Raw genomic sequence first — 56782 nt, forward strand, 5'->3', positions numbered from 1 at the left:
CGAGGTGGTTGAGGCCGACGTAGTCGACCCGGACCCGGTCGGGGTCCGCGCCGAGCACCCGGGCGATCCGGCGGCCGAGGCCGACCGGCGAGTCGCAGATGCCGATGACGCGGTCACCGAGGTGCCGGGACATGGCCTCGGTGACCAGGCCGGCGGGGTTGGTGAAGTTGATGACCCAGGCGTGCGGTGCGAGCCGGGCGATGCGCCGGGCGAGGTCGACCGCGACGGGCACGGTGCGCAGACCGTAGGCGATTCCGCCCGCGCCGACGGTCTCCTGGCCGAGCACGCCTTCGTCGAGGGCCACCCGTTCGTCGGCGGCCCGGCCCGCGAGCCCGCCGACCCGGATCGCGGAGAAGACGAAGTCGGCGCCCCGCAACGCGTCGTCGAGTTCGGTGGTGGCGACGACGGCCGGCGCGTCCGGGATGCCCTCGGCCTGTTCGGTGAGCACCCGGGCGACGGCGGTCAGCCGGTCGGCGTCCGTGTCGTAGAGGGTGACCGCGGAGACCCGCCCCTCGGCGTGGTCGGCGAGCAGCGCCCCGTACACCAGAGGAACCCGGAACCCGCCGCCACCCAGAATTGTCAGCTTCACGCTTCCGCATGGTACGTGGGGTACCGCGAGGAGGCCCCGCGCGACGGGCCGGTGCCGCGGCCGGGCGGACGACGGCCCGGCGCGGAGGGAGGTTCCGCTCCCCTGCCGCCGGGCCGCCGTCGTCATCCGCTGCCGGTCAGCAGCCGTTCCACCAGCCGGTCACGACGCGCCACAGCCGGGCCGGGGCGGCGGGCCGGCCCTGCTGCGGGATCAGGCCCGGTGCCGGCGCCGAGCCGTCGGCCGCGGCGGTCGCCCCGGTCGGGCCGGCGTCGGCCGATTCCGACGGGACGGGGACGCGGACCGGGATCGGCGCCGTGTGGCGGACCGTCGACTGCACCTCCCAGTCCTGGCGGGCCGGACTCGGCTTGCCCATGGACGGCGGTTCCCTGTCGTCCTGCGGGAGGCGCGACGCGAACTCAGCGGGCAGGGTCAGCAGGTGACGGCCCATGATGTTGCCGACCCACCGGAGTTCGCTGTCGTCGACGGCGAGTTCGAGGTCGGGCAGCCGCATCAGCAGCGCCTCGACTCCGACGTCGGCGATGGCCCGCCCGATGTCCTGCCCAGGGCATTCGTGCGGGCCGCTGCTGAACGCGAGGTGGGCGCGGTTGCCCTCCATGTTGGCGCCGAGGTCGGGCCGTACCACCGGGTCGGTGTTGGCGGGGGCGATGCCGACGATCATCGCGTCGCCCGCCTTGATGCGCTGCCCGCCCAGTTCGGTGTCGCCGACCGCCCAGCGGCCGAAGACCGCGGTGAACGGCGGCTCGTCCCAGAGGCTCTGCTCCACCGCCTCCGGGACGGTCATGTGGCCGCCGCTGAGCCTGGCCCGGAACCGCGGGTCGGTGAGCACCATGCGGAGCACGCTGGAGATCAGGTTGGTGGTCGCCTCGTAGGAGGCGATCAGGATGAGCCGCAGATGCTCCGCGACCTCCTGGTCGTTCATGTCCGCGGGGTGCTCGACGAGCCAGGTGGCGAAGTCGTCCGCGGGTTCGCGGCGGCGCCGTTCGACGAGACGGCTCAGCGCGGCGAGCACATAGGCGTTGCTCTCGACGGCGGTGGCGGTGCCCCGGGTCATGTCCCGGGCGGCCTGCACCATCCGGTCGTTGTACTCCTCGGGCATGCCGAGGATCGCGCACATCACCATCATCGGCAGCCGCTCGGCGAAGTCGGTGACCAGGTCGGTGCGGCCCTCCCGGCAGAAGTCGTTGACGAGCCGGTTGCTGTAGCGGTTGATGTGGCGTCGGACGCCGCGGGTGTCGATCCGGCCCATGGAGTCGGTGACGGCGCCGCGCTGGCGTTCGTGGGTGGCGCCGTCGGCGAAGACGCAGATCGGCTGCCAGGTGAAGATCGGGGCCAGTGGGTGGTCGGGCGCCACGCTGCCGTCCCGCAGGGCCCGCCAGCGGCGGGAGTCGCGGGAGAACTGCGAGGGGGTGCGGGTCATGTGCAGGTTCTCGCTGTGCCCGAGGACCAGCCAGGCCGGCACGTCGCCGTGCAGCAGCACGGGCGCCACCGAGCCGTGCTCGGCACGCAGCTTGTCGTACAGACCGTGCGGGTCCTGTTCTGCCTCGGGGCCGTAGAACCGTCGCAGGCCGCCGGGGCCGATACCGAGGCCGTGGGCCGGGCACTCGGGGGGCGGTACCGGACCCGTGGCCGCTCCGGGCTCGTAGGGGAATGGGGTTGTCACGATCGCTCCAGGGATCAGGCTGCCAGGGCCGGACGAATGGGATACGCGGTGGGGGCGCGCGGAACGGGTGCGCTGAACGCGTTCGGGAACGTCAGCCGAGCGGCACGGCCGCACTGTGCAGATATCGCATCAGGGTCATCAGCACATCGCGGCTGGAGGCCCGCAGCCGGGCGTCGCAGTCGATCATCGGGACCTCGTCCGGCAGGTCCAGGGCGCTGCGCAGGGCCTCGACGGGGTGCTTCGGCGCGTCGGGGAAGGTGTTGACGGCGACGACGAACGGCACGCCGCGTTCCTCCAGCCGTCCGATGACGTCGAAGCTGACCTCCAGCCGGCGGGTGTCGATGAGGACGACGGCGCCCAGTGCTCCCTCGAACAGGCCGTTCCACAGGAACCAGAAGCGTTCCTGTCCGGGGGTGCCGAACAGATAGAGGATCAGCTCCTCGCTGATGCTGATCCGGCCGAAGTCCATGGCGACCGTGGTGGCGGTCTTGCTCTCCACGCCGGAGTTGTCGTCCACGCCGACGCCGGCCTGGGTCATGGTCTCTTCGGTGGTCAGCGGCCGGATCTCGCTGACCGATCCGACCATGGTCGTCTTGCCGACCCCGAACCCGCCGACGATCACGACCTTCACCGCGGCGGTGGCCGTGGTGGGAAGGACGTCCTCGCTCCGGGGGCCCGTGATCGTGTCAGAGTTTCTGAAGTCCATGCATCACCGCTTCGAGGAGGGACCTGTCCGGCAGGGTCGCGCGGATGATCGGCGCTCGCGATTCGATCAGCTCGGTCGCGAGGAGATCGGTGAGGAGCGAGGTCACCACGCTGAACGGCAGGCTGAGGTAGGCGGAGATCTCGGCGACGGACAAGGGGGCCTGGCAGAGCCGCAGGATCACGGCCTGCTCGGGCTGGACCGTCGGTGTCGGCTGTGACTTCGAGACCACCATCGTGACCAGGTCGAGTGCTGCCCGCTCGCTGCCGTCGGGATCGCCGGTGATCACGTAGAGCCGTTCCGGGTCGCTCAGCTCCGGATCGACCGTGCGGCGTTCTCGTCGGACAGAACTCATCCGGCCTGCCCGTCGTGCCGGGGCGGACTCGTCAGATGGGCGCCGATCCGTACGACCATGTCGCGCATCCGCGATCCGACGAGTCCGGCGTCCACCGTCTCACCGGCGAGCACGGCGAGATACGCGCCGGTTCCGGCGGCCATCAGGTAGAAGAATCCGCCGGTGACCTCGATGACGACGAGCCGCATCCGGCCGTCGCTGTACGGGATCTCCGAGGCGACGGCCGCGGCCAGGCTCTGCAGTCCGGCACAGGCCGCCGCGAGCCGGTCCGCGACATCGGGGTCGCCGCCGTGCCGGGCGATGCGCAGACCGTCCGCGGAGAGGACCACGATCTGGTGGATGTCCGGAACGTCGTCGGCCAGCTCTTTGAGCATCCAGTCCATGTTGCCCCGTTGCTGGATCACTTCAGGTCTCCCTTGTCCCACGCGTCATCGGAGTCTTCGTCGGGCCTGGGCTCCTGGGGAACGCCGTTGGCGGCCTTGGTGAACGCCTCCAGCCAGATCCCGGGAGGCGGTTCCTTGCCGTTGTGCTGGCCGTTTCCGTGGCCGTTCGTCCGGCCCGCGGTGGGATCCGCGGGCTGCGCGGGGAGGTGGTGGGAACCCAGCGGTGCGCGGCCGCGGCTGCGGCGCTGCGGGAGTCCGCCCGCGGTCCACTCCGTCACCACGGGGGGTTCGTCCTCCATGGCGACGGCCGGGGCGGCGGCTGCCGGGCGGGTGGCGGGTGCCACCGGTCCGGTGGCCGGACGGGCGCCCAGGGGGCTGGGCTTGCGGTGGGTGCTGCGTGCCGGGACGACGTGCTTCATGTCCGCGAGGTCGATGTCGCTGGTGGGCCGCGACGTGGCGCCGATGCCGTGGGCGATACCGGGTGCGGGACCGGTGGTGATCATGGAGCGGGGCACGATGAGCACCGCGCGGACACCGCCGTACGCGGACTGCCGCAGCGAGACCTGGAGGTCGTACATCCGCGCCAGCCGGCCGACGACGGCCATGCCGAGCCGCGGGGACTCGCCGAGGTCGTTCATGCTGGAGCCGGCCTGGGCCCTGGCGAGCATGTTCTCGGCCCGTGCGCGGGCCTCCTCGCTGAGGCTGACGCCGCCGTCCTCGATCTCGATGGCGATGCCGGTCTGCACCTCCACGGCGGTGACGTGCACGCGGGTCTGCGGCGGTGAGTACCGGGTGGCGTTGTCGAGGAGTTCGGCGCAGGCGTGGATGAGCGGTTCGACCGCGGTGCCGATGATGGCGACCTTGGCGATCGAGTGCAGATCGACGCGCGGGTACTCCAGGATCCGTGACATGGCACCGCGCAGCACGCTGAACAGCGGTACGGGCTTGGGCCACTGACGGCTGGGGCGGGCACCGCCGAGGACGGCGATGGAGTCGGCGAGCCGGCCGATCAGCGCGGTGCCGTGGTCGATGCGGAGCAGGTCGTCGAAGACGTCGGGGTTGCGCCCGTGGTGCTCCTCCATCTCCCGCAGTTCGCTGGCCTGCCGGTGGACGATCGCCTGGACGCGGCGGGCGACGTTGACGAAGGCGCGCTGCGCGGAGTCACGCGTCGCCTCCTCGTTGTCGATGATGTCCAGCACCGTGTAGACGAGGGAGCGCTGGGCGTCGGGGAGATGCCGGTAGACGGGGTCGGCGTCCACGACGTCGCGCAGCACCTCGTCGGGGGAGTTGCCCACCCGCAGCCGGTGGATCGCGGCGGGCAGGAGCTCCTTGCTGATCCGTACGGTCTCTTCGTCGTGGTTGGCGAGACGCCGTTCCAGGCCGGTGCAGCGGTGCTCGTACGCGGTGCGCTGCCGGCGGATCGTGCGTCCGCGGCGGGCGAGTTCGGCGGTGAGCACGGCGACCACGGCGGTGGCGAAGGCGCCGCACCCGACGACTGGCATCCGTGCGGCCTCGGCAACCAGTGTCAGGGCGACGGCAGTCACGCCCGTCATCGCGACAACGGACAGCAACACGGCGCGGACGACAGGTGTTTCTCGGTCGATCGGCGGTGATTCAACACGAACCATCTAAAACCTCTGGCGGTTGACTCGGGAGATATACGCGCTTACAGGGCAGTTGGGAACAAGCGCTCGAATTCACATCAACTCGACTTCACTGCGCGTGAGCTTAGTCAGATCGAAACAGTGCTTCGACGCATTCACCCAACCCCCTGCGCGAGCTCTCCAGCGGTAATACACTCACGGGTTTTGCACGCACCGTTTCTGAACGTGCGCGGGGAGTGACGGGGCGGAAGATTTCGGAAGAATCACTCCCCCATGTCCCGCAGCATGGGACGGGCCCTCCGCCTCTCGCCTCGCGGAACGGCCTCAACGCCCTTAAGCAGTACGGTGAATGGAGGATCCGGCGAGCGCGTCAGCTCCTGAGCGGCCCATTCCGTACCGGACCACGGGACAAGGGCACATGTGATCGAAGTGGATCGAAAGGAACAGATTCATGACCGACACGCGGATGGAGCACACTGGAGGGGCTCGGTTTCGCGATCCGGGACTCCTCGGGCCGCGGCTACGCGGCCGGTCCCGAACTCGTGCGGGTACGCGCCCGGCCGTGGCGAGTCGGTGCCGGGCATGAACACCGTCGCCGTACCGCTGGCCGGTTCCAGCCCCCGAGGCCGGCTCGCGCTGGTGGCCTGCGCACCCGCTCACCGCGGCGACGACGCCTCACTGGTACGTCGCGCCGAGGAGCTGCGGCGGTCGGCCGCACTCCTCGGCCCGGCCGGCCGGGCGCCCGCGCAAGGAGCCTGACGGGGGCGCCGCGCCTGGGGCGGTCAGCGGCGGGCGCCTCCGATGCGCCCCTCCAACTGCACCAGCAACTCGCTGAGCTGCGCGCTGAGCCGGTCGCGGGACTCCGCGTCGAGACCGGAGAGCACCGCGCGTTCGTACGCCAGCTGCTGCGGCAGCAGCCCGTCGACGAGCTCCCGCCCCTCGTCGGTGAGCCGGACGTGTGCGACCCGGCGGTCCCGGTCGTCGCTGCGGCGGTCGGTGAGGCCGCGCTCCTGGAGGACCCGGAGGCGCTTGGTCACGGCCGCGCCGGAGGAGAACGTCTCCCTGGCCAGTTCGCCGGGGGTGAGTTCACGGTCGGTGCGGCGCACCGCGCCGAGCAGGTCGAACTCGGCGCGGGTCAGTCCGGCCGCCCGCAGCGGGGCGTCCTCGGCCTGCTGGAGCAGGGCGGCGCAGCGGTTGATCCGGCCGATGAGTTCCATGGGTCCGGTGTCGAGGTCCGGGTTCACTGCCCGCCACTGCCGTACCACCGAGGCGACGATGTCGTCGGTCACACCGCTCCGTTCTCCGGGGCCGGGGCGATCGGCCCCTGCCGTATTGCTGTCGCCGCGAGCGTACGGTGTCCGGCCTGCTCGGCGGCGAGTACCTCCTCCTGGGGCAGGTCGCGCTGCCACCATTCGCCGGCCGCCGTGTCGTCCGCCTCGCGCAGTTCGACCAGTGATCCGGTGAGCCCGCGGCGGGCGGCTTCGAGGGCGCCGGGGCCGGGAGCCGCGAGGGTCCGCACGGCGTGGGCGCGGGCCAGTTCCGTGGCCGCCAGTGCCGTTTCCACCCGGCCGGCGGCGCGACGGTTGGTGACGAGCAGCGCGGCGAGGAAACCGACGGCGGCGCCGATGACGGTGTCCAGGACCCGGTCGCCGATGAGTTCACCGGCCGGGTGGGAGCCGGCGTACTCCAGGACCAGCAGGGCCATCGGGGTCACGGCGACGGAGCCGAGCCAGTAGTTGCGGGTGATCAGTGCCTCGGCGGCGAAGCTGAAGAAGAGGCAGCAGCCGATCAGGGCCAGCGGGTCGGTCCGGGTCACCGGGAGGACGGCGGCGAAGACGAGGACGCCGAGGAGGTTGCCGAGGGTGCGCTGGAGCGTCCGGTTCCAGGAGAGCGTCACGTTGGCCTGGCAGAGGGAGGCCGCGGTGACGATCGCCCAGTAGGGGCGGCCGACGCCGGCGGCCGACGAGACATAGCCGGCCAGGGCGCAGCCGATGAGGGCGCGGGCCGCGATCGGCAGCAGCGGGGACCCGGGGCCGAGGCGGCGCAGCAGTGCGCGGCGTGCCGCTCCGGGGGCGGTGGGGCGCAGGACCGCGCGTTCGGCTTCGATGCCGAGGAGTTCGGCGGCCGTTCCGGGGGCGGCCGGCGGGGTGGGCACCGGTCCGCGGGCCCGGGTCCGCGCGGCCCAATCGCGCAGCAGGGCCGGGTCGGTGACAGGGGTTCCGCCGCCCGCGGCCGGCGCGCCCGCGGAGAGTGCGGCCTCCGCGTGGACGACGAGGCGTTCCAGGGCGCGGCGTACGGGGGTGGGGCGTCCGGCGGCGATGAGGGTCTGCCACGCCGCGTGCACGGCGGCGACCGCGGCGCGCCGGGTGCGGTGACCGGGCTCGGCGGCGTAGGCCGCGGCGGCGTTCAAGGCGCGGGCCGTCGCGTGTCGCTCGGGCCCCTCGCGGCGGATCAGCGCCGGACCGGCGACGGTGACCAGCCAGGAGACCGCGCCCGCGCCGAGGGTCAGGGCTAGATGGCCGGGCACCTGGGCCAACTGCTGCGGGGCGAACAGGGCGGCGGAGCTGACGAAGGTGAAGATCAGTGGCCCGGGGGGCCCGATCCGGGTCGCGTCGCAGAGCAGCTTCTGCCCGGCGGCCAGGAGTGCGCCGACGGCGATCAGGACGGCGGTGGAATCGGTCAGCGATGCCGTGACCAGGGACACCGCCAGGCCGGCGAGCATCCCGAGGACGACCCCGACGACGGTCCGGGCGCGTCGCGCGTACGGCAGGCTGTGGCCGTAGAGCGCACAGAGCGAGCCGGCCATCGTGTACATCACGAGGTCGAGGCGGTCGACGGAGAACAGCACGAGGTTGGGTATCGCCGTGGCCACGACCACGCTGGACGCCGGTTTGAGCCACATGTCCGAGGGCCGGGCCAGGCGCAGCGGGGCCGCCAGGGGGAGTCTGCGGACGGAGGGCTGCCGACGGGGCGGCGTAGTTGTATCGCTCACTCAAATACGTTAGCAGGTATTACACATATAAAACACTTCGATCAGGATCTCCGCACCGATGGCCCGCCGCCGCGTACGGCCATAGCGTTCACACAGGCAGGAGAGTCACACAGACCGATACATACACGGAGGAAGCGAATGAAGCTCACCGCACCGGTGCCCGGTGGTCCCTGCTGGATCGAGCTGAGCACCTCCGACGTCCCGGCGGCCAAGACGTTCTACGCGGCGCTCTTCGGCTGGCGGTGCGAGACCGATCCGCGCGAGGAGGCGGGCGGTTACACCGTGGCGCATCTCGGCGATGCCCGCGTCGCCGCGCTCAGCCCGGTCTACCAGCCGGAGCAGCCGCCGGCCTGGACGGTCTCGTTCGCCACCGGGGACGCGGACGCCTCGGCCGAGAAGGTCACGGCGGCGGGCGGTTCGCTGCTGGTCGGCCCGATGGACGTCTTCGACCAGGGCAGGTTCGCCGTGGCCGCGGACCCGTCCGGTGCGGTGTTCTCGCTGTGGCAGGGCCGCGCGTTCGCGGGCGCCGACCTGTTCAACGACCCGGGCACGCTGGGCTGGGCCGAGCTCGTCACCCGGGAGACCGACCCGACGCTCGCCTTCTATCCCGCCGTCCTCGGCTGGACGGTCAGCGCCTCGGAGTCGTACCCGCAGTGGGGCATCGACGGCGCGGACTTCGGCGGCGTGCTGACGATGGACGAGAAGTTCCCGCCGCAGGTGCGGCCGCACTGGCTGCCGTACTTCGTGGTCACGGACGTCGACGCGGCGGCCGCCTCGGCGCAGCGGGCCGGCGGCGATCTGCTGATGCCGCCCGCGAGCATTCCGCAGGGCCCGCGGATCGCCGTGATCCGGGACCCGCAGGGTGCCGTGTTCGGCATTCACCGGACGGGCGGGTAGGGCGGTTTCCCGCACCCCGCCGGCTGAGCGCCCCGGTCAGCCGCTCTGTTCGTCCGTCGCCTGGACGTGGTCCGCGATGCCGACCACCAGGACGCGGGTGCCCGGTTCGATCGGGCGCCAGCGGTGGACGAGGCCGCCCGCGCAGTAGAGGGTGTCACCGCGCTCCAGGCGGTAGAAGTGGCCGTCCGCCTCGACCTCCGCCCCGCCGTCGGCGACGTAGAGGATCTCGTCGTTCCGGTGCCTGAACTCCCGGCCCCAGTCGTGGTCCCCGGTGAACTCCAGGGCGTGCAGGCGCTGATGGCCGCGCACCAGCGGACGCATCAGGCCGTCGCCGCCCTCCGCGCCGGTCTCCCGTACGGACGCGGAGGCGCCGCGCACCACATCGACGGGGCGGGGCGCCTCCGCCGTGGCCAGCAGCTGGACCGCGGTCGTGTCGAGCGCGTCCGCGATGCGCTGGAGCGATCCCATGCTCGGCCGGGAGTGGCCGTTCTCGATCTGGCTGAGAAAGGGGGTGGAGAGACCGGCCCGTCGCGCGACCTCCGCGAGGGTCAGTTCAAGGGCGCGGCGCCGTCGGCGAATTCCCGGGCCCACCAGTGGGGTGTCCGCCTCGCTCATCTCACTCACTCCGTGTCCCGCGTGCCGCACACCACAGCCGGCGGGGCAGTGAGCAGCCTACCGGGCCGGTTAATCTTTTAAGTCCCACCTAATAAAGTTAACCGGGAGGACCGATCCATGCCCCTCGTGGACCAGAACCAGCGACGGCGCCGTGGCACCGGGCTCATAGCCCTGGACGAGGAAGCCTCCTACGGCGGGTACACCCTCTTCGCCCCGCTGACCGGCGGCGGCGAGGTGTACCTCATCGACATGCGCGGTGCGGTCGTCCACCAGTGGAACCTCCCGCACCGGCCGGGACGGCACGCCAGGATCCTGCCCAACGGCAATCTCGCGTACAGCGGCGTCCTCCCGGACGAGCCGGCGCTCTTCCCGATGTGGCACAAGTACCGCGGCGGGATCATGCAGGAGATCACCCCCGACGGCACCGTCGTGCGCGAGCACCGCGACCGCTACCAGCACCACGACGCGTACCACTACGGCGACGGCCGGCTTCTGTACGCGGCGCTGGAGTCGCTGACCGGCGAGGCCGCCGCCGCGGTCCGGGGCGGGGTCCCCGGCTCGGAGCCCGGCGGCACGGTCTGGGCGGACACCATCGTCGAGGTGGACGCCGAGGGCACCACGGTCTGGGAGTGGAAGGTCTCCGAGCACCTCGACCACGAGGCCTTCCCGCTGCACCCCGACTACTCGCGCGAGCACTACCCGCTGATCAACAGCGTGCTGCCGACCAGCGACGGCAACATCCTGGCGAGCCTGCGCTCCGCCTCCGCCGTCATCGTCATCAGCCGGGAGACCGGCGAGATCATCTGGCGCAGCGAGCCCGGCGTCGTATCGCAGCAGCACTGCCCGACCGAGCTGGAGAACGGCAACTTCCTGGTCTTCGACAACGGCGTCTTCCGCCCGCACTGGGACGTGCCGTTCAGCCGGGTCATCGAGATCGAACGGTCGAGTGGCACCATTGTCTGGGAGTACCACGACCCGGCTCGCGAGTCGTTCTTCGCTCCGTTCATGGGCAGCGCCCAGCGCCTGCCGAACGGGAACACCCTGGTGACGGACTCCCCGGCCGGACGCCTCTTCGAGGTCACCCGGGACGGCTATCTGTGCTGGGAGTACATCGTGCCGTTCTTCGGCGGCTACCGGGAAGAAGAAGTGCGCAAGCTGTTCCCCTCCGAACCCAACGCCGTGTTCCGCTCCTACCGCTACTCGGCCGGGGAACTCCCCTGGCTCGACGTCCCGAAGGGCTGAGCCGGACCATGGCCTCCCCCGTCCCCGACACGGCCGTCCCCGCCGGCCCGGTCCCGTCCGTCGCGCCGGTCGACGAGCGGCTCCCACTCCCCCGGCTGGTCCCGCTGGCCTTCCAGCATCTGCTCGCCGGGGTCGCCGCCCCCGTCTCCTCGGTCATCCTGATCGGCACGACGCTGTCGCTGACCGCGTCCCAGACGGCGTCGCTGCTCAGCGCCACGCTCGCGCTGTGCGGTGTCGGGGCACTGCTCCAGTCGCTGGGCGTGAAGGCGCTGCGCATCGGCGCCCGGCTGCCGTTCCTGATGCTGCCGGGCGGCGCGGCGGTGGCGATCTTCCTCCAGGTCGCCAAGGAGCACGGGCCGGCCACCGCCTCCGGCTCGGTGCTGATCGCGGCGGTCTTCCTGATCGCCGTGCTGCCGCTCTACGGCCGGCTGGTGCGGTTCTTCCCGCCGCTGGTGATGGGCACCACGGTGGTCCTGATCGGGATCAACATGATCAAGATCACCGCGCCGATGATCGCGTCGGGGCCGGGGCTCGGCTTCACCACGCTCGGCATCATCGCCCTGTTCTTCCTGTTCATGCGCGGTGTCTGGCGGCAGATGTCGGTGCTCTTCGGTCTCGTGGGAGGCACGCTCGTCGCCGCGGTCAGCGGTACGGCGTTCCACATGGCGCACGGCAGCACGTTCGCGCTGCCCGACCCGTTCCCGTACGGCACGCCGCGTTTCGACCTGCTGGCCGCCGTGCCGCTGCTGGTGTTCGCGCTCGCCTCGCTGGCGGAGGCGACCGGGCAGACCGTCCTGAACAGTGAGGCGGTGGGGCGCACTCCGGACGCGGCCCGGGACGTGCCGCGGATCTCCCGCGCGGACGCCGTGACCTCGCTGGGCGCCGGGGTCTTCGGTACGTCGCTGATGGTGACCAGTGCCGAGAACATCGGCATCGTCCAGCTGACCCGGGTGCGCAGCCGGTTCGTCACGGCGGGCGCGGGGGTGCTGCTGATCCTGTGCGGTCTCATCACACCGCTCACCCGGCTGCTCGCCGCCATCCCGGAGCCGGTGGTGGGCGCCGCGGGGCTGATCATCTACGCGGTGATCGCGACGATGGGGTTCGGCATGCTCAGCCGGGAGGACCTCACGCACGGCACCAACGGCATCGTGGTCGCGCTCGCGCTCTGCGTCGGGCTGCTGCCGGTCTTCGCCCCCGAGATGTACGCGGGGATGCCGGTGTGGGCCCGGACGGTCTTCGGCAGCGGCGTGGCCGCCGGGGCACTGGCCGCGGTGATCCTCGCGGCGGTGTTCGCCAGGCTGGGGCCGCCGCAGAGCGTGCACGGGAGCGAGAAGGACGGCCCGGCGGTCGCGTACGCGGGGCCGGACTCAGCCGAGGCCGCGGGAGTCCTGCTTGAGGGCGGTGTCCACGGTCAGCGCCGTCGCGATCACCAGGCTCAGCAGCGGCTCGGGCAGCTGGTAGTGGATCTGCAGCACGTAGTTGTCCGCCGTGGTGAACAGCGTCTTGGCGAGGCCTTCCCAGGTCTTGGTGATCCGGGCGATCTCGGCGTCGTTGTGGTCCACGATCGCGAAGTTCCAGGCGCGCCAGTTCTCCGCCTTGATCGCACCGACCTGCTGCCCGTCGACCATGATCGCAAAGTTGATCTTGCCGATGGCGTTCTGCTGGACGATCTCGCCGACCTGTGCGCCGTCCGGCCGCTGCACGATGACCCGGGACTTGATGAACTTCGCCGGGCGGGTGAGCAGGAGCTGCGGCTGACCGTAGGCGTCACGGATTTCGAGACGGTGGGTCAGGTACTGGTCGATGCTGGTGAGGAAGCGCACCACCTTGCGGAACGCGCCCTGGCCCACCTCGACGACCGAGCCGACGGTGTTGCCGTGCTGGTCGAAAACGCTGTACTCGTTCGTCACCTCGATCAGCTTGGCCTTCTGGTTCACCACCAGGACCTGCTGGTTGAAGAGCGAGCCCGCACCCGGGGCGCCACCCTGCTGGGGGTGGGCCCCCTGCTGGGGCACCCCGGCCGGCTGCTGGGCCGCCGCCTGCTGCTGGTGCTGCGGGGCCGCCTGCTGCTGCGGTGCCTGCGCCTGAGCGGGGGCCTGGCCCTGGGCCGGAGCCTGCGGCTGTCCGCCCGCCGGGTTGGTGTGCTCGGTCCACTGGGAGCCGTCCCAGTAGCGCAGCAGCTGGGGCGCGCCGTGCGGATCCGGATACCAGCCCGCAGATACGTTCGAGTGCGTTGTCACCGGGGCACACTATCTCGCCACGTCGCCGGCGGAACCCCCTCCCCGCACATCCACAGCTTCCCGAACCGCGATTTCACTCCTTGAAAGTTCACGCACCGGTAGGATGTCCGGGATGAACAGGCCGAGTGAACGAACCGACCGGGTGCGCGACGCCCGCGCCTCGGTGCTGCTCGGCTGGGTGTTCGTCCTGCTCGCCATGGTGTCGTGCTGTTCGCTCACCTCGGCGCAGTCCGCCGAGGCACGGCACGGTGCCGCCGCCCTCTCCGCTCCCCGGGCCATCACTCCGGTGCCCGAGGCCGCGGCGCGGATCGTGGTGGCCGACGCCCCGGGAGACCGGGGTGCCGGGAGTTCCTGCCACATCACACCCGAGCACTCGACGCCGGTCGTACTGCCCACCCCGCCCGCACCGGCCGCGCTCCCCTGCGCCCCGGTCGTCCTCCCGGCCGGCTCCCTCACCGGCGCCGAACGTATCCGGGGCCCCTCCGACGACTCCGCCGGCGACGTCGACCACGTGCGCCTTCAGGTTCAACGGATCTAGGTCGTGCAGCAGCCCGTCCCCCTGTCTCCGGGGGCACATTCACCTGCCTGCAAACCGTCCGGCTCACCGAACCCGAGGAACCTCCATGGCCTCCGCCAAGAAACAGCCCACGCCTGCCACCGCCCGCCGCGCCAAGCTGGACGAGGCCCGCCGCAAGGAGCGGGCCCGAGAGCGCCGCGGCCGCGTCGTGACGATCACCGCCGCCGTCGTCGTCGTGGCCGGTCTCGTCGCGGGCGGCGGCTATCTGATGAACGCCTCCGACAAGCAGGACAAGGCCGAGACGGCCGCGATGTCCTCACCCGTCGAGGGCGAGAAGAGCTGGGACAAGCTCTCGCGGGAGCACGTCGACAAGAAGGTCGACTACCCGATGAACCCGCCGGTCGGCGGCGACCACAACCCGGTGTGGATGAACTGCGACGCCGACGTCTACACGGAGGCGATACCGAAGGAGAACGCGGTCCACTCGCTGGAGCACGGCGCCGTCTGGGTCACGTACACCGGCAAGGCGAAGCCCGCCGACATCAAGAAGCTCGGTGAACGGGTCTCGGCCACTGCGTACTCCCTGATGAGCCCCGTCGAGGACCAGGCCGCCCCGTTGATGCTCAGCGCCTGGGGGAAGCAGCTGACCGTGAAGAGCGCCGCCGACGCCCGGGTGGCGCAGTTCTTCACCAAGTACGTCCAGGGCCCGCAGACCCCCGAGCCGGGCGCCGCGTGCAGCGGCGGGATCGCCAAGTGACCTCCTCGGCACGTACGTCCCGCCCCCTGGTGCTGGCCGGCGGCGCTCTGCTGTTGCTGGCGCTGGCCCTGATCGCGCTCATGCAGGCGCGCCCCTCAGCCTCGGCCCCGGCCGCGAAGGCAGCGGCGTCCGCTCCCGCCGAGGCCTCCGCGGACGTGGGGTTCGCACGTGACATGGCGGTCCACCACCAGCAGGCGGTCGAGATGTCGTTCATCGTCCGGGACCGGACCACCGATGAGGCGGTGCGCCGGCTCGCGTTCGACATCATCAACACCCAGGCCAACCAGCGCGGCATGATGCTGGGCTGGCTGGAGATGTGGGGCCGTGCGAAGAGTTCGCCCGGCCCGCCCATGGAGTGGATGGGCCACACGTTCACCCCGCGCGGCGACGGGGCGCTGATGCCCGGCATGGCGACCGACACCGAACTCGACGCGCTGCGGGCGGCGAAGGGCAGGAAGGCCGAGGTGCTGTTCCTGCGGCTGATGACCGCGCACCACCGGGCCGGTGCGGACATGGCGCAGGCCGCCGCGGCCGCTGCGGGCACCGACGAGATCAGGAACCTGGCATCCGGCATGGTGCTGGGCCAGCGGTCGGAGATCGCGCTCATGGCGGACATGCTCAAGGAGCGCGGGGCCGCCGCCTGAGCGCACCGGCCCCGGCCACGCCCCTTGAGCAGGGCGTGGCCGGGGCCGGTGCGCACCGCATCCCGACCGTACGGAGGTACGGGATCGCATAGGCTCGGCACCGATATGAAGAACAACCTCACGCCTCTGGGGCCCAAGGCCGACAAGGACACCGTCCGGCGCAGCAACCTCAGCCTCGTGCTGCGGGCCGTCCGCGACGAGGGCGAGGTCGAGGCGACCCGGGCCGGGGTCGCCGCGCGGGTCGGGCTGACGCGGGCCGCCGTGTCCTCGCTCGTCGAGCAGCTGCTCGACAGCGGGTTCCTCACCGAGTCCGGCAAGACGTTCAGCGGGCAGGCGGGCCGGCCCGGCACCGCGCTCAAGATGGCCCGTACCGGTCCGGCCGGGCTCGGCGTCGAGGTCAACATCGACTATGTGTCGGTGTGCGTCGTCGACCTGGCCGGAACCGGCCGGGTCCGGCTCACCGAGCACCTCGACAACCGGGGCGCGCCGCCCGCCGAGGTGCTGGCGCGGGCGGCCGGGATCGCCGCGCGGACCCTGGAGTCGGCGGGCGGGCAGGAGCTGTTCCCCGTCGGTGTCACGTTGGCGCTGCCCGGTCTGGTCTCGGGCGGCTCGGTGCGCCAGGCCCCGAACCTGGGCTGGAACCAGGTCCCGGCCCAGGAGCTGTTCGCGGCCTCACTGGCCGCCGAGCGCCCCGGCCACGAGCCGCTGACCGTGAGCTCGGAGAACGAGGCCAATCTGGCGGCGCTGGCCGAGCTGTGGTTCGGCGGGCTGGAACGGATCCGGAGCTTCCTCTATCTGACCGGCGAGATCGGCGTCGGCGGCGCCCTGGTCATCAACGGCGAGCTGCTGCGCGGGGCGCACGGGTTCGCCGGGGAGATCGGGCATGTGGTGGTGGACTCGGAGGGGCCGCAGTGCCGGTGCGGTTCGCGCGGCTGTCTGGAGCAGTACGCGGGGCAGGCGGCGCTCCTGCGGGCCGCCGGTATCGAGGAGACCGGCAGCGGCGTCGGGGTCGCCGAGCTGGAGCGGCGTACCCGTGCGGGCGACGAGCGGGCGGTGGCCGCGGTCGCCGGGGCGGGCCGGATGCTGGGCCGGGTGCTGTCCGGGGCGGTGAATCTGCTGGACCCGGACGCGGTGGTCCTCGGCGGGATCTACCGGAACCTGATGCCGTGGCTGTCGCCGCCCGTCGACCAGGAGCTGACGGACCGGGTGGTGTCCGGGCTGTGGTCCCCGGGCAGCGGCAGGCTGCGTGCCTCGTCCGTCGCGGGGGACGCGGCACGGGGTGCGGCGGCCCTGGTCATGACGGACGTGCTCGCCGACCCGGTGGCGTACGCGGGCCGGACCACGGACCGTTGAACGCGGGCGGGCGGAGGGGACGGACGCGTGCGGCGCGTCCGTCCCCTCCGTCACGGCCTCACCCCGTGCGGCAGGGTCAGCGGACCCCGAGCAGGTGGTCCATCGCCAGCTGGTCCAGGGCCTCGAACGCCATGCCGCGCTCCGCCGCGGCCGTCACGTCGAAGTCCTCGTAGGCGGAGCGGTCGGCCAGCAGCCCAGCCACGCCGTCGGCGGCGGTGGGCTGCGCCAGCTCGTCCAGCCGGGAGGCGCGCAGCGCGTCCTGCACGGCCGGGTCGGCGCGGAAGGCGGCGGCCCGGTCCTTGAGGATCAGGTAGTTGCGCATGCAGCCCGCGGCGGAGGCCCAGACCCCGTCGTAGTCCTCGGTCCGCGGCGGCTTGAAGTCGAAGTGGCGCGGGCCCTCGTAGCCGGCCGTCTCCAGCAGGTCGACGAGCCAGAAGGCCTGGCGCAGGTCGCCGGCGCCGAAGCGGAGGTCCTGGTCGTACTTGATGCCGGACTGGCCGTTGAGGTCGAGGTGGAAGAGCTTGCCCGACCAGATCGCCTGCGCGATGCCGTGGGCGAAGTTCAGCCCGGCCATCTGCTCGTGGCCGACCTCGGGGTTCACTCCGTACATCTCCGGGCGCTCCAGGCGCTCGATGAAGGCCAGGGCGTGGCCGACGGTCGGCAGCAGGATGTCGCCGCGCGGCTCGTTCGGCTTGGGCTCGATGGCGAACCGGAGGTCGTAGCCCTGACCGACGACGTACTCGCCGAGCAGGTCGAACGCCTCCTTCATCCGGTCCAGCGCGACCCGCACGTCCTTGGCCCCGCCGGACTCCGCCCCCTCACGGCCACCCCACGCCACGTACGTCTCGGCGCCCAGCTCGACAGCGAGGTCGATGTTGCGGATGACCTTGCGCAGCGCGAACCGGCGCACGTCACGGTCGTTGGACGTGAACCCGCCGTCCTTGAACACCGGGTGCGTGAACAGGTTCGTCGTCGCCATCGGAACCTTGAGACCGGCCGCGTCCAGCGACTGCCGGAACCGCTTCACGATGCCTTCGCGCTCGGAGTCCGTCGAGCCGAACGGGATCAGGTCGTCGTCGTGGAACGTCACACCGTAGGCACCGAGCTCGGCGAGCTTCTGTACGGAGTCGACCGGGTCGATCGCCGCACGGGTCGCGTCGCCGAACGGGTCGCGCCCCTGCCAGCCCACGGTCCACAGGCCGAAGGTGAACTTGTCCTGCGGGGTGGGGGTGAAGCCTTCGGTCATGGTCCATCCGCCTTCGGTGCCATGGGTCCGCAGCCGGTCGAGCGGCCGAACCTCAATTTGTTCACTGTCATGACTAATCATGCACGGACCACCCCGGCGACGTAACCCCCTACGCCGTGTCCGCGCCACCCGCCCGTCGGAAATCCACTCTTCCCCCTGTTCTCCGCAGGTTCGATCACCTAATTTGTTCCTCGTACGATCAAATACCCGCAGAGCGAGAACCGCAGCGCGGGATCCCTGAGGCCAGAGAATGAGGTCAGCCATGCCGCCGCATACCGTCGTCATCGGTGTGGACAGCTCCACCCAGTCCACCAAAGCGGCGTTCGTCGACATCACGACCGGCCGGCTGCTCGCCGTCGGCCGCGCCCCCCATGTCGTCACCGGTGAGGCCGGGGCCCGCGAGACGGACCCCGAGGTGTGGTGGCAGGCGCTGCGCGACGCGGTCGCCGCCGGGCTGAAGGAGTCCGGCGTCCCCGCCGAGGCCGTCGCCGGGATCGCCGTGGCTGGCCAGCAGCACGGCCTGGTCGTGCTGCACGCGGACGGCAGCCCGCTGCGCCCGGCGCTCCTGTGGAACGACACCCGCTCCGCCCCGCAGGCCGCCGCCCTCACCGCCGCCCTGGGCGGGGCCGAGGCCTGGACCGCGCGCACCGGATCGGTACCGGTGGCCGCGATGACGGCGTCGAAGTGGCAGTGGCTGCGGGAGAACGAACCGGCCACCGCCGCGGCGGCCGCGGCGATCCGCCTGCCCCACGACTTCCTGACCGAGCGGCTGTCCGGCCGCGCCGTCACCGACCCCGGCGACGCGTCCGGCACCTGCTGGTACTCCACCGCCACCGGCGCCTACGATCCCGAGGTGCTCGAACTCCTCTCCATCGAGCCCACGTTGCTGCCCGAGGTGGCTTCGAGCGGGGCGGCCCACATCGGCTCGCTGACCACCACGGCGGCCGAGGCACTCGGCCTGCCCGCCGGTATCCCCGTCGCCGCGGGCACCGGCGACAACATGGCCGCCGCGGTCGGCCTGGGCCTGGGCGCCGAAGGACTCCTGGACCACCCCGTGCTCAGCCTCGGCACCTCCGGCACCGTCTTCGCCGCCTCCCGGACCAGGCCCGCCTCGCCCGCGCTCTCCGGCTTCGCGGCGGCCGACGGCACCTACCTCCCGCTGGCCTGCACCCTCAACTGCACGCTCGCCGTGGACAAGGTCGCCGCGCTCCTCGGCCTGGACCGCGCCGACGCCGCACCCGGCGGTGAGGCCGTGGTCCTGCCCTACCTGGACGGCGAACGCTCCCCCGACCTGCCCACCGCCGCCGGCCTCCTCACCGGACTGCGGCACGACACCACCCCCCAGCAGCTCCTGGGCGCCGCCTACGAGGGCGCCGTCTACACCGTGCTGCGCGCGCTCGACGAACTGCTCCGGGCGTGCGGGCTCGACCCGGCCGACCCCGAGGTGGCGGCCAGGCCGCTGCTGCTGATCGGCGGCGGCGCCCAGGGGCACCAGTGGGTGGAGACCGTACGACGCCTGTCCGGACGGCCGGTGACCGTGCCGGCCAACGGGGAACTCGTCGCCGTGGGCGCGGCGGCCCTCGCGGCGTCGGCCGCCACGGGTACGGATCCGGTCGCGATCGCCACCGGCTGGCAGACCGGCGAGGACCTGCTGCTGGAAGCGGTCGAACGGGATCTGACCACCTGGGAGCGGATCGGCTCGGTACTCGACCGGGCGGCGGGGCCCCTGCTGGGCGCGGACCGGCCACAGGGCTGAACCCACGGGCACGCCGGGCCGGGCCCGCCGGGGATCGTGACCGACCGGGCCGCGGGACTGACCCGCTGTCACATTCCGTCGCACGTCCGGCACAAGCGGGCGCGGCGGTCGGCGCACCGGTTTGAGGTAGCGAACTGATGTTCACTACTATCCGGCGATGATCATAAGAAGAAGGCTGACGGTCGGGGTGGGTATTCTGCTCGCCACCCTGACCGCCGGGCTCGGCTCGGCCCTCCCCGCCGCGGCCGATGAAACCCCCACCGAAGCGTCCCCCAAGGTCGAGCTGGTGCTCGATGTCAGCGGCTCCATGCGGACCCGCGACATCGACGGCCAGTCCCGGATGACCGCGGCGAAGCAGGCGTTCAACGAGGTCCTGGACGCGGTGCCCGAGCAGGTGCAGCTCGGTATCCGCACCCTCGGCGCCGACTACCCGGGCGACGACCGGAAGGTCGGCTGCAAGGACACCAAGCAGCTCTATCCGGTAGGCCCGCTCGACCGCACCGAGGCCAAGACCGCGGTCGCCACCCTGGCCCCCACCGGCTGGACCCCGATCGGACCCGCCCTGCTGGGCGCCGCCGACGATCTGGAGGGCGGCGACTCCACCCGCCGGATCGTGCTGATCAGCGACGGCGAGGACACCTGTGGCCCGCTCGACCCCTGCGAAGTGGCCCGCGACATCGCCGCTCGCGGCATCCACCTGGTCATCGACACCCTCGGCCTGGTGCCGAACGAGAAGATCCGCAAGCAGCTGACCTGCATCGCCGAGGCCACCGGCGGCACCTACACCGCCGTCAAGCACACCGATGAACTCTCCGGCCGCGTCAAGCAGTTGGTCGACCGGGCCGCCGAGCCCGTCGTCACCCCGGTGGCGGCCGAGGGCGCGGACAGCTGCACCGACGCCCCGAAGCTCAAGGCGGGCCTCTACACCGACCGCGAGAAGTTCGGCGAGCACCGCTGGTACCGGGTGGACGTGCTGCCCGGCCAGGAGCTGCGCGCCTCGGTCAGCGTCCTCGCGGACCGCGCCGTGAACAACGACTACGGGACGCTGCTGCGAGCGGTGACCGTGCACGGCCGGGAGATCGTCAGAGGTTCCGAGTCCGGCACCGGGCGCACCGACGCCATCTCGGCCGGGCTGCGCTACCCGAAGCCCGAACAGGACAACGACGACGAGCCGGTCGCGGAGACCGTCTGCCTCCAGATCAGCAACTCCTTCTCGGCGCCCGCCTCGGTGAAGACCTCTCCCGGTATGCCGGTCGAGCTGACCGTCGACGTGGTGGACGGCCCCGACAACGCGGCCGACGTCGCCGCGTTCGGCCTGGGCCGCGGCTGGTGGCTGCTCGGCGTGCTCGCCCTCACCGGGCTGATCGCGGGCCTGCTGACCGGCTGGATCTCGCGCTGGCGCGTCGCTGTCTGGAGGACCAACCGATGATCCGTACGACACGTGTACTCGCGGGTGCGCTGCTGACCGGCCTCGCCCTGCTGACCGGGGCGGGAGCCGCCGTCGCTGACGACCCGTCGGCGAGCCCGAGCCCCAGCGCCTCCGGCGACGGCTCCGGCCCCACGGAGGCGGGCACCGCCTTCCGTACCGCCACCGCGATCCAGCAGAACCAGACCGCCACCGCGGGCGGCTCCACGGGCGACTACCTGTACTGGGTGTTCCCGGCCGACGCCGGCCAGCGCGCCACCGTCAAGGCGAAGGTCACGCTGCCCGAGACCGCCACCCGGCACGGCGCGTCGACCTGGCAGGTCGACGTGTACGACGGGCTGCGCCGCCGCCAGGCCTGCATGTACGGCAAGCAGACCGGCAAGGCCGCGGCCGACGCCGCCACGGTCGAGCTGACCTGTGTCCTGCGTACCGTCAGGGCCTGGTCCGAGCCGTGGGCCAACGACCCGCTGCCCGGCAGCTACTACGTCCGCCTGACGGTCGTCGATCTGCCCTCGGCGGATCTCGGTCTGCCGGTGCGGACCGAGGTCGAGGTCACGTCGGCCGGGAAGGGCGGTGCCGGGGACGTGGACGGCACGCTCTCCAAGCCACTGGTGCCCGGTGTCTCCTCGGTCGAGCAGGCCGCCGACGGCGCCTCGGCCGTGCCGCTCGCCGGTGAGCCCGAGGACGGCTGGGCCTCCGGCTGGTGGACCGACCGCTGGCTGTGGACCGTCGGCGGCGGGGTGCTGGGCGCGCTCGCGGCCGTCTTCGGCTACTCGCTGACCCGCGGCAACGGCCGCCCCTCCCGGGTCCCGCCGGGCGTCTGACGAAGGGCCGTCGGCCGGACCGGACACCCCGGCCCGGCCGACGGCGCGAAGGTTCCGGCAGGCCGGAACGGCCGGTTCACGGAGTCGGGGAGTCCGGGCCCCGGCCTGTCACATGGCGGATTCCGCCGAGGAGATGGGCCCGGAAGTCCGGGTCCGTGTAGGCGTGCGGGGCGTGGCCGAGCGCGGTGAAGAAGACCCGCGCCCCACCGTGTTCACGGGTCCAGACGAGGGGGTGGTCCTCTCCCGTGCCTCCCTCGTAGGAGGATGCGTCGGCCGAGGCGAGCACCCGCACCCGGCCGCGCGGGTTCTCCCGGAACTCGTACCACTCGTCGCTGAACTCCCAGGTGCCGCCCAGATGGGCGGTGGCCGGGTGCTCGTGGTCCTCGATCACGAGGGTGCCCGGCTGGAACGCGGGGTGCCGGTCGAACCGGGCGCCCAGCAGCTCTCCGTAGAACGGCCAGCCGTACTCGGTACAGGCCGCCGCGTGGACCCCCATGAAGCCGCCGCCCGCCGCGCAGTACGCCCGGAGCCCGGTGCGCCCGGCGGGTGTGAGGACATCCCCGCTGGTGGAGAGGAAGACCAACGCCGCGTAGCCGTGCAGCCCGTCCTCGAACACCGCCGGGTCCTCCGTCGCGTCGGCCGCGAAGCCGTGCTCCGCACCGAGTCCGCGGAACGCGGCGATGCCGTCGGGGATGGATTCGTGGCGGTAGTCCGTGGTGCGGGTGAAGACGAGGATCCGGGGAGAGCTGTGCGACGGCATCGGTTGCTCCGGGTGCGCTGGGACGGGTTGCCCATGATGCCGGTTGCCCGTCCGGCCGGGAAAGCGGCCGTCCGGTCAGGAGGCGCGGTCGGCGGTGAACGGGCCGCCGGGCGCGAAGGCGAGCGCGGCGAAGCGGTCGCCCATGCGGCGATGGGTGGCCGCGTCCGGGTGGAGCTGGTCCGGCAGCGGCAGTTCGGCGAAGTCCTGCCGGCCGTACAGGCCGCGTCCGTCGAGGTAGTACAGGTTCGGGTCGTCGGCCGACCGCTGCTCGACGAGGCTGCTCAGGGCCTCCCGGATGATGTTGAGTGTCAGCTTTCCGGCGGCCCGTTCCGCGGGGTCGCCCGCGGCCTTGAACTGGAGCCTTCCTTCACCGAGGTTGCTGAAGTCCGGGGCGCTCGGACCCGGGGTGTCCTCATGGATGGGGCACAGGACGGGCGAGACGACCAGCAGCGGCGCGGTGGGGTGCCCCTCGCGGACGGTGTCGAGGAAGCCGTGCACCGCCGGGGTGAAGGCCCGCAGTCGCATCAGGTCGGTGTTGACGAGGTTGATGCCGATCTTGACGCTGATCAGGTCCGCGGGGGTGTCGCGCATCGCACGGGCGATGAACGGGTCGAGCAGGGCGCTGCCGCCCAGGCCCAGGTTGATCAGCTCCACCCCGCCGAGCGAGGCGGCGAGGGCGGGCCAGGTGGTGGTCGGGCTCGCCGCGTCGGAACCGTGGCTGATCGAACTGCCGTGGTGCAGCCACACCTTGCGGCCCCGGTCGGGTGCCGGCTCGACCGGGGCGTCGGTACGCAGGGCGACGAGTTCGGTGGTCTCGTTGTACGGCAGCCAGATCTCGACGTCCTTGACGCCTTCGGGCAGCCCGGCGAACCGTACGGTGCCGACCGGGCCGGGCCGGGTCTCCGCGGTCCCGGCCGTCATGTCGACCAGGAGGACGTTGCCGCCGGTCACGCTCTCCTGCCCCGCGAGGCGGCCGTCGACGAGCAGGTCGTACACGCCGTCCGGGCGGGGCGGCGCGCCCTGGTAGGCGGTCTTGGTACGGAGCGCGTCCAGCTCGATCGCGGTGGCCCCGGTACGGAACACCAGCCGTACGCCGGAGGGCTGGGCCTCCGCCATGGCCAGCTGCCCGTCGGCGCACTGCGCGCGGGCACGGGCGGGCAGCCGGTGCGGGCGCACCCCGTGCTCGGTCTGCTCCAGGTCCAGCGCCCCGCGCAGGAGTTCGGCGGTGATCGGCGTGGTGATCCAGTCGGTTTCAGTCTGCATGTCTCTACCTGATGTCTCTACCTGTTGCTCAGAACGTCGAGGTGTTCGGTCTCGCCGGGGGGCGGCCACCGCCGGCCGGTACGGGACTGCGGTCAGGGCGCGGGCCAGTTCCGCAGCAGCGCGTCGAGGGCGTCCAGGGACCGTGACCAGCTCTCCTGCGAGTCGGGGGCGCTGTGGCTGAATCCGCCCTGCATCTCCAGGCTGACGTAGCCGTGGAAGAAGCCGCCCAGCAGCCGGACGGCGTGCGTCTGGTCGGGCTCGGTCAGGTCGTAGCCCCGCAGGATGGCCCGGGTCATCTGCGCGTGCCTGCCGCCGGCACTGACGGCTGCCGCCTCCGGGTCGAGCCTCAGCTGGGCCGCGGCGTAACGGCCGGGGTGCTCGCGGGCGTAGTCGCGGTAGACGTCCGCGAAAGCCCTGAGGGCGTCCTTGCCCGCCCGCCCGGCCAGTGCGGCGGCGCCCCTGTCGGCGAGCTCCTCCAGGGCGAGCAGGGCGATTCTGGTCTTGAGGTCGTGGGAGTTCTTCAGATGCGAGTACAGGCTCGCGACCTTGACGTCGAACCTCCGGGCGAGCGCCGAAACGGTCACCTGGTCGAAGCCGACCTGGTCGGCCAGCTCCGCTCCGGCCTGCGCCAGACGTTCAGCGGTCAGCCCCGCGCGCACCATGGTCTTCCCTTCACTAGGCATCAACCATTATGCAGATTCCTAATACCTTTAGGCAAATAGGCGAGTCGCATTCGTTCGGGGACGTCGGGGGGCGGGTCGACAGATATTGAACCGATATGCCCGATCTATCGCCAGGAACGTGCCATCCCGTTCAGAATGTCCCTGTCGGCCGTACCGGCCGCCGGGGCCCTCCGGCCACGACCGCAGGCTGTCGATCCAAGGGGAGAAACATCATGCGTATGTCCTCCGCTCTCACCGCCGCCCTCACCGCGACAGCCGCCGTGGCCCTGACGGCCACCGGCGCGTCCGCCGCCCCGGGGGCCGCCTCAGCCGGTACCGCGGCCCGTCCGGGCGTCTGCCAGGAGAAGGCCCTCGGCGTCACCGCCTCGCCCGGCGGGCAGCGGAACGCGGCGCGGATCACCGTCACCAACCGGGGCGGCAGCGCCTGTGTGGTGGACCGGATCCCGACCGTCACCTTCCGGGGGCTGGACGGCTCGGCCGAGCCAGTGCCGCCGGCCACGAGTGGTTCGTACGTGCTGTCGCCGGGCGAGCGCGGGTACGCCGCCGTGCGCACGGCGGCGCCGGGTACCACCGAGGGGCATGTCGTCCGCACCCTGTCCGTGGCGGCGGACCCCTCGCACCACGGCGTCACGTTCGGGGCCGCGGCGGTGGGCATGGACCGCGGAATCCGGGTGTGGGAGCCGGTCACCACCCTGTGGCACACCTCCCGCGCCGCGGCCGACCGGGCCCTGGCCGACGCGACACGCTGAGCGCAGCGCGGTGCGGGCGGTGCGGGCGGTGCGGTGCGGGGGTGCGACGACGACCACCCCCGCCCCGCCCCTCTCAGGCGTCCCGCACCGTCACCGTGCCCGTCCCCTCCCCCGTGGCTCCCGTCGCCTCGGCGACCACGCGGAAGGGCCGGTCGGTGCCCTCGGCAGTGATACTCAGGGCTTCCCCGTCCCGTACGACCCGGAACGTGGCGGCGGTCGCGCCCGTCAGGTCCGGCACCGTGACCAGGGTGTCGCCGGCGGTGGCCGCCGGACCGAAGGCCCGCAGGGTGAGCCCGTCCAGCCAGTCGGCGTCCGGGCGCTGGTCGTCGGCGCCCCAGGGGAGCACCGCTCCGGGCCGCACCAGGATCGGCAGGCTGTCGAAGCCATGGGTCTCGTGGCGCCAGACCGGCCCGGTGACGGTCTCGCCGGTCAGGAGTGACGTCCAGGTGCCCTCGGGAACGTAGTACTCGACCTGCCCGTCCTCCGTGAAGACCGGTGCGACCAGCAGATCCGGTCCGAGCATGTACTGGCGGTCCAGCATCCGGGTCGTCGGATCGCCCGGGAACTCCAGCAGCATGGGGCGCATCATCGGGACGCCCGTCCGGTGGGCGGTGGCAGCGGCCCCGTACAGGTACGGCATCAGCCGGTGCTTGAGCAGGGTGAACTTCCGGGTGACGTCCACCGCCTCCTCGCCGAACGCCCACGGCACCCGGTACGACACGTTGCCGTGCAGCCTGCTGTGGGTGGACATCAGGCCGAAGGCGAGCCAGCGTTTGAAGACCGCGGGGTCGGGGGTGCCCTCGAAGCCGCCGATGTCGTGGCTCCAGAATCCGAAACCGGACAGGCTCAGCGAGAGGCCGCCGCGCAGCGACTCGGCCATCGCGGTGAAGGAGGCGAAGCAGTCACCGCCCCAGTGCACCGGGAACTGCTGGCCGCCGGCGGTAGCCGAGCGGGCGAAGAGCACCGCCTCGCCGCGTCCGCGCTCCTTCTCCAGGAGCTCGAAGACCGTGCGGTTGTATATCTGCGCGTAGTAGTTGTGCATCCGCTCCGGGTCGGAGCCGTCGTGCCACACCACGTCGGTGGGCACGCGCTCGCCGAAGTCCGTCTTGAAGCAGTCGACGCCCTGGTCGAGCAGGACCCGGAGCTTGCTGCTGTACCACTCGCGCGCGGCCGGGTCGGTGAAGTCGACCAGGGCCATGCCGGGCTGCCACAGGTCCCACTGCCAGACGTCACCGTTGGGCCTGCGCACCAGGTAGCCGCGCTCCGCCGCCTCCGCGAACAGTGCGGACTTCTGGGCGATGTACGGGTTGATCCACATGCTGATCCGCAGTCCGCGCGCCTTGAGCCGGGCCAGCATCCCTTCGGGATCGGGGAAGACGTCCGGGTCCCAGAGGAAGTCCGACCACTGGTACTCGCGCATCCAGAAGCAGTCGAAGTGGAAGACGGAGAGCGGGATTTCACGTTTCGCCATGCCGTCGACGAACGAGGTGACGGTCTCCTCGTCGTAGGAGGTGCAGAACGATGTGGTCAGCCAGAGGCCGAAGGACCAGGCCGGGGGCAGCGCGGGGCGGCCGGTGAGGGCGGTGTAGCGGGCCAGCACCTCCTTGGGGGTCGGCCCGGCGACGATGTAGTACTCCAGCGACTGGTCCTCGACGCTGAACTGCACCTGGCCGACCGACTCCGAGCCGATCTCGAAGGAGACCCTGCCGGGGTGGTTGACGAAGACGCCGTAGCCGCGGGACGAGAGGTAGAACGGGATGTTCTTGTAGGCCAGTTCGCTGCTCGTACCGCCGTCGGCCTGCCAGATGTCGACGCTCTGGCCGTTCTTCACGTACGGGGTGAAGCGCTCGCCGAGACCGTAGACGTTCTCGCCGATGTCCAGGGCGAGTTGGGCGACCATGTGGTGGGTGCCGTCCGGGGCGGTGGCGAACGCGGTGCCTTTGGTGCCGACGCCGGTGAGACGGCGGCCGTCGGCGTCGCGGAAGCTTAGGCCCCACGGCCCGTCGCCGTCCATGCGCAGGGTGAGCGGTCCGCTGGTCAGCTCGGTGACGGCGCCCTCCCGCCGGGTCCGGGCCCCGGCGGCTGCCTGATCCTGGCCGGGGAGGGCGAAGTCGGGTCCGCGGTTGACCGCCCCGGCGTGGTGGGTGGCGCGCACGCCGATGATGCCCTCGGCCGGGGAGAAGCATTCGACGGTGATCAGGGGGGTGTTGAGGGTGTCGCCGCGTTCGGCGACGGGTTTGACCGCCGCGTAGGCGGTGAACCGGTCGGCGCTGACGCGCAGATCGCGGATCTCGGTCGCGTAGCAGGCGCGTACGCCCTCACGCATGAGCCAGAAGCCGTCGGTGAACTTCATGAGGACTCCTTGCCGGGGGCAACTGGGCTGGCCGGTACGGGGGTTCGCGGGGCGGACCGGTTCATTCGGTGTCCCCGGTGAAGGTGATCCGGGCGAGACGGACGGTGCCGTCCAGGGTGACGCGCAGGTCGTGGACGCCGGAGGCGGCGAGGGCGGCCTGCTGGGTGCGGTAGTCGTACGGTCCGCCGGTGGGGGCCACCGGGACGGTGACCGTGGTGCCGGCGACGGTGATGCGGACGGCCCCCTCCCCCGACGCCGACACCAGGGCCCCTCGCACTCCGGATCCGAAGTCGCAGCGGCGGTAGAGGAGTTCGTTGCGCTCGGCGACGGCGGTGACGGCGTCGCCGTCCGTCTTCGTCCGGTCGGTGATCTCGGTGGCCAGCTGCTCGTCGTAGTCGGCCGCCTCCAGACCGCGCGCCAGGACCGGCCGGGGTCCGGCCGGTTCGCCCGCCACGGTGACGACGGCGACCATCCGGATGTCGGTACTGGAGGCGCCGGCCTGGATCTCGTACGCGCCCGGCTCGACGGTCCAGCGGCCGTGCGCCACGTCCCAGTGGCCCAGCTCGGCGACCGGGACCGTGAGGTCGACGCGCTGCCCGGCGCCGGGTGCCAGGTGCAGCCTGCGGTGGGCGGCCAGTTGGCGCAGCGGCCGCACGACGGACGGCGCGATGGCCCGTACGTACAGCTGGGCGACCTCGTCGGCGGCGACGGCGCCGGTGTTGGTGACGGTCAGCGACACCCGCAGGAGTTCGCCCTCGCGCTCGGCGGTCAGGGAGCTGTAGGTGAAGTCGCTGTACGAGAGGCCGTGGCCGAACGGGTAGAGCGGCGTGCCCTCGTAGTAGAGGTAGGTCTGGCGGGAGCCGATGATGTCGTAGTCCAGCAGGCCGGGCAGTTCCGCGTCGGAGGCGTACCAGGTCTGCGGCAGTCGGCCGGCCGGGGAGACGTCGCCGGCCAGGACCCGGGCGAGCGCCGTTCCGGCGGCCTGCCCGCCGTGCGCGGTCCACAGGAGCGCGGGGAGCGTGGCCGCCGCGTCGGTGAGGGCGTACGGGTAGGCGGAGGTGACCGCGAGAGCGGTGCGCGGGTTGGCGGCGTGGGCGGCGCGCCAGAGGCGTTCCTGCTGGGCGGGCAGGTCGAGGGTGGTGCGGTCCTCGGTCTCGCGCCCGTTGATGTGGGCGTCGTTGCCGACCACGACGATCACGGTGTCGGCCGCCGCGGCGGCGCGGGCCACGGCGTCCTCTCCGCGTTCGGTCACCTCGATCCCGAAGACCGTCGCGACGGGGTCCGCGGGTCCGGAAATTTCTTCGCCGGGGGCGGCAACCTTTACGCCGTCGGCGGCGACAGAGACATACCTACCCGTTGCGACGTGCAGAAGGCGGTGACCGCCCGCATGACCCGCCACCGCCTCCAGGCGGAACGTCTCCTGGACGATCCAGCCGCCGGGCTCGTCCGCGGAGGCGCGTACGTAGCCGTCCTCGGCCACCGACAGGTAGCGGCCGTCCGGCTCCCGCAGGGTGATCACACCGTTGCCCCAGTCCACGAGCGCCAGCTCGGTCGGGGTGTCGCCGCAGGTCAGCGGGGGCAGGTCGGTGCGGCCCGCGAGGAGCGCCGGGTCGAGGGCGCCCTCCGCGCCGCGTACCGGTTCCTGGCCGGTATCGGCGGCCGGCACCTGGAGCCAGCCGTCCGCGCACTTCAGCCGGACCAGGTCGGCGCCCTCCGTGAACACGATGTGCTCGGCGCCGAAGCGTTCCCGGAGCCCGTCGAGCGGGGTGGAGCGGTGGATCAGCGTGCCGCTGTACCAGTCGAGCTTGCAGGCGTCCGCGAGCAGCCCGACGACCGCGAGGGTCTTCCCGGCGTCGGGGTCCAGCGGCAGCAGCCCGTCGTTCTTGAGCAGGACGACGGCCTGCTCGGCGGCCTCCTGGGCGAGCGCCCGGTGGCCGGCCGTGTCGAAGTCGGCGGCATCCGCGTACGGGTCGAGGCCGGGGTCGAACTCGCCGAGCGAGAAGCGAAGTTCGAGCAGCCTGCGGACGGCGGTGTCGATGTCGTGCTCGTCGAGCAGTCCGCGTTCCAGGGCTCCTCGGATGCGGCCGGTCATGACGGCGGAGTCCTGGCCGTGGTCGGTGAAGCTGTCGACGCCGGCCCGCAGGGAGGCGGCCGTCGCCTCCTCGTGGGTGTCGAAGTAGTGCTCGGAGTCGACGAGGTTGGACGGGGCGCCCGCGTCGGAGCAGACCACCAGCGAGTGGTCGGTCCAGCCGCGCAACTGCTGGGACAGGAGCGGCGAGACGTGGTTGGGGCGGCCGTTGACCAGGTTGTACGCGGGCATGACCCCGGCCACCGCGCCTGCCCGGACGGCGCCGCGGAAGGCCTTGAGGTCGTACTCGTGCAGGACCCGCGGGCGGACCGAGGAGGAGGCGGTGTCGCGGTCGGTCTCGTTGTTGTGGGCGAGCCAGTGCTTGAGGACCGGGGCGGTCCGCCAGTAGTGCGGATGGTCGCCGCGCAGCCCCCGGGTGTACGCGACGGCGATGGCGGAGGTGAGGGCGGCGTCCTCGGAGTACCCCTCCTCGCCGCGCCCCCACAGCGGGTTGCGCAGCAGATTCACTGTCGGGGCCCAGACGTTGAGCCCGACCCGGTCGTCCTCGGCCCGCTTGGCCCTGACCTCGTTGCCGACCGCCTCGCCGACCCGGCGCACCAGTTCGTCGTTCCAGGTGGCCCCGAGCCCGACCGCCTGCGGGAAGACCGTCGCCGGTCCCATCCAGGCGACGCCGTGCAGGGCCTCCTGGCCGGTCCTGAAGGCACCGAGCCCGAGCCGGTCGACCGCCGGGGCGAACTGGTGCAGCATCGCGATCCGCTCGTCGAGCGTGAGGCGCTGAAGCAGATCGTCGATGCGCTGGGCGAAGGGCAGCCGCGGGTCGCGGAAGGGCTGCGGTTGTTCCGTCACGTGCGGGTCCCCTTGGAGAGGTGGGAGGTTTCCGGTGCCAGGACCTCGTGTGAGCCTCCGAGGAGTCCCAGAAGATCGTTCGAAGCGCTTCGATGCTCCGTGGCCGACCCCGCCAGTGTCAAGACCTCCCTCCTCGACCTCCGTACATGACGGCTCCCGTTGAGCCAGGAAACGGTTAGGAAACAGGTCGGAGGAATCTGGAAACGGACTCTTGTGCGACCGGAACCCTTCACTTAACCTCGCTGCAACATCGAAGCGCTTCGACAGAGCTTCGAAGGGGCGCCCGGCGCCCCGGACTTCCCGGGACGGCGGCAAGTTCTGCCGCCTCCCTGTTGAACCGCTTCACCTGCGGCCGGTCACGCCGGCCCAGTCAGCAACGCTCCACCTCAGACACAGGAACCGAACGGCGGTCACCCGCCACGTGTCGTCCTGGTGCGCCTCGAAGGGTTGACGCAATGACGCCGAATTCCTCCCCCTCCTCCACGGCTCCGAGCCGGAGAAGCTTCCTCGCCACCGGCGCGGTGGCCGCTGTCGCCGTGGCCGGCGGGGTACCGCTGCTCGCCGCGTGCGGCGGTTCCGGTTCCGGTTCCGGGGCCAAGGAGGGCACGACAACGGGCAAGGCGCTCAAGAAGGTTGTACCGAAGTACGCCCCGCTGAACCTGGTCGAGCCGGATGTCGCGAGCGTCAACGGTTCGAGCCCCGGCTTCACCAAGCTGCCGGACCCGCTGGTCACCTCGGTGAAGTCGGTTCCGGGCAAGGGCTCGAAGTTCCGCGTCATGACCCCGCTGTGGGGCACCGTCCCGAAGAAGAGCAACCCGTACTACACGGCGGTGAACGAGGCGGTCGGCGCCACACTGAACTTCGACCCGCAGGACGGCAACACCTACCAGGACAAGATCGGCGCGGTGCTCGCCGGCTCGGACATCCCCGATGTCATGACGATCCCCGGCTGGAACATGCAGGGGCAGATCCGCAACGCGATCACCGCCAAGTTCGCCGACCTGAGCCCGTTTCTGGCGGGCGACGCGGTCACGAAGTACCCGAACCTGGCGAACATCCCGACGGGCGCCTGGCAGTACTCCGTCTTCGGCGGCAAGCTGCGCGGGCTGCCCATGCCGACGCCGGTCATCGGCAACGCGATCTTCTACCGCAAGGACCTGATCGGCTCCGGCGCGGTCCCGGCGAGCGCGGACGACCTGCTGGCGTTCGGCAAGGAGTACACCGCCCCGAGAAAGAAGGTCTGGGCGTTCGACGACCTGTGGACCTGCATCCAGAAGATCTACGGCCTGCTGCCCGACGCGCCGCACTACTGGCAGCTGGAGAACGGCAAGCTGGTCCACAAGATCGAGACGAAGGAGTACCGCGAGGCGCTCGCCTTCGCCCGCAAGCTCCATGACGGCGGATACGTCCACCCGGACGCCGAGGCCAACAAGGACGCCGACTCCAAGATCCGCTTCACCAGCGGACACGTGGTGATGTACAACGACGGCACCGGCGGCTGGAAGGGCATGGTCACCGAACAGGCCACCGCCAACGCCAAGTTCGACATGCAGGCGCTCGACTTCTTCAGCCACGACGGCGGAAAGCCCGTGCTGTGGCAGGACGACCCGGCGGGCATCTTCACCTTCCTCAGCAAGAAGCTCTCCAAGGCGCAGATCGAGGAGTTCCTCGCGATAGCCGACTACGCGGCCGCGCCGTTCGGCACCAAGGAGTTCATGCTCACCAACTACGGCGTGGAGGGCACCCACTACACGCTCAAGGACGGGGCGCCGACGTACACCCCGCAGGGTGTCGAGGAAGCCCAGCCCTCCACCTTCCTGTTCCTCGCCTCGCCCCCGACCTCCATCGCCTACCCGGACCAGCCGCAGCTGGCGAAGGACTACGCGGCCTGGATGGCGCGCCAGGCCCCGAACGTCAAGAAGCCGCTGTTCTTCGGCATGCAGATCGTCGAACCCCAGCGGTACGCCTCCCTGTACACGCCCTTCGACGACTTGCAGAAGGACATCCGCCGCGGCCGCAAGAAGGTCAGCGACGTCGACGACGCGGTGAGCACCTGGAAGAAGAGCGGCGGCGAGAAGCTGCGCGCCTGGTACCAGGACATTCTCGACAAGAACGGCTCCGGCAACTGACGCGTACGACGCGCACCGACCGTACGCAGGACAGCGAGAGGGCCGCCGGGCGCGGGAAGCCCGGCGGCCGGGGCGGAGAGCACGACATGGGGAGCACACGGTGAAGCCACGGGCCACGGTCCCGACCGACCCGGACCGCACCGCCGACGGGGCCGGCGCCCCGCCCGGTGGCAGCGGGAGCGGTGACGGTGACGGTGACGGCACGCACAGAAGCGGCGGACGGACGGGCAGGTCCCGCGCGATCGGCGCCCGCCGTTCCCGTACGGCGAGGAGCGGACCGGCCAGGAGTGGACCGGCGAAAGGCGGACCGGCGAAGGACAGGCCCGCGGGCTCTGGACCGCAGGCGGGCGGCATCACCTGGCGCCAGCGGCTGCGGCGCGACCGCACCCTGGTGCTGATGACCCTGCCGGCCATCGCCCTGCTGCTGATCTTCAACTACGTCCCGCTACTCGGGAACATCGTGGCCTTCCAGGACTACGACGTCTACGACCTGGGAATCACCGGCAGCCCCTTCGTCGGCTTCGACAACTTCACCCGGATCTTCGAGGACTACCGCTTCTGGGAAGTCCTCATCAACACCCTGGTCATCTTCGTCACCCAGCTCGTCCTCTTCTTCCCCATCCCGATCGCGATCGCACTGCTGCTCAACACGATCATGAGCGCACGGGTGCGGGCCTGGGTCCAGGCGGTCGTCTACCTCCCGCACTTCTTCTCCTGGGTGCTCGTCGTCACCGTGTTCCAGCAGATGTTCGGCGGCGCCGGACTGGTCGCCCAGTGGCTGCGCGACCACGGCCACGAGGGCTTCGACCTGATGACCAACCCGGGCTTCTTCAAGTTCCTGGTCTCCGCCCAGGCGGTGTGGAAGGACGCGGGCTGGGGCGTGATCGTCTTCCTCGCCGCGCTCGCCGCCGTCAACACCGATCTGTACGAGGCCGCGGCCGTGGACGGGGCGGGCCGCTGGCGCCGCATGTGGCATGTGACGCTGCCCGCGCTGCGCCCGGTCATCGCGCTGCTGCTCGTCCTGCGGGTGGGCAGTGCGCTCAACCTCGACTTCGAGCAGATCCTGCTCCAGCGCGACCAGGTCGGTGCGGGCGCATCGGAAATCCTCGACACCTACATCTGGTGGACGGGCATCAAGACCGGCGACTTCGGCTACGCGGCCGCCGCCGGAATCTTCAAGGGGCTGTTCAGCGTCGCCATGGTGCTGGGTGCCAACAAGGTCGCCCACATGCTGGGTGAGCAGGGGGTGTACTCCAAGAAATGACAACTCTCCTGGAACATGAGAAGGACCCGGCGCAGCCCGCACCCCGCGCGGAGACCCCGCTCCAGCGCGCCCTGCGCATGGAACCCCGCCCCGTGTGGGAGGAGGAGCCCACGAAGGCGGGTCTCGCCTTCAAGGGCGTCGGTCTCGTCGCGATCTGCGCGGTCGTGATCATCCCGATCTGGGTGGTGCTCGTCACCAGCCTCTCCGACACCAGGACGATCAACGAGGCGGGCGGTCTGGTCGTCTGGCCGAAGCACATCACCTTCATCGCCTACAAGGAGCTGCTCAGCGGGGGCGCGGTGACCCGCGCGGCCGCCGTGAGTGTGGGCCTCACCGTCGTCGGGACGGTGGTCAGCATGGTGGTCTCGGTCCTGTGCGCGTACGGGCTGAGCCGCCGCGACTCGTACGCCCACCGCCCGCTGCTGATGACCCTGATGGCGACGATGTTCTTCGGCGCCGGTCTCATCCCGACGTATCTGCTGGTCACGGGCATCGGGCTGAGCGACAGCTACTGGTCGATGATCCTGCCCAGCGCGATCAGCGTCTTCAACGTGCTGGTCCTGCGCGGCTTCTTCATGGACACCGCGCCCGAACTCATCGACGCGGCCCGGATCGACGGCGCCGGCGAGTGGCGCATCCTGCTTCAGATCATCATGCCGCTGTCGCGGGCGGTGATCGCCGTGATCTCGCTGTTCTACGCGGTCGGCTACTGGAGCCAGTGGTTCAACGCGATGCTCTACATCCAGGACAGCGACAAGTACCCGCTGCAGATGATCCTGCGTCAGCTCGTCCTCCAGCACCAGGTGCCCCCGGGCGCCATGGGCGCGGCGGTCAGCAGCGGGGCGATCAACAGCCTCGCCGTACAGATGGCGGTCATGATCCTCGCGCTGATCCCGGTCGCGGTGCTGTCGCCGTTCGTCCAGAAGCACTTCCAGAAGGGCATGCTCACGGGCGCCGTGAAGGGCTGACCCCCGGCCTGTTCCGCTCGACGTACGCGTGGCGGTGCCGCGCTCGGACGACGCGGGCGCCGGCTGGGTCCGGATCAACGACGACGCCCATCAGTGGGGGCTGGACCGGCGAAGTAGTCACCGATCCCCCCGCGTCCACGGCCGTGTCCACCCGGGCACCAACGGCCGCGGCATCCAGTACCCGGAACCCGAGTAAGGAACGAGAGACGCCATGCCGTCCCTGCGCGACGCGGCCCGTGGCCGCATCCTCTTCGGAGGCGACTACAACCCCGAGCAGTGGCCCGAGGAGGTGTGGGAGGACGACGCCCGGCTGATGAAGGAGGCCGGGGTCAACTCCGTCACTCTCGGCGTCTTCTCCTGGGCGAAGATCGAACCACGCCCCGGTGCGCGGGAGTTCGGCTGGCTGGACCGGCTGATGGACCTGATGCACGGACACGGCATCGGCGTCGTGCTCGCCACCCCGACCGCCTCCCCGCCGCCCTGGATGGGTGCGCGGCATCCCGAGACCCTGCCGCGCACGGAGGACGGTTCGATCGTCTGGTACGGATCGCGCCAGCAGTTCTGCGCGAGCTCCCCCGTCTACCGGCGCTACGCCGCCGCCCTCACCGAGGACCTCGCGGCGCGGTACGCGGACCACCCGGCGCTCACCGTGTGGCACATCAACAACGAGTACTGCACCCACTGCTGGTGCGACGAGACGGCCGCCCACTTCCGTCGCTGGCTGCGGAGTAGGTACGGCACGGTCGACGCGCTCAACGAGGCCTGGGGCACGGCGTTCTGGAGCCAGCGCTACGACTCCTGGACGGAGATCCTGCCGCCGCGCAAGGCGCAGTACATGAAGAACCCGGCGCAGGTGCTGGACTTCAAGCGGTTCACCTCCGACGCGCTGATGGAGTGTTACGTGGCCGAGCGCGACATCGTCGCCCGGCACACCCCGCACATCCCGGTGACGACCAACTTCATGCCGCTGTGGTCGGGGCAGGACGCCTGGGCCTGGTCGGCCCAGGAGGACATCGTCTCCGTCGACATCTATCCGGACCCCAGGGACCCGCGGGGCGGCCAGTACAACGCGATGATCGCCGACATGACGCGCTCGCAGGCCGGCGGGCCGTGGATGCTGATGGAGCAGGCCGCGGGTCCGGTCAACTGGCGGGGGGTCAACCACCCCAAGCCCGAGGGTCTGAACCGGCTCTGGTCGCTCCAGGCGGTGGCACGCGGCGCGGACGCCGTCTGCTACTTCCAGTGGCGCCAGTCGCGGCAGGGCTCGGAGAAGTTCCACTCCGGAATGCTCAGTCACGCCGGTGAACAGGGCCGCACCTTCCGGGAGATCAAGCGTATCGGGGCGGAACTGGCGTTGCTCGGCCCCGCCGTCGGCGGCAGCGAAGTCCGCGCCGATGTGGCGATCCTGCACGACTGGGACTCCTGGTGGGCGGGCGCCCAGGAGGGCAGGCCGTCCTCGCTGCTGGACTACCCGGAAGTCGTACAGCGCTGGCACCGGGCGCTGTGGGAGAACGGGTTCGCCACGGAGTTCGCCCGCCCCGAGGCCGATCTGAGCCGGTTCAAGGCGGTGGCCGTACCGCACCTGTATCTGCTCACCGACACCGCGATCGACAACCTCGTGGCGTATGTGCGCGGCGGCGGGAGGCTGGTCTGCGGCTTCTTCAGCGGGGTCGCGGACGTGGACGACCGGATCAGGCCGGGCGGAATGGACGCACGGCTGCGTGAGCTGTTCGGCATCAGGACGCTGCACGAGTGGTGGCCGCTCGACGCGGGCTCGGCCGTGGAGTGCGACGGCTTCCGGGGCGGGCTCTGGTCGGAGGAGCTGGAGGCGGAGGCGGGCACCGAGGTGGTGGCCGCCTACCGCGACGGTGAGCTGGCCGGGCTGCCCGCGGTGCTGCGCAGGGGCCGGGCCTGGTACGTGTCGACGCTGCCCGAACCGGATGCGCTGCGCGCGCTGCTGGGCGGGGTGGCACGGGAGGCCGGCGCGGAACCGGTGCTGGCGGGGCTGTCCGACGGTGTGGAGGCGGTCCGCCGCGGCGAACTGCTCTTCCTGCTCAACCACGGGCGGGCCGCGGTCACCGTGTCCGTGCCCGGCACCCAGGAGGACCTGCTGACCGGCAGGGCGGTTCACGGCCCCGTGGAGCTGGGCCGCCACGGCGTGGCCGTACTGAGAAGCGCGGCGCCGTGAGCGGCCGCACCCGGGCCGACGGCACCTGGGAACCGCGCCCCGCCGTCCGCTGGGAGGACGCCTTCCTCGGCGGCAACGGCCGGCACGGCGCCATGGTGTACGGGGATCCGGTCGACGACCGGGTCATCGTCAACCACCACGCACTGGTCCGGCCCAACGGCAGCGAGCACACCCGTCCGCCCGAGCTCGCGGACCGGCTGGACCGGCTGCGGGACTCCCTGCTGGCCGGGGACACCACGGCCGGTGAGCGGTTCGGGGCCGGCCGGCCGCTGGCCTGGGTGCAGCCCTTCCACCCGGCGTTCCAGACCCGGATCCGCCCCACCCCCGCCTCGGCGCCCGCCCCCGGTGACGACACGGCGCTCGCCGGCTACCGGCGCACGGTCGACTTCGCCACGGGTGAGATCACGGCCGTCTGCCAGGGCAGGCGCAGCCGGGTCTTCGTCTCCCGCGCGGACGACGTGATCGTGCAGTCCGTGTCCGGACCGGGGCTCGCGGTGGATCTGACCCTGGACCACGCCCTGCCGGGCGCCCCGCCCGGCCTGGCGATCGGCCGCAGCACCGTACTGACCCCGGACGGCGGCCGGCTGGCGCTGCGGGTGGGCTACCCGGACAGCGAACTCGCGTACACCGGGGTGAGCGTCGTACGGGCGGACGGCGGCAAGGTGTCGGTGTCGGGTGAGGGCATCCGCGTCGAGGGTGCGCGCGGTCTGCTGCTGCTCACGCGGGTGCGGCGCCATGCGGGCGGCCTCGATCTCGCGGCGGAGTGCGCCGCGCTGCCGGGGGACGACTACCCGGCGCTGCTCGCCCGGCACCTCCCGCTGCACCGGCCGGCCTTCGAACGGGCCTCCCTGACCCTGGACGCCGATCCGGCCGAACGCACTTTGCCCGGAAGCAAGTTGGTGCGCCTGCCGGGCAGTCCCGCACTGTTGGAGCGGCTGTTCGCGGCGGGGCGCTACCACCTTTTCTCGTCCTCCGGTGTGCTGCCTCCCCGGCTGACGGGTCTGTGGACGGGCGACTGGGACACCGCCTGGTCGGGGGCGTTCACCACCAACGCCAATCTCAACCTCCAGATCGCGTCGGCGGCGGCCGGCGCGCTGCCGGAGGTGTCCTTGGCCCATGCCGCCCTGGTGTACGGCCAGCTCGGCGACTGGCGGGACAACGCGCGGGCGATCTTCGGGGCGCGGGGGATCGTCGCCCCGTCCCACACCGACGGCGAGTCCGGTCACACCCGCCACTTCCAGCGCGCGTATCCGCTGCATCTGTGGACGGCGGGTGCGGACTGGCTCCTGGAGCCGCTGCTCGAACACGCCGAGGCCACGGGGGTGACGGACCCGCGACTGGTCGACGCCCTGGATGAGGCCGCCCTGTTCTACGAGGACTTCCTGACCCGCACCGCCCCGGACGGAACCGTCGCCGTGGTGCCCTCGTACTCGCCGGAGAACCGGCCCGCCAACGCGAGCTGGGTGACGGTCAACGCGACGATGGACCTCGCGGCCGCCCGTCACGCGCTGACCGTGTCCGCCGACCGCTCCCCCGCCCACCCGGCGTCCGCCCGCCGGCGCGCGCTGGCGGCCCGGCTCCCGAGGTTCTCCGTCAACAGGGACGGCGCGCTGGCCGAATGGGCGTGGCCGGGCCTGGAGGAGAATGACGACCACCGCCACCTCAGCCATCTCTACCCGGTGTGGCCACTGGACGCGATCAATCCGTACGACACCCCGGACCTGTCGGCCGCCGCGCATCGCGCGCTGGAGCTGCGCGGATCGGAGAACGACTCCGCCCACGGCCATCTGCACCACGCGCTGATCGCGGCGCGGCTGCGGGACGCCGTCCGGGCCTCCGCCGCGCTGGACGCCGTACTCGCGGGCGACTTCTTCCACGACTCCCTGATGAGCGCGCACTATCCGGGGCGCGACGTCTACAACGCCGACGCCGCCCACGCGCTGCCCGCGGCGGTGATCGAGTCGCTCGTCCAGTCGACACCGCGACGGCTGGTCCTGCTGCCCGCACCGCTCACCGGCTGCCCCAGTGGTGAACTGCGCGGCATACGTACCAGGTTCGGCGCGGGCCTGGATCTGCGCTGGTCCGCCGACGGCACCGCGACCGCGGTGCTGCACCCCACCCGTGACGCCCGTGTCGATGTCCGCACGGGAGACGGCAGCACACTCACCGATTCCGCCGCCGGATCCACCGCGGCTCCGCTGGAGCTGACGGCCGGCGTGGACCGCGTCCTGGAACTGGGGCCGCGGTAGCACTCCCCCCACCCCATCCCCCCACCATGGAAGGGACAACCATGGCAACACGCACCCGCACACTCAGCAGGTTCGTACTGGCCCCGGCAACGGCAGTGGCGGCTCTGATCGGCTTCGCCGCCGCCCCCGCCCAGGCCGCGATCTGGTCCTCCTCGGACCAGTGGGGCAACTACACCACCTCCGACGGATACACCCTGTACAACAACATCTGGGGTTCCGGCGCGGGTTCGCAGTCCATCTGGGCCAACTCGTCATCCAACTGGGGCGTTTCGGCCAATCACCCGAACACCGGCGGCATCAAGTCCTACCCGAACGCCAAGAAGGTCGTCGGCAAGTCCATCACCTCGCTGTCGTCGCTCACCAGCGACTACAACGTCACCGTCCCGTCGTCCGGTGCCTACAACACCTCGTACGACATCTGGGACACCGACTACGACTACGAGCTGATGCTCTGGGTCAACCACAACGGAGCCGTGGGCCCGCTCGGCACGTCGCAGGGGACGGTGACGCTCGGCGGCCACTCCTGGACCGTGTACAAGGGCGACAACGGGGCCAACCAGGTCTTCTCGTTCCTGCGCACCTCGGACTCCACCTCGGGCTCGGTGGACATCCTGCCCATCCTGAAGTGGATCAAGGACACCAAGGGCTGGTGGGGCGACGAGACCATCGGGGACGTCCAGTTCGGCTACGAGATCACCTCGTCCCAGGGCGGCCTGGACTTCACGACGAACGGATTCGGCGTCTCCGCGAGCTGAACCGTACGCACCAGGAGCCGGCCCCCGCGAGGGGGCCGGCTCGTGCGCGTACTGCCGTCCGGTGTCACATCGGGGCGGGGCCGGTACTCTCCCGTACCGTCAATTCCGGTGCCAGCAGCTCCACTTCGTCCGTGCCGCGGCCGGAGAGCTTGGCGACGACCTGTTCGACCGAGCGGCGCCCCATCTCCTGTGCGGGGATGGCCACCGAGGTCAGCCGCACCGACGCCTGGGCGGCCACCTGCTCGGGGCAGATCGCGACCACGGACACGTCCTCGGGCACGGCCCGTCCCTGCTGCCGCAGGAGATTGAGGAGCGGCTCCACCGCCGACTCGTTCTGCACGATGAACCCGGTGGTGCCGGGGCGCTCGTCGAATATCCGCGAGAGGGTCTGGGCCATCGCCGGATAGCCGCCCTCGCAGGGCCGGTGCAGGACCCGCACCCCGGTCTCCCGCGCCTTGGCCCGTACCCCGTCGACGGTCCGCTCGGCGAACCCGGTGTGCCGCTCGTAGACCGCGGCCGCCTCACCGATCACCGCGACCTCACGGTGCCCGAGACCGGCGAGGTGCTCCACGCAGAGCGCCCCGGTCGCCTCGAAGTCGAGGTCCACACAGGTGAGTCCGTCGGTGTCGGCGGGCAGTCCGATGAGCACGGCCGCCCGGTCGGTCTCGCGCAGCAGGGGCAGCCGTTCGTCGTGCAGTTCGACATCCATCAGGATCATGGCGTCGGCGAGCGAGCTGCCGGCGATCCGGCGTACCGCGGCGGGGCCCTCCTCACCGGTCAGCAGCAGGACGTCGTAACCATGGGTGCGGGCCGTGGTGGCGACCGCGATGGCGATCTCCATCATCACGGGGACGTACATGTCGGTACGCAACGGCACCATGAGCGCGATGATGTTCGACCGGCTGCTGGCGAGCGCCCGCGCACCCGCGTTGGGGTGGTAGCCGAGCTCCTTGATGCTCTGTTCCACCCGCTCCCGAGTGGGTACGGAGATGGACCGCTTCCCACTGAGGACGTAGCTCACCGTACTCGCGGAGACTCCGGCGTGCTGTGCGACCTCGGCAAGGGTGACCATTCAGCTCTCCATCACAGAACGACGTCCGACACCGGCACAGCACCGCACGCATACCGGCCTGCACCGGCAGTTTCGACCAGATGTGGCGAAGCGCTTCGACTCCCCATCATGTGGCTGCGACATGCACAGATGGTGCGAGCCTAGACCCGCACGCACAACGTGTCCATAGCGGAGTCGAAGCGCTTCGACTCTGCTGGTTCACGCCCTGGTCCGCGCCGCTGCCGGCCGTGGCGGCCGCCGTTCGGCTACCGCCACGATATGCCGGACAGCCTGCCCTGGACATCGGCGGGACCGGCGCGTCCGCGGTTCGGGAGGCCGCGGGGGTCCAGTCGCCCGGCCGGTCGGCGATCTCCTGCCCGGCCGTCTGCTCACCACGGCGCATATCCCGGTCGGTCCACTCCGGTCGGCCGCCCTCACCGGCTGACGCACACGCCTGGCACAGGTCACCGCGCGCCGCCCCCGCCCGGACGGGCACAGGAGGTGGCGACGGCGCCGCGACGCCGATGCCCGAGGCGCTCAGTTCTGCCGGGGCAGCGGTTCCGTCTCGAACCGGTCCAGGAAGGAATCGAAGGGCCGGGTCCCGCCGGCATAGATCACGAACTTCCAGCCCGACCCTGCGGAGCCCGGCGGGTGCGCTTCCCCCGAGCCAGATGTCCAGGGGCCTGGCGGGCAGCGGCGCGATCCGCGCGGAGCGGACCGCGAGGGACTCCCCGTCGAAGCCGGCGACGTCTCCACCGGCCGGCCCGGTTCGGGCATCGGCCGCGGCGTCGCCCGTACTCAGGCGTCGAGCAGTACGGGGAAGGCCTCCATGTCGTTCTGGGTCATCACCGGAAGCTTGCGGATGTCCGCGTCAGGCACCGCCAGCCGCAGCCCGGGGAAGCGTGCGAAGAGGGCCGGCAGGGCTATCCCCGCCTCGACCCGGGAGAGCGCCGCGCCGGGGCAGATGTGCGGGCCGTGACCGAAGGTCATGTGCCGGATGGGGGTGGGGCGGGTGATGTCGAAGGCGTCCGCGTCGGCACCGTGCTGCTCGAAGTCCCGGCCGATCACCCGGTAGGAGATGACCACGCCCTCGCCCTTGGCGATGACGTCGTCACCCACCTGGATGTCCTCGGTGGCGAACCGCATCAGCAGATGGGTGGTCGGGGTGTCCCACCGCAGCGTCTCCTCGATCACGGTCTCCCAGGAGACCTCCCCGTCGCGGACCATCCGCAACTGTTCCGGGTGTGCCAGGAGGGCTCGTACGGCGTTGAGGATGAGCCCGATGGTGGTCTCGTGGCCGGCCGCGACCATCGCCTTGAGGTTGCCCACCACCTCTTCCTCGGTGAGGGGCTCGCCGCCCTCCTCCGCGAGGATCAGCGCGGAGGTCAGGTCATCGGTGGGGTTTGCCGCCTTGCCGCGCACGAGATCGGTGTAGAAGACGTCCAACTCGGCCAGCAGGGACAGCCGTTCGTCCTGCGGTGTGAGCATCGAGAAGAAGGCCTTGTACTGCCTGGTCAGCATGGCGTTCTCGGCGGGGTCCACGCCCATCAGCATGCCGACGACCCGCATCGGCAGCGGCTGCGCGAACACCGACTTCAGGTCGACGACGGCCCCGTCCCTGCCGCCGTCGGCGAGTGCGTCCAACAGCTCCTCGGTGAACTTCTCGATGTCGGGCCTGATGGCCTCCAGCCGGCGGGGCGTGAGCGCCTGGGAGGTCTTGGTCCGCAGCCGCCGGTGCTCGGCGCCGTCCACGGTGAACATGGACCGTCCGGCGTCAACCATCCCGATGAGCGGCCACGCGCGCGTCACCTCGCCGCTCTGCCACAGCCCCCAGGCATCGAGATCCTTCACCAGCCGCGGGTCGACGAGGAGTTCACGTGCGTCGGCATACCGGGTGATGGTCCAGGCGGGCACGCCGAGCAGCTCGATCCGGGCGAGCCGCCCGGCGTCGCGCAGCCTCGCCGTCTCACCGTCCAGATCCTGGACCATGGGGTCGATGACGACGGTCCCGCGGTCCGGGTCAGCTGTGTGCGCGGCGGCGTGAGGGCAGGTCACGAGAGGTCTCCTGTCGTACGAACGGGGGTGAACCGGACGGGGAGCGAGGTCGTCCCGCGCAGAAACGCGGAGGGCCGCCGTACGAGGTCCGCGACGGCGACACTGAGGTCAAGGTCGGGCAGCCGGTCGAGCAGCACCTCGATACCGGTACGCGCGATGGTCTCGGCGATCTCCTGAGCGGGGAAGGGGCACCGGTACTCGCCGTGACTGAAGGCGAGATGCGCGCCGTTGCCCCCTTGGGCGGAGCCGCCGGGACCGGACAGGCTCTGCCGGATCAGCGGATCGGTGTTGGCGGCGCCGAGACCGAGCAGCAGCATGTCCCCCGCCCTGATCCGCTGCCCGCCGAGCTGGGTGTCCCGGGCGGCCCAGCGTCCGGCGAGGATCTGCGTCGGCGCGTCCTCCCAGAGCACCTCGTTCATGGCCTCGGCCACGCTGCGCCGCCCGCCCGCCATCGATTCGGCGAACTCTTCCTCGGTAAGCATCAGCCGCAGCGAGTTACTGATCCAGTCGGCGGTGGTGAGGTGCCCGGCGGCCGTGATGGCCATCAGGTCGAGCATGTACTCCTCGTCGGTGAAGGCCTCGGGGAAGGCGAGCATCCGGGAGGTGACGTCGTCCCCGGGCTCGGCACGCTTGGCGGCGACCAGCCGCTGCATGTGCTCCCCGAAACGCAGATGGGCCGCCTGCGCCCCCGGACCGCCGTCGGCCAGGTCCTTCAACACCTGGGCGATATCGGCGCCTTCGCCATCGGGGAACCCGACCAGCCGCGCGAGGACGAGCACGGGTAAGGGCTCGCAGAAGTCGGCGACGAGGTCGGCGGTACCCCGGCTGCACACGGCGTCGATCAGCCGGTCGGCCAACTCCTCGCAGTGGTTGCGGATCTCGAACGGGTCGGCCCCTTCGAGGGCGGGTCCGACCATCCGGGCGTGCCTTCGGTGCTCGTCCCCCGCACTGAAGTAGATGGACGGCAGCGGCCGCCCGACCATGGGCAGCAGCGGCCAGTCATCGGGGATGTGCTCCCACTGGTTCCACAGGCCGACATCGCGCGGGAACAGCTCGCCGTCGCTGGTTACTTGATGGAGCTCGCGGTATCCGATGACCAGCCAGGCGGGGAACCCGCCCGGCAGTTCCACGGGGACGACCGGCCCGTGATCACGGCGCATGACGCGGTAGACGGCCTGCGGCTCGGTCTGGAACGAGGGCCCGCTGAGCGGCACGGCCCCCGGCCTCGCGCGTGCGGGGCACGCCGGAGGGGGCGAGGCGGGCTCGGGCCGTGCGGAGGATGGGCGCGTCATCGTCCTGACTCCTGTGGGCGGAAGCTTCACGCGTCACGATCGTGCGATCAACGCACGCCCACTATAAGGATTTTATGTGATGCCACGGCGGTCAACGGCGATCAAATGTGCAGCAGGAGCGAAGCAACCGGCCGACATCTCAACACAATTGGCCAACATCTTCAGGTACCGCCCCCGGCCGCCCCGAGCCGGAGGGTGGCCGAGCGCGCCCGAAAGAACAGCCAGAACGAACAGAACAGATGGAACGAACAGAACAGACAGAACCTGAGCGCGCGCCCGGACAAACCCGGACTACGACTGCCCGGAACCCTGGACGCCGCACAACTTCCCGCCCTCGAACGCGACGTTGACGATTCCGGCGACCGGGCCGTCGCCGTCCACCAGCTTCAGCGCGTGCCACCGGGACAGCCAGTACACGCGTCCGCGGTGACGGGCGAGCGACTCCCGCAGCACGTCCGGAGAGTGCGTCCAGACCGCTGGAAGGCCGCCCGCGTAGTCGAACGCGGCACGCAGTTCGACCCATCCGTCGTCCCGGACGTCACCGGCGCTCAGCAGTATCTCGACGGCCTGACCGGGTTCCTGCCGGCACTTCTTGGCATGGATCCAGTGCACCTGATGGCCTGCGGCGTACCGGTCGCAGCCGTCGCTCCGCACGGAGCCGTTCTGGGTGAGATGACGCAGCATGGTGAGTCCCGCCTTCCGGGGATGATGGACCCCGAGCGCTCTGCACCGCGGTCCGCTGTTCCCCGTACCTCGCGCACGGGGCAGGTCGTCACCCGGAGCACCCGCAGCGGAGCGGGGTGCCGTCCAGCCAGCCGGGGCTGCGCGCTGGAACTCATGACCCGATGAAAACCCTAACGCACCCGTGGGGCGGACCCCGACGGGCGGCGCCACACAGTCGACGGGTGGTCAGGGACGGCACCGGAACGGCCCGAACCCGGCCCGGACCCGACCCGATCCCCCGGCCCTCCCCTGCCGCCCCTGCCACCCTGACGGCGGCCCGATCAGCCGGTGACGAAGCCTGGGTCGCTCGTTCCGGCCTCGCCCGTCTCGATGTGCCCGGCGAACCGCCGAAGGAACGTGGCGTCCGCGTCCGAGACCACCGTGATGTCGTACCAGCGCTTGCTGCCCCGCAGGTCAACGGTGTGCTTCACGGTCGCACCCGGACGCACCGCGAAGGTCTGCACCCCGCCGCCGTAGGTGTCCGCGATGCGCACGGTCAGCTGGACAGTCCCCGTTCCGGCATGGGTGAGAGTCAGGTCGAGCCCTGCGCTCGACGGGTCATGACGTGCGGTCACCTCCGGCCCTGCCGCCTTTCCGGGCCCCCGGAAGGCGCGCAGGAACCCGTTCGGACCGTGCACGGTGAGGTCGGTCACGTCCTTGGAGTAGGCCGTGTTCCAACTGTCGGAGAGCGACTTGCCCGCCTCGGTGGTGTAGGTCCAGGGCCCGTCTGTGCGGTTCGCCGACGTCACCAGGAACTGCGCCCCGGCCGCGTCGCCGCCGCTGAAGGTCAGCTGGTACTTCCCGGAGGCCGGGTCGGCCGCCCCGTCCACGAGGGGCGCGTACCGCAGTGGCCGGGTGGGCCGCGAGCCGGGCTCCTGCTTCGGCGCACTGCCGGAGACCGGCGGCACCGGTACGTAGTCGGGGTGGCGGTCGCCGTCCGGCGGCGCGTATCCGTCCGTGGAGGGCAGCGAGACGGGTGCGGTGTCGGTACGGCTGAAGTCGAAGGCCGAGGTGAGATCGCCGCAGACCGTGCGCCGCCAGGGGGAGATGTTGGGCTCGTGCACACCGAAGCGCTCCTCCATGAACCGGATGACGGAGGTGTGGTCGAAGACCTCCGAGCACGAGAACCCGCCGGTGCTCCACGGGGACACGACCGTCATGGGCACGCGCTGGCCGAGGCCGTAGGGCCCGGCCGCGTAACGGATGTCGCCGGGGAAGTGGTCGGCGGAGGTGTCCACGGTGGAGAGCCCCTGCGCGGCCCCGGACGGTACGAACGGCGGCACGACGTGGTCGAAGAATCCGTCGTTCTCGTCGTAGGTGACGAAGAGGGCGGTCCGGCCCCACACCTCCGGGTCGGAGGTCAGTGCGTCCAGCACCCGCGAGATGTACCAGGCACCGTAATTGGCGGGCCAGTTGGGGTGCTCGCTGTAGGCCTCCGGCGAGACGATCCACGAGACCTCGGGGAGCGTCCCGGCCCGGACATCGGCCTTCAGGTCATCGAGGAGCCCGTCACCGTTCTTGACGTCGGTACCGGTGCGCGCCTTGTCGAAGAGGGGGTCGCCGGGCTCGGCATCACGATAACTGTTGAAGTAAAGAAGCGAGTTGTCGCCGTAGTTCCCCCGATAGGCATCGTCGATCCACCCCCAGGAGCCGGCGGCGTCGAGCCCGTCACCGATGTCCTGGTAGACCTTCCACGACACCCCGGCCTCCTCCAGCCGCTCGGGGTAGGTCTTCCAGCCGTACCCCGCCTCGTCGTTGCCCAGCACGGGCCCGCCGCCGGTGCCGTCGTTGCCCGTGTACCCGCTCCACAGGTAGTAGCGGTTCGGGTCGGTCGAGCCGAGGAACGAGCAGTGGTAGGCGTCGCAGACGGTGAAGGCGTCGGCGAGCGCGTAGTGGAACGGGATGTCCTCACGGTTGAGGTGCGCCATCGTCGTAGCGGTCTTGGCCGGAACCCACTGGTCGTACGCGCCCTTGTTCAACGCCCGGTGACCGCCGGCCCAGTCGTGGTTCAGGTCCTGGAGGAACTGCAGCCCGAGATCGTCGGCCGGCGGCCGGAACGGCAGCACTTCCTTGCCGAGGACGTCCTTCTGGTGCCAGACCGGCTTCCCACTGGGCAACGTGACCGGACGCGGGTCACCGAAGCCACGCACACCCTTCATCGTGCCGAAGTAGTGATCGAAGGAACGATTCTCCTGCATCAGTACGACGATGTGCTCGACGTCCTTGAGCGTGCCCGTACGGCCCTTCGCGGGCAGTGACGCGGCACGGGCGATGCTGCTCGACAAAGAGGAGAAGGCGATCGCGCCTCCGGCGAGCTGGAGGAGACGGCGACGGTTCAGTTCTGCCATGAGTGAGGGCCTCTGTGGGGTGAGGAGACGTAAGGGCGAAAGCGACTGGAGTGTTCCAGAATCGCTATGCCCCATGGAAGACCCTTGCAGTGTGCACACAGTGGCATTCGGCCGAACAATCGGAGACGGGACGGTCCGGACTCCCGTTCGCGGCCCGGACCGTGGCCTCCGCCGCCGCGTCCGGGCACGCCTGAATGATGCGAACCGGAGCTGGACTGCGAGGTCGGCGTGCCGGCCTGTCGGCACGCCGGCGAAAGAGAGCGCGACCGGGCCGGTTTGCCGTGAGCGATTCCGGAAAGACGCGGAAGGCCAACTGCCCCTCAGGAAAGCGATGTTGCCTATGCGTGCAAGATCCGTACGTACCTCCGGCATCCTGACCGCGGCCCTGCTGCTCTCGGCCGCCGCGGTCGCCCCGTCGGCCGGCGCGGCCGTCCGGGACACGGCCGGACCACCGACCGGTGACGGTGGCGCCCCGCACTGCACAGTGAACGCGACGTCCGGCAGCGAGCGTTGTTACCGGACGTTCACGGAGGCCATCGAGGCCGCCAGCGGAGGCCGGATCACCGGGGCACCACTGTCCGCGACCGAAGCGGTGCGCAGTGACGCGTTCAACGCCCGAATGGCCGACCAGGCACAGGACGGAGTCATCCAGGGGACCTTCTTCGAGGACGAGCAGTACGGAGGCGCGTCCCTGACCATCTGGGGCGCCGAGCCGTGCGTGAAGGACGGCTGGATCAACTTCCAGTTCGACCTCGGGGACGACTGGAAGAACCGCATCTCCTCCTTGCAGCCGTGGGGCGGCTGCGCACTCTGGCTCTACCCCGAGCCGGGACTGAACGGTGACCGGGACGGCCCGTTCGAGGAGAACAGCGCCGCCATCGGGTCGTTCATGAACGACCGCGCCCAGTCCATCGGCTTCAGCTGACCCCCGGCCCCACCGGGCGCTCACGCCCTCCCTCCCCCCACACAGACACGATCACCCCCCACGGAGATCACCCATGACAGTGAAAATCCGGCTTCCCCTGCTTCTGGCGGCGCTCGTGACCGCCGGCAGCGCCGTCCTGAGCGCTCCGGGCACCGCGCTCGCCGAGGACCAGCCCACCATCCGTGAACTGCTCGACAAGTGCGACAACGGGACCGACAGCTGTGTCTTCCACCCCGACGGGGCAGCCGAGATATCGATGGGCGAGTCCCACCAGGTAGGCGACTCCGCCTTCAACTGCACCCCGGACAGCCAGACCACCACCGTCGGCTGGTCGGACACGACAGGCGAGTCCAACAGCGTCGGCGTCTCCCTGACCGCGGAGTACGGCTTCTCACTCGTGTTCAAGATGAGCATTACGGCCACCTACGGGCACACGTGGGAGAGCTCACACACCGAGTCGGAGCTGACGGCCGTGAACGTCCGGCCGGGCGAGGTCGGCTGGGTGACCCGCGAGGCCCAGATGCAGCACGTCAGCGGAACGTACGAGCTGCACTTCCCTGACCGCTTCTACGGCCACTACTACTGGTACGCACCCTTCGACGCGACGGGCCCGATGCCGGACGCGCCGAGCACCAAGACGCAGCACACCCGGGCGATGACCGATCAGGAGAAGTCGGAACACTGCGGCTGACAGCGCCCAGCGCGCGTCTGCCCGGCCGGAGGCCCGCCGCAAGCCCCTCCCGACCTCGGACGGGAGGGGCTTGCGGGGCTTGCGGGGCTGGAGCTCCGCAAGCGCCAAGGAAGCCTGTCCCCCCCCTTCCCGGCCGGAACACCCGCCCAGCCCGCCCAACCCGCACTACCGTCACTCCCCGCTGTTCCTCAACTTCGCTGCGAAGCCGCCATCCGGTGAGGAATCATGCGGATCATGGCTCAGCTCGAAGCGCGCGAAGTGCCGCTGCACAAAGTCTTCTGCAGTGACTACGACTTCCGGATCCCCGACTATCAGCGCCCCTACGCATGGCAGCCCGAACAGGCCCAGCAACTCCTCGCCGACCTTGAGGAAGCTCTTCTGAGAGGTGACGGGGAGCCCTACTTCCTGGGCTCTCTGGTGCTCGTCAAGGACAGCCGATCCGCCGGGGCCGACGTCATCGACGGCCAGCAACGTCTGACGACCTTGACCATCCTGCTGGCCGTGTTGCGGGATCTGGCGCAGCAGCCCGACGTGGTGACCAATCTCGTGGCGATGATCTCCGAGCCCGGGAACACGGTCCTGGGGCTGAAGGCCAAACCCCGGCTCAGCCTTCGCCCCCGAGACGCCGACTTCTTCCACCAGCACGTCCAGACCGCCGGTTCCATCGGCACGCTCCTGAAGCTGAACCCCCACAACCTCAGGACGGACGCGCAGAGAGCCGTCCAGGCGAACGCACTGGCCCTGCACACCGCCCTGGCCTCCTGGAGCGACGAGCAGCGTCTCTCGCTGTGCAAGCTGATGGGGGTCCAGACCTTCCTTGTCGCGGTCAGCACCCCTGACCTGGACAGCGCCCACCGGATTTTCAGTGTCATGAACTCCCGGGGCCTTGACCTGTCGCCCGCCGACATCTTCAAGGCCCAGATCATCGGAGAGATCGACGAGGAGGTCTCGGAGACGTACGCCAGGCGGTGGGAGGACTCCGAGGAGAGCCTTGGCCGCGAGGACTTCTCCGACCTCTTCTCCCACATCCGCATGATTTTCTCCGGCGAGCGGGCACGACAGGAACTGCTCAAGGAGTTCCAGAGCCAGGTCCTGGTTCACTACAAGGGCGGGCGGGCCAAGGAGTTCGTGGACCAGGTACTCGTTCCGTACGCCGAGGCGTCCGCGGTGATCCGCGACAAGGCGTACGCGGCCGGAGACGGATCACCGCAGATCAACCAGTGGTTCCGCAGACTCCTTCTGCTGGACAACAACGACTGGTGGCCGGCCGCGCTCTGGGCCCTGCGGTACCACGGGGACGATCCGGCGTGGCTGGGTTCGTTCTTCCGGTCGCTGGAGCGTCTCGCGGCAAGCATGTTCGTCCGACGTATTTACACCACTCCCCGTGTGCTCCGCTTCGCCGAGCTGCTGAGTGAGCTGACCGCCGGCCAGGGCCTCGAAGCCCCGGCCTTCCTGCTGACCGAGACCGAGCGGGCCGAGACACTGCGCCGGCTCGACGGCGAGGTCTATCACGAGTTGAGGTCGCGGCGGTACATCCTGCTGCGGCTCGACGAGTTGGTGTCCGAGGACGACATCGTGGCGACCTACGACGCTCCGCGCATCACGGTCGAGCATGTGCTCCCCCAGAACCCCGACCCCCAGTCGCAATGGCATGCGGACTTCACCGCGAACGAACGCGCTCTGTGGACGCACCGGCTGGCCAACCTGGTGCTGCTCAGCCGTGCGAAGAACTCCCAGGTCCAGAACCTCGACTTCACCGCCAAGAAGGAGCGGTACCTCAAGCGGGGCGTCATTACGTTCCCCCTGACCACACAGGTACTGGGTCAGGACACCTGGACGCCGGAGCACCTGGAGAAGCGCCAGGCGGAACTCCTCGGCCTGCTCGCCGAGGAGTGGCGGCTGTAACGGCTCAGTGAGGGTCAGCCGGCCGCCGTCGCCACGATGGACAGGGCTGACGAGACCAGCGAGACGACTCCCGGTGCACCCCCCGCCAGTGTGGCGTCGAGGGCCGTCAGAATCTGCGCCCACTGATCCGGGAACGCCCCGTTGACACTCCGTCGCAGACAGCGAACCATGCGTAGCGGGGATCACCGCGTCTGACTCGACCCGTGGGGGGCATATGTCAGAGGGGCTGTACGGCTGGCTTGTTTCTGCTGTGTCGGACTTCGGCCGGGCATCGAAGGTCAAACTGTCCGGCGGTGGCGGCCCCGAGGCTTCGATCCGTGGTCCACTCGAAGCCCTGCTCAAGGCCGTGGGTGAGCGGTATCAGCTGCACGAAGTCAGCTGGCACGACGAGTACTCGCTTCCCGAGCTGGGCGTCCGGCCCGACTACGCCGTGCGGGCCGACGGCGAGCTGACGGGCTACATCGAGCTCAAGCGGCACGGCCTTTCGTTGGACCCGACCACGTTCAACAAGACCAATAGAGAGCAGTGGGAGAAGCTGTTGAATCTCCCCAACGTGCTCTACTCCAACGGAACCGAGTGGCGGCTGTACCGCGACGGGCAAACAGTTCGGGGAGACGGTCTGGTTCAACGGTTCACTGAAGAGCGCGGGCGCGGCACTGTCCCCGGTCGACCCGGCCGCCTTCGACGCGTTACTCAAGATGTTCCTCAACTGGAAGCCTCCCGGGATCTCCAACGTGTCGCGGCTGGTGCAGCACATCGCCCCGTTGTGCAGACTTCTGCGGTTGACTGTCATCGAGCAGCTGGCCGGCGAGCGCAAGTCCTCCGCTGCGGACGACGACGTGCGGGCCAGGCCGTTCACAGGGCTCAAGAACGAGTGGCGCAGGCTGCTGTTCCCCTCCGCCGACGACGCGACCTTCGCGGACGGCTACGCCCAGGCCGTGACCTTCGCGCTCCTGCTCGCGCGCTCCGAGGGGCTCCTCGAACAGGACTCCGCTCTCCATGACATCGGCCGCAGCCTGGACGCCGAGCACGCCCTCATGGGCCGGGCGCTGCAACTGCTCACGGACAACGTCAACGACCGCTTCGGGGTGACGCTCGAACTGTTGCAGCGCACGATCACGGGTGTGAACTGGCCCGCCATCCGGGCCGGCAACCGGGATGCGTACCTGCACCTGTACGAAAACTTCCTGACCGTGTACGACCCGGCGCTGCGCCAGAAGAGCGGCTCCTACTACACGCCGCACGAGGTCGTGGAGGAGATGGTCCGGCTCACCGAGGACGTGCTCCGCACCCGCCTGGGGCGGCAGGCCGGCTTCGGTGAGGACGACGTACGCATCGTGGACCCGGCCATGGGGACGGGCACGTACCTGCACACGATCATCGAGCGGGTGGCGGAGCAGGCCGCCGACCGCTACGGCCCGGCGATGGCTCCCGACGCCATAGCCCGGCTCGCCTCACGCCTGTACGGCTTCGAGGTGCAGATGGGCCCCTTCGCCGTGGCCGAGCTCCGCACCTCGGACCTGCTCAAGCGCCACCGGACGCCGGTGCCCGAGGGCGGGCTGAACCTCTTCGTCACGGACACCCTCGACAATCCCTTCGTCGAGGAGGAGTACCTGTACACGCACGACGCACTGTCCGCCTCTCGGCGCCGGGCCAACCACATCAAGGCGAACACGCCCGTGACCGTTGTCATCGGGAACCCGCCGTACGACGACAAGGCGGAGAACCGTGGCGGCTGGATCGAGAAGCGGAGCGGCGGCCAGGAAGCGCCGCTGCTGGACGGCTTCCGATTCCCGGGCAACGGCCGTTACGAGCACGTGCTCAAGAACATGTACGTCTACTTCTGGCGCTGGGCTGCCTGGAAGGTGTTCGACGCCCACGACACCGACAGGCACGGAGTGGTCTGCTTCATCTGCCCGTCCGGTTGGACGACCGGCCCCGGCGGGCGAGGAATGCGGGAGTATCTGCGTCGGACGTGCGACGAGGGCTGGATCATCAACGTCTCGCCGGAGGGGCAGCGCGCGGATGTGGCCACGCGCGTATTTGCGGGGGTTGCTCAGCCGCTGGCCATCTGCGTCTTCGTCCGCAAGGCGACGGGGGAAGCCGGCAGGCCGCGCGCGGCGCGGGTGCACTACCGGTCCGTGTCGGGCAGACGCGAGGAGAAGTTCAGGCAGTTACGTGAAGTTGAGCTGGATGACGAGGGGTGGAGGGACACCCATTCCGACGGGGTGCGGCCCTTTACCCCTGCCACCCGGTCGGGATGGGAGGAATTCCCGGCGCTGGACAGCGTGTTCCTGTGGGGCAGTCCCGGCGTCAAGCCGAACCGTTCCTGGGTCAGTAGCCCGTCGCCTGAAATCCTGCGGCGTCGATGGACACGTCTCGTACGCGAAACCGACCCACCGAGCAAGGCGGAGCTCTTCAAAACCACCCGGGACCGTACGTTGAACGACAAGAGGGAACCGCTCCCGGGCCGTTCCAACCCCTCGCGCGCGATCGGACACGAGACCAACCGGCAACCACAGCTGGTCCGCACCGCGCTACGCAGCTTCGACAGACAGTGGCTCATCGCGGACAACCGCGTCCTTGATTACCCGCGCCCTGACCTCTGGGCCGCCCTCCAGCCCGAACAGCTCTTCCTCAACCAGCAGTCGACGCACCGGATCGAGTCGGGGCCGGCCGTGGTAGCTACCCATCTCATTCCGGATACTGATCACTTCAACGGCCGAGGCGGCCGCACCATACCGGTCCTGCACCCCGACGGCTCCCCCAACGTCGCGGAAGGCCTCTTGACCCACCTGACCCGCACGGTCGGCGCGGAACCGGTGGCCGCGGCGGATCTGGCCGCATACACCGTGGCCGTCACAGGTCACAGCGCGTTCACCGAGCGCTTCGCCGAGGAACTGCTCACTCCCGGAGTACGTCTACCGCTGACCCGCGATCCGGAACTGTGGCGCAGAGCCACGACCCTCGGCAGCGAGCTCCTCTGGGCCTCGACGTACGGCGAGCGCTTCGCCGCCCCCGACGCCGGCCGCCCCGCCGGCGCGGTCGAGTTCCCTTCCGGCGACGACCGTCAGGTTCGCTACCTGACCCATATCGGCACCAGCGTTCCGGAACGCATGAGCTACGAGGCCGATACGCAGACCCTTCGCATGGGCGAGGGCACCTTCGCCCCGGTCCCGGAAGCGGTCTGGGCTTATCACGTGGGCGGCATGAGAGTCGTGAACAAGTGGTTCGGCTACCGGAAGGCGAAGCCCACCAGCAAGCGGACGAGCCCTCTGGACGACATCCATGTGGACAGCTGGCCACCGGAGTGGACCAAAGAGCTGATCGAACTCCTCTCCGTGCTCCGCCGCATCACCGACCTCTGTCCGGCACAGGCCGACCTTCTGACAGACATCCTCGCCGGCCCCGTGGCCACGCACGCCGAGCTCGCTGAGGCCGGAGTCCTGCTCGCTTCGGAAACCGGCCGCAAGCCGCGGCACCGTCCGACGGACGGACTGTTTCCGGCGGACGATGTCGCATGACGTCGGCGACTCAGGCCGATCGCCGCGCAGCGCCGCTCAGTGCCTCTTCGAAAGTGACGGCCCCCTGAGCGAGCCGCCGGACTGCCAGCGTGAGTTGCGGCGCCATCGTCTCGTGCGCTTCAGCGAGCCGGGCGACCTCACTCAGTCGCAGCTCCGACGACTCGTACAAGCGCCGGTAGTGCACAGCTGCTCCCAGGGCGGTGACCACCAGCTGGTCGTCCCGCCGCTCAATCAGCTTCAGCCAGCTCAGAAGCGGCACGTCATCGAGGATCTGCTCCGAATCGGCCCCTCGTGCGGCGGCGGCCTCCGCATCGCCCGTGCTGATACCCGGGTCGCGCAGGGGAGCAGTGGCCAGCTGTGCGAGGAGACGCCACTGCACGTCGGTGAGGTCCACATGGGGTAGGGGGACGGAGAATTGCATGCTGTCATGCCTAGCACATGGCATGCACGGCCCGGATCCGGTTGGCCGATGACAAGCGGCCCCGTGCCCTTTCGGGGCAGTGGATGCTTGGTCAGCCGGCCGTGTCGGCCGCCCCGATCCGGGCGTAGAGCGTGAGGAAGAGTTCGAGTTCTGTTGTCTCCTCGGAGCTCACACGTCCCGAAGCGAGGCGGCCCGGTGCCGCTTCATTGACACGGTGCAGGTGGCCGACCTGGTCCAGGTGATGCCAGAGGAGCCGGAAGGTCTGCTGGTGGTCGTAGAGACTGGTCTCGTACGACCGCGTGATGACGTGGCGGGCCTGAACCATGAGGGCCTCGAAAGCCTCCTCGTCGCCACAGGCGAGCAGTTGTGTCAGATGGCGGTGGTACACCACCAGTTCAGGCTCATCCCCCGCACCCATGCGAGCTCACCCCTGGTCGATTCGTTGTTGTTCCGCTGGTCGCCGCAGCGGCGGCTGTCGTGTGTGTGGGGGGCAACGGAGCTGGTGCGCCGCCCCGGTCAGCCCACCTTCTTCCACTCCTGGCAGCGCTTGGTCTGGAAGTACTCCCCCTTGTTGAGCGTCACCCGGCCCGGACCGTCGAGGTTGTTGTTGGCGATGATCGCGTCGAACTCGCCGCTGGCGTCCTTCAGCCGGGCCCAGTAGCAACCGAACGACCCGTCACCGCCCGCGGTCTTGTACGTCCCTGCCGCGACGTCCTCCCCGACCAGGTACTCCCCGTCCCCGCTGAACGTGCCGGCCGGACCGGCCTCCTTCGTCTTCTTGGGCTCGGCCTTCACTGTCTTGGTCACGGTCGGCGCGGGAGCAGCCTTGGCGGTCTCGGTCGCTGTCGCTGTCGTGGTCACCGTCGGGCCAGGCTTCGCAGAGGTGCCGGTCTTGCTGTCGGCGTCGGCCTCTCCGCTGGAGCCGATGCCCGCGCCGATGAGGAGGGCAACGCATGCGACCGCGCCGTGCGTGACCCACGCCTTGGCGCGCGAGGGCTTGCGCGGCGACGGTACGGGCGGGACCGGAACGGCGTGCTGGGGCGTGTCGTACGGTCCGGGGCCCTGGTACTGAGGAGAGTTCATGGTGTGCTCCAAGTAGGCGTCGTGCGTGCTGAGTTGGTACGGAGAGTGGTGACGGCCGGCGCCGTCACCGGGCGCCCGGTTCCCGGTTACCGGCCGCGGATCCGGCGTCCCGTTTCGGTCACGGGGCGTGCCAGCCCCGTGACGCCGCGGGACAACCCAATACAGGCCCCAGGGCCCGCAGCTCGGCGTGGCGCCGCACCGCTCCGGACGCGGCCTTGAGCGTCTTCGCGTCCTCCTCGCGGCGTGGCGAGGGCACGAGTTGCACGAGGGTCGCCACGGACATGGTCCCGATCACGGCGTCGGCCCGGAACGGCATGACGGTGAGCTGGATTCCTTCGACGACCGTGGTCGGCAGGGTGATCTGCATGGGGGTGTCTCCCTCGGGGATCAGAGGAGCGGCGCACGGTTCGGCACCGCGTCGCAGGCAGGGGCAACAGGCACACCGACGACTCACGCCGTGAGGAGTGCGCTCCCAACCGGAAGCTCCACCAGATAAGCATCACCGTGAAAGCACTGTCAAACCCCTTGAGTGATTTGACGAGCGCTGTATTGTGTTTACTGTTCACTTCCGAGAGGCCAGGAACCCCATGCCCCAGCCATCAGCTCAGGTGACCGCTGCCGAGATCTCCCGGATCGCGGGTGTC

At 70.6% G+C, this 56782-nt stretch carries 47 protein-coding genes, 1 pseudogene and 1 riboswitch (2 of these 49 running past the window's edge); of the genes and pseudogenes, 23 read left to right on the forward strand and 25 right to left on the reverse strand.

The genetic code is table 11. From position 1 onward, the window contains the following. The 6 genes from ACZ6S6_RS06210 to ACZ6S6_RS06235 all read right to left on the reverse strand — a co-directional run. Nucleotides 1-589, reverse strand: partial view of a 6-phospho-beta-glucosidase gene (locus ACZ6S6_RS06210; protein WP_469704149.1) — the 5' portion only. It extends 752 nt beyond the left edge of the window; only the first 589 of its 1341 coding nucleotides appear in the window; it begins with the start codon at nt 587-589; the stop codon falls past the left edge of the window. Nucleotides 590-725: 136 nt separating this feature from the next. Then, nucleotides 726-2270, reverse strand: a complete 1545-nt coding sequence (locus tag ACZ6S6_RS06215) for a cytochrome P450 (protein WP_469704150.1) — start codon at nt 2268-2270, stop codon at nt 726-728. 91 nt (nt 2271-2361) lie between these two features. Then, the gene (locus ACZ6S6_RS06220) at nt 2362-2976 is read right to left on the reverse strand and encodes a GTP-binding protein (RefSeq protein WP_362966649.1); all 615 of its coding nucleotides are present in this window, start codon (nt 2974-2976) and stop codon (nt 2362-2364) included. Further along, nucleotides 2957-3328: a DUF742 domain-containing protein gene (locus ACZ6S6_RS06225; RefSeq protein ID WP_362966651.1), complete on the reverse strand. Its 372-nt coding sequence runs from the start codon at nt 3326-3328 to the stop codon at nt 2957-2959. The genes ACZ6S6_RS06220 and ACZ6S6_RS06225 overlap by 20 nt, the downstream gene beginning before the upstream one ends. Beyond that, entirely contained in the window at nt 3325-3732 is a 408-nt protein-coding gene (locus tag ACZ6S6_RS06230; RefSeq protein ID WP_123464316.1) for a roadblock/LC7 domain-containing protein, read from the reverse strand. The genes ACZ6S6_RS06225 and ACZ6S6_RS06230 overlap by 4 nt, the downstream gene beginning before the upstream one ends. Next, nucleotides 3729-5339, reverse strand: coding sequence for a sensor histidine kinase (locus ACZ6S6_RS06235; RefSeq protein ID WP_469704151.1), 1611 nt, complete (start codon nt 5337-5339; stop codon nt 3729-3731). The genes ACZ6S6_RS06230 and ACZ6S6_RS06235 overlap by 4 nt, the downstream gene beginning before the upstream one ends. A gap of 558 nt (nt 5340-5897) precedes the next feature. On the opposite strand from ACZ6S6_RS06235, the gene ACZ6S6_RS06240 reads away from it, so the two are divergent. After that, nucleotides 5898-6074, forward strand: coding sequence for a hypothetical protein (locus ACZ6S6_RS06240; protein WP_469704152.1), 177 nt, complete (start codon nt 5898-5900; stop codon nt 6072-6074). Between the two features lie 23 nt (nt 6075-6097). Here ACZ6S6_RS06240 and ACZ6S6_RS06245 read toward each other — a convergent pair whose 3' ends face one another. Together ACZ6S6_RS06245 and ACZ6S6_RS06250 are read right to left on the reverse strand one after the other, a co-directional pair. Further along, nucleotides 6098-6604, reverse strand: coding sequence for a MarR family winged helix-turn-helix transcriptional regulator (locus ACZ6S6_RS06245; RefSeq protein ID WP_123464309.1), 507 nt, complete (start codon nt 6602-6604; stop codon nt 6098-6100). Next, the gene (locus ACZ6S6_RS06250) at nt 6601-8217 is read right to left on the reverse strand and encodes an FUSC family protein (protein WP_469704248.1); all 1617 of its coding nucleotides are present in this window, start codon (nt 8215-8217) and stop codon (nt 6601-6603) included. The genes ACZ6S6_RS06245 and ACZ6S6_RS06250 overlap by 4 nt, the downstream gene beginning before the upstream one ends. Nucleotides 8218-8445: 228 nt before the next feature. Here ACZ6S6_RS06250 and ACZ6S6_RS06255 point away from each other — a divergent pair, with 228 nt between their 5' ends. Next, the gene (locus ACZ6S6_RS06255; protein WP_469704153.1) at nt 8446-9204 is read left to right on the forward strand and encodes a VOC family protein; all 759 of its coding nucleotides are present in this window, start codon (nt 8446-8448) and stop codon (nt 9202-9204) included. 36 nt (nt 9205-9240) lie between these two features. On the opposite strand, the gene ACZ6S6_RS06260 is transcribed toward ACZ6S6_RS06255, so the two are convergent. Beyond that, entirely contained in the window at nt 9241-9819 is a 579-nt protein-coding gene (locus ACZ6S6_RS06260; protein WP_362966661.1) for a helix-turn-helix domain-containing protein, read from the reverse strand. 117 nt (nt 9820-9936) lie between these two features. On the opposite strand from ACZ6S6_RS06260, the gene ACZ6S6_RS06265 reads away from it, so the two are divergent. Then, entirely contained in the window at nt 9937-11061 is a 1125-nt protein-coding gene (locus tag ACZ6S6_RS06265) for an aryl-sulfate sulfotransferase (RefSeq protein ID WP_469704154.1), read from the forward strand. An 8-nt stretch (nt 11062-11069) separates the two neighbouring features. Continuing rightward, nucleotides 11070-12329, forward strand: a pseudogene (locus ACZ6S6_RS06270) (uracil-xanthine permease family protein); the annotation flags it as partial. A gap of 99 nt (nt 12330-12428) precedes the next feature. On the opposite strand, the gene ACZ6S6_RS06275 reads toward ACZ6S6_RS06270, so the two are convergent. Next, nucleotides 12429-13301 carry an LURP-one-related family protein gene (locus ACZ6S6_RS06275; RefSeq protein WP_469704249.1) on the reverse strand — a complete coding sequence of 291 codons (873 nt, stop codon included), beginning with the start codon at nt 13299-13301 and terminating at the stop codon, nt 12429-12431. Between the two features lie 112 nt (nt 13302-13413). Here ACZ6S6_RS06275 and ACZ6S6_RS06280 point away from each other — a divergent pair, with 112 nt between their 5' ends. The 4 genes from ACZ6S6_RS06280 (at nt 13414) to ACZ6S6_RS06295 (ending at nt 16572) form a co-directional block, all read left to right on the forward strand. Next, nucleotides 13414-13839, forward strand: a complete 426-nt coding sequence (locus ACZ6S6_RS06280) for a hypothetical protein (RefSeq protein WP_469704155.1) — start codon at nt 13414-13416, stop codon at nt 13837-13839. 85 nt (nt 13840-13924) lie between these two features. After that, nucleotides 13925-14575: a DUF3105 domain-containing protein gene (locus ACZ6S6_RS06285; protein WP_469704156.1), complete on the forward strand. Its 651-nt coding sequence runs from the start codon at nt 13925-13927 to the stop codon at nt 14573-14575. Beyond that, nucleotides 14572-15219 (forward strand): DUF305 domain-containing protein, encoded by a 648-nt coding sequence (locus ACZ6S6_RS06290; RefSeq protein ID WP_469704157.1) that lies wholly within the window; start codon nt 14572-14574, stop codon nt 15217-15219. The genes ACZ6S6_RS06285 and ACZ6S6_RS06290 overlap by 4 nt, the downstream gene beginning before the upstream one ends. A gap of 105 nt (nt 15220-15324) precedes the next feature. Beyond that, nucleotides 15325-16572 (forward strand): ROK family protein, encoded by a 1248-nt coding sequence (locus ACZ6S6_RS06295; RefSeq protein WP_362966671.1) that lies wholly within the window; start codon nt 15325-15327, stop codon nt 16570-16572. 76 nt (nt 16573-16648) lie between these two features. Here the strand turns inward: ACZ6S6_RS06295 and xylA are convergent, their stop codons facing one another. Next, complete coding sequence (xylA, locus tag ACZ6S6_RS06300; RefSeq protein ID WP_469704158.1) at nt 16649-17818, reverse strand: xylose isomerase; 1170 nt, start codon at nt 17816-17818, stop codon at nt 16649-16651. Between the two features lie 262 nt (nt 17819-18080). On the opposite strand from xylA, the gene xylB reads away from it, so the two are divergent. The 3 genes from xylB (at nt 18081) to ACZ6S6_RS06315 (ending at nt 21824) form a co-directional block, all read left to right on the forward strand. Next, nucleotides 18081-19574 carry a xylulokinase gene (gene xylB, locus ACZ6S6_RS06305; protein WP_469704159.1) on the forward strand — a complete coding sequence of 498 codons (1494 nt, stop codon included), beginning with the start codon at nt 18081-18083 and terminating at the stop codon, nt 19572-19574. A 157-nt stretch (nt 19575-19731) separates the two neighbouring features. Continuing rightward, entirely contained in the window at nt 19732-21003 is a 1272-nt protein-coding gene (locus ACZ6S6_RS06310; protein WP_362954231.1) for a VWA domain-containing protein, read from the forward strand. After that, nucleotides 21000-21824 (forward strand): hypothetical protein, encoded by an 825-nt coding sequence (locus tag ACZ6S6_RS06315; protein ID WP_469704160.1) that lies wholly within the window; start codon nt 21000-21002, stop codon nt 21822-21824. The genes ACZ6S6_RS06310 and ACZ6S6_RS06315 overlap by 4 nt, the downstream gene beginning before the upstream one ends. A gap of 76 nt (nt 21825-21900) precedes the next feature. Here ACZ6S6_RS06315 and ACZ6S6_RS06320 read toward each other — a convergent pair whose 3' ends face one another. From ACZ6S6_RS06320 to ACZ6S6_RS06330, 3 genes are all read right to left on the reverse strand, one after another. Next, nucleotides 21901-22584 (reverse strand): ThuA domain-containing protein, encoded by a 684-nt coding sequence (locus tag ACZ6S6_RS06320; protein ID WP_469704161.1) that lies wholly within the window; start codon nt 22582-22584, stop codon nt 21901-21903. A gap of 75 nt (nt 22585-22659) precedes the next feature. Further along, the gene (locus tag ACZ6S6_RS06325) at nt 22660-23847 is read right to left on the reverse strand and encodes a GDSL-type esterase/lipase family protein (protein ID WP_469704162.1); all 1188 of its coding nucleotides are present in this window, start codon (nt 23845-23847) and stop codon (nt 22660-22662) included. Nucleotides 23848-23939: 92 nt separating this feature from the next. Then, nucleotides 23940-24509 (reverse strand): TetR/AcrR family transcriptional regulator, encoded by a 570-nt coding sequence (locus ACZ6S6_RS06330; protein ID WP_362954528.1) that lies wholly within the window; start codon nt 24507-24509, stop codon nt 23940-23942. A gap of 233 nt (nt 24510-24742) precedes the next feature. On the opposite strand from ACZ6S6_RS06330, the gene ACZ6S6_RS06335 reads away from it, so the two are divergent. After that, nucleotides 24743-25279 (forward strand): DUF4232 domain-containing protein, encoded by a 537-nt coding sequence (locus ACZ6S6_RS06335; protein ID WP_469704163.1) that lies wholly within the window; start codon nt 24743-24745, stop codon nt 25277-25279. Between the two features lie 73 nt (nt 25280-25352). Here the strand turns inward: ACZ6S6_RS06335 and yicI are convergent, their stop codons facing one another. Both yicI and ACZ6S6_RS06345 read right to left on the reverse strand, forming a co-directional pair. Beyond that, complete coding sequence (yicI, locus tag ACZ6S6_RS06340) at nt 25353-27632, reverse strand: alpha-xylosidase (protein ID WP_469704164.1); 2280 nt, start codon at nt 27630-27632, stop codon at nt 25353-25355. A 61-nt stretch (nt 27633-27693) separates the two neighbouring features. Then, nucleotides 27694-30567: a glycoside hydrolase family 3 C-terminal domain-containing protein gene (locus ACZ6S6_RS06345; RefSeq protein WP_469704165.1), complete on the reverse strand. Its 2874-nt coding sequence runs from the start codon at nt 30565-30567 to the stop codon at nt 27694-27696. Nucleotides 30568-31088: 521 nt separating this feature from the next. Between ACZ6S6_RS06345 and ACZ6S6_RS06350 the strand changes: the two genes are divergently transcribed. From ACZ6S6_RS06350 to ACZ6S6_RS06375, 6 genes are all read left to right on the forward strand, one after another. Next, the gene (locus ACZ6S6_RS06350) at nt 31089-32696 is read left to right on the forward strand and encodes an extracellular solute-binding protein (protein ID WP_362954530.1); all 1608 of its coding nucleotides are present in this window, start codon (nt 31089-31091) and stop codon (nt 32694-32696) included. Nucleotides 32697-32796: 100 nt separating this feature from the next. Beyond that, nucleotides 32797-33960, forward strand: a complete 1164-nt coding sequence (locus ACZ6S6_RS06355) for an ABC transporter permease (RefSeq protein WP_469704166.1) — start codon at nt 32797-32799, stop codon at nt 33958-33960. Further along, nucleotides 33957-34928: a carbohydrate ABC transporter permease gene (locus ACZ6S6_RS06360; protein ID WP_362954245.1), complete on the forward strand. Its 972-nt coding sequence runs from the start codon at nt 33957-33959 to the stop codon at nt 34926-34928. The genes ACZ6S6_RS06355 and ACZ6S6_RS06360 overlap by 4 nt, the downstream gene beginning before the upstream one ends. A gap of 211 nt (nt 34929-35139) precedes the next feature. Continuing rightward, on the forward strand, nt 35140-37116 hold the full coding sequence (locus tag ACZ6S6_RS06365; protein WP_469704167.1) for a beta-galactosidase: 1977 nt from the start codon (nt 35140-35142) through the stop codon (nt 37114-37116). Further along, nucleotides 37113-39365: a glycosyl hydrolase family 95 catalytic domain-containing protein gene (locus ACZ6S6_RS06370; protein ID WP_469704168.1), complete on the forward strand. Its 2253-nt coding sequence runs from the start codon at nt 37113-37115 to the stop codon at nt 39363-39365. Before ACZ6S6_RS06365 ends, ACZ6S6_RS06370 begins: the two co-directional genes overlap by 4 nt. Nucleotides 39366-39406: 41 nt before the next feature. After that, a complete protein-coding gene (locus ACZ6S6_RS06375) occupies nt 39407-40120 on the forward strand; it encodes a GH12 family glycosyl hydrolase domain-containing protein (protein WP_362954250.1) in 714 nt (237 codons plus the stop codon). Nucleotides 40121-40184: 64 nt separating this feature from the next. Here ACZ6S6_RS06375 and ACZ6S6_RS06380 read toward each other — a convergent pair whose 3' ends face one another. The 5 genes from ACZ6S6_RS06380 to ACZ6S6_RS06400 all read right to left on the reverse strand — a co-directional run bounded on the left by ACZ6S6_RS06380 (nt 40185) and on the right by ACZ6S6_RS06400 (nt 47589). Continuing rightward, a complete protein-coding gene (locus tag ACZ6S6_RS06380) occupies nt 40185-41192 on the reverse strand; it encodes a LacI family DNA-binding transcriptional regulator (RefSeq protein ID WP_362954252.1) in 1008 nt (335 codons plus the stop codon). 777 nt (nt 41193-41969) lie between these two features. After that, nucleotides 41970-43226: a cytochrome P450 family protein gene (locus tag ACZ6S6_RS06385; RefSeq protein WP_469704169.1), complete on the reverse strand. Its 1257-nt coding sequence runs from the start codon at nt 43224-43226 to the stop codon at nt 41970-41972. After that, nucleotides 43223-44518, reverse strand: coding sequence for a cytochrome P450 (locus ACZ6S6_RS06390; protein ID WP_362954253.1), 1296 nt, complete (start codon nt 44516-44518; stop codon nt 43223-43225). Before ACZ6S6_RS06390 ends, ACZ6S6_RS06385 begins: the two co-directional genes overlap by 4 nt. A gap of 291 nt (nt 44519-44809) precedes the next feature. After that, the gene (locus ACZ6S6_RS06395) at nt 44810-45202 is read right to left on the reverse strand and encodes a hypothetical protein (RefSeq protein ID WP_362954254.1); all 393 of its coding nucleotides are present in this window, start codon (nt 45200-45202) and stop codon (nt 44810-44812) included. Nucleotides 45203-45251: 49 nt separating this feature from the next. Continuing rightward, nucleotides 45252-45361: riboswitch (SAM riboswitch) on the reverse strand. 161 nt (nt 45362-45522) lie between these two features. Beyond that, nucleotides 45523-47589, reverse strand: a complete 2067-nt coding sequence (locus tag ACZ6S6_RS06400; RefSeq protein WP_469704170.1) for a phosphocholine-specific phospholipase C — start codon at nt 47587-47589, stop codon at nt 45523-45525. A 340-nt stretch (nt 47590-47929) separates the two neighbouring features. On the opposite strand from ACZ6S6_RS06400, the gene ACZ6S6_RS06405 reads away from it, so the two are divergent. The 4 genes from ACZ6S6_RS06405 to ACZ6S6_RS06420 all read left to right on the forward strand — a co-directional run bounded on the left by ACZ6S6_RS06405 (nt 47930) and on the right by ACZ6S6_RS06420 (nt 54634). Then, a complete protein-coding gene (locus ACZ6S6_RS06405; protein WP_469704171.1) occupies nt 47930-48514 on the forward strand; it encodes a hypothetical protein in 585 nt (194 codons plus the stop codon). 73 nt (nt 48515-48587) lie between these two features. Further along, complete coding sequence (locus tag ACZ6S6_RS06410; RefSeq protein WP_469704172.1) at nt 48588-49205, forward strand: hypothetical protein; 618 nt, start codon at nt 48588-48590, stop codon at nt 49203-49205. Between the two features lie 234 nt (nt 49206-49439). Further along, nucleotides 49440-51110, forward strand: a complete 1671-nt coding sequence (locus ACZ6S6_RS06415) for a DUF262 domain-containing protein (protein ID WP_362954258.1) — start codon at nt 49440-49442, stop codon at nt 51108-51110. Nucleotides 51111-51892: 782 nt separating this feature from the next. Continuing rightward, the gene (locus ACZ6S6_RS06420) at nt 51893-54634 is read left to right on the forward strand and encodes a type ISP restriction/modification enzyme (RefSeq protein ID WP_469704173.1); all 2742 of its coding nucleotides are present in this window, start codon (nt 51893-51895) and stop codon (nt 54632-54634) included. A 10-nt stretch (nt 54635-54644) separates the two neighbouring features. Here the strand turns inward: ACZ6S6_RS06420 and ACZ6S6_RS06425 are convergent, their stop codons facing one another. The 4 genes from ACZ6S6_RS06425 to ACZ6S6_RS06440 form a co-directional block, all read right to left on the reverse strand. Beyond that, entirely contained in the window at nt 54645-55055 is a 411-nt protein-coding gene (locus ACZ6S6_RS06425) for a hypothetical protein (RefSeq protein WP_362954260.1), read from the reverse strand. Nucleotides 55056-55146: 91 nt separating this feature from the next. Further along, nucleotides 55147-55473 (reverse strand): hypothetical protein, encoded by a 327-nt coding sequence (locus tag ACZ6S6_RS06430; protein ID WP_469704174.1) that lies wholly within the window; start codon nt 55471-55473, stop codon nt 55147-55149. Between the two features lie 98 nt (nt 55474-55571). Next, nucleotides 55572-56138, reverse strand: a complete 567-nt coding sequence (locus tag ACZ6S6_RS06435; RefSeq protein WP_469704175.1) for a hypothetical protein — start codon at nt 56136-56138, stop codon at nt 55572-55574. A 118-nt stretch (nt 56139-56256) separates the two neighbouring features. Next, entirely contained in the window at nt 56257-56505 is a 249-nt protein-coding gene (locus ACZ6S6_RS06440; RefSeq protein ID WP_469704176.1) for a hypothetical protein, read from the reverse strand. Nucleotides 56506-56725: 220 nt separating this feature from the next. On the opposite strand from ACZ6S6_RS06440, the gene ACZ6S6_RS06445 reads away from it, so the two are divergent. Then, nucleotides 56726-56782, forward strand: partial view of an N-6 DNA methylase gene (locus ACZ6S6_RS06445; protein WP_469704177.1) — the start only. Its footprint extends 2094 nt past the window's final position; 57 of the gene's 2151 nt are visible here — the first part of the coding sequence; it begins with the start codon at nt 56726-56728; its stop codon lies beyond the right edge, outside the window.

Source organism: Streptomyces sp. NPDC048671 (assembly GCF_055587045.1).

What these genes read in the sequence shown, in the direction of transcription:
- ACZ6S6_RS06390 (WP_362954253.1), bottom strand. Translation starts at nt 44,518, where the DNA reads ATGACGCGCCCATCCTCCGCACGGCCCGAGCCCGCCTCGCCCCCTCCG.
- ACZ6S6_RS06330 (WP_362954528.1), bottom strand. Translation starts at nt 24,509, where the DNA reads ATGGTGCGCGCGGGGCTGACCGCTGAACGTCTGGCGCAGGCCGGAGCG.
- ACZ6S6_RS06335 (WP_469704163.1), top strand. Translation starts at nt 24,743, where the DNA reads ATGCGTATGTCCTCCGCTCTCACCGCCGCCCTCACCGCGACAGCCGCC.
- ACZ6S6_RS06360 (WP_362954245.1), top strand. Translation starts at nt 33,957, where the DNA reads ATGACAACTCTCCTGGAACATGAGAAGGACCCGGCGCAGCCCGCACCC.
- xylB (WP_469704159.1), top strand. Translation starts at nt 18,081, where the DNA reads ATGCCGCCGCATACCGTCGTCATCGGTGTGGACAGCTCCACCCAGTCC.
- ACZ6S6_RS06315 (WP_469704160.1), top strand. Translation starts at nt 21,000, where the DNA reads ATGATCCGTACGACACGTGTACTCGCGGGTGCGCTGCTGACCGGCCTC.
- ACZ6S6_RS06280 (WP_469704155.1), top strand. Translation starts at nt 13,414, where the DNA reads ATGAACAGGCCGAGTGAACGAACCGACCGGGTGCGCGACGCCCGCGCC.
- ACZ6S6_RS06430 (WP_469704174.1), bottom strand. Translation starts at nt 55,473, where the DNA reads ATGGGTGCGGGGGATGAGCCTGAACTGGTGGTGTACCACCGCCATCTG.
- ACZ6S6_RS06425 (WP_362954260.1), bottom strand. Translation starts at nt 55,055, where the DNA reads ATGCAATTCTCCGTCCCCCTACCCCATGTGGACCTCACCGACGTGCAG.
- ACZ6S6_RS06405 (WP_469704171.1), top strand. Translation starts at nt 47,930, where the DNA reads ATGCGTGCAAGATCCGTACGTACCTCCGGCATCCTGACCGCGGCCCTG.
- ACZ6S6_RS06255 (WP_469704153.1), top strand. Translation starts at nt 8,446, where the DNA reads ATGAAGCTCACCGCACCGGTGCCCGGTGGTCCCTGCTGGATCGAGCTG.
- ACZ6S6_RS06250 (WP_469704248.1), bottom strand. Translation starts at nt 8,217, where the DNA reads ATGTGGCTCAAACCGGCGTCCAGCGTGGTCGTGGCCACGGCGATACCC.
- ACZ6S6_RS06260 (WP_362966661.1), bottom strand. Translation starts at nt 9,819, where the DNA reads ATGAGCGAGGCGGACACCCCACTGGTGGGCCCGGGAATTCGCCGACGG.
- ACZ6S6_RS06410 (WP_469704172.1), top strand. Translation starts at nt 48,588, where the DNA reads ATGACAGTGAAAATCCGGCTTCCCCTGCTTCTGGCGGCGCTCGTGACC.
- ACZ6S6_RS06380 (WP_362954252.1), bottom strand. Translation starts at nt 41,192, where the DNA reads ATGGTCACCCTTGCCGAGGTCGCACAGCACGCCGGAGTCTCCGCGAGT.
- ACZ6S6_RS06415 (WP_362954258.1), top strand. Translation starts at nt 49,440, where the DNA reads ATGGCTCAGCTCGAAGCGCGCGAAGTGCCGCTGCACAAAGTCTTCTGC.
- ACZ6S6_RS06395 (WP_362954254.1), bottom strand. Translation starts at nt 45,202, where the DNA reads ATGCTGCGTCATCTCACCCAGAACGGCTCCGTGCGGAGCGACGGCTGC.
- ACZ6S6_RS06295 (WP_362966671.1), top strand. Translation starts at nt 15,325, where the DNA reads ATGAAGAACAACCTCACGCCTCTGGGGCCCAAGGCCGACAAGGACACC.
- yicI (WP_469704164.1), bottom strand. Translation starts at nt 27,632, where the DNA reads ATGAAGTTCACCGACGGCTTCTGGCTCATGCGTGAGGGCGTACGCGCC.
- ACZ6S6_RS06325 (WP_469704162.1), bottom strand. Translation starts at nt 23,847, where the DNA reads ATGCAGACTGAAACCGACTGGATCACCACGCCGATCACCGCCGAACTC.
- ACZ6S6_RS06285 (WP_469704156.1), top strand. Translation starts at nt 13,925, where the DNA reads ATGGCCTCCGCCAAGAAACAGCCCACGCCTGCCACCGCCCGCCGCGCC.
- ACZ6S6_RS06440 (WP_469704176.1), bottom strand. Translation starts at nt 56,505, where the DNA reads ATGCAGATCACCCTGCCGACCACGGTCGTCGAAGGAATCCAGCTCACC.
- xylA (WP_469704158.1), bottom strand. Translation starts at nt 17,818, where the DNA reads ATGACCGAAGGCTTCACCCCCACCCCGCAGGACAAGTTCACCTTCGGC.
- ACZ6S6_RS06265 (WP_469704154.1), top strand. Translation starts at nt 9,937, where the DNA reads ATGCCCCTCGTGGACCAGAACCAGCGACGGCGCCGTGGCACCGGGCTC.
- ACZ6S6_RS06240 (WP_469704152.1), top strand. Translation starts at nt 5,898, where the DNA reads ATGAACACCGTCGCCGTACCGCTGGCCGGTTCCAGCCCCCGAGGCCGG.
- ACZ6S6_RS06435 (WP_469704175.1), bottom strand. Translation starts at nt 56,138, where the DNA reads ATGAACTCTCCTCAGTACCAGGGCCCCGGACCGTACGACACGCCCCAG.
- ACZ6S6_RS06235 (WP_469704151.1), bottom strand. Translation starts at nt 5,339, where the DNA reads ATGGTTCGTGTTGAATCACCGCCGATCGACCGAGAAACACCTGTCGTC.
- ACZ6S6_RS06400 (WP_469704170.1), bottom strand. Translation starts at nt 47,589, where the DNA reads ATGGCAGAACTGAACCGTCGCCGTCTCCTCCAGCTCGCCGGAGGCGCG.
- ACZ6S6_RS06375 (WP_362954250.1), top strand. Translation starts at nt 39,407, where the DNA reads ATGGCAACACGCACCCGCACACTCAGCAGGTTCGTACTGGCCCCGGCA.
- ACZ6S6_RS06220 (WP_362966649.1), bottom strand. Translation starts at nt 2,976, where the DNA reads ATGGACTTCAGAAACTCTGACACGATCACGGGCCCCCGGAGCGAGGAC.
- ACZ6S6_RS06365 (WP_469704167.1), top strand. Translation starts at nt 35,140, where the DNA reads ATGCCGTCCCTGCGCGACGCGGCCCGTGGCCGCATCCTCTTCGGAGGC.
- ACZ6S6_RS06225 (WP_362966651.1), bottom strand. Translation starts at nt 3,328, where the DNA reads ATGAGTTCTGTCCGACGAGAACGCCGCACGGTCGATCCGGAGCTGAGC.
- ACZ6S6_RS06320 (WP_469704161.1), bottom strand. Translation starts at nt 22,584, where the DNA reads ATGCCGTCGCACAGCTCTCCCCGGATCCTCGTCTTCACCCGCACCACG.
- ACZ6S6_RS06310 (WP_362954231.1), top strand. Translation starts at nt 19,732, where the DNA reads ATGATCATAAGAAGAAGGCTGACGGTCGGGGTGGGTATTCTGCTCGCC.